Origin of the sequence: Aeromonas sp. s10 (assembly GCF_040907975.1) — a bacterium.
In the GTDB taxonomy this organism is placed as follows: Bacteria; Pseudomonadota; Gammaproteobacteria; order Enterobacterales; family Aeromonadaceae; genus Aeromonas; species Aeromonas caviae.
On the sequence record NZ_JBFOCV010000008.1, the window covers coordinates 1 to 55,982 of the forward strand.

General features: G+C 62.0%; 52 protein-coding genes and 1 tRNA gene. 32 read left to right on the forward strand and 21 right to left on the reverse strand.

Annotated elements, in window-relative coordinates; genetic code table 11:
- Positions 1–17: 17 nt before the first annotated feature.
- From AB5Y59_RS02355 to AB5Y59_RS02420, 14 genes are all read left to right on the forward strand, one after another.
- Positions 18–93, forward strand: a tRNA-Thr gene (locus AB5Y59_RS02355).
- A 212-nt stretch (positions 94–305) separates the two neighbouring features.
- Positions 306–1,571 (forward strand): cytosine deaminase, encoded by a 1,266-nt coding sequence (locus tag AB5Y59_RS02360; protein ID WP_368211452.1) that lies wholly within the window; start codon positions 306–308, stop codon positions 1,569–1,571.
- Positions 1,572–1,658: 87 nt separating this feature from the next.
- Positions 1,659–2,036, forward strand: a complete 378-nt coding sequence (crcB, locus tag AB5Y59_RS02365) for a fluoride efflux transporter CrcB (RefSeq protein ID WP_041214163.1) — start codon at positions 1,659–1,661, stop codon at positions 2,034–2,036.
- 65 nt (positions 2,037–2,101) lie between these two features.
- The gene (gene ubiE / locus AB5Y59_RS02370) at positions 2,102–2,854 is read left to right on the forward strand and encodes a bifunctional demethylmenaquinone methyltransferase/2-methoxy-6-polyprenyl-1,4-benzoquinol methylase UbiE (protein ID WP_039041078.1); all 753 of its coding nucleotides are present in this window, start codon (positions 2,102–2,104) and stop codon (positions 2,852–2,854) included.
- An 8-nt stretch (positions 2,855–2,862) separates the two neighbouring features.
- Positions 2,863–3,471 (forward strand): SCP2 domain-containing protein, encoded by a 609-nt coding sequence (locus tag AB5Y59_RS02375; protein ID WP_124244189.1) that lies wholly within the window; start codon positions 2,863–2,865, stop codon positions 3,469–3,471.
- On the forward strand, positions 3,471–5,111 hold the full coding sequence (gene ubiB, locus AB5Y59_RS02380) for a ubiquinone biosynthesis regulatory protein kinase UbiB (RefSeq protein ID WP_010672357.1): 1,641 nt from the start codon (positions 3,471–3,473) through the stop codon (positions 5,109–5,111). Before AB5Y59_RS02375 ends, ubiB begins: the two co-directional genes overlap by 1 nt.
- Positions 5,112–5,150: 39 nt before the next feature.
- Complete coding sequence (gene tatA, locus AB5Y59_RS02385; RefSeq protein ID WP_010672358.1) at positions 5,151–5,399, forward strand: Sec-independent protein translocase subunit TatA; 249 nt, start codon at positions 5,151–5,153, stop codon at positions 5,397–5,399.
- A gap of 3 nt (positions 5,400–5,402) precedes the next feature.
- Positions 5,403–5,858: a Sec-independent protein translocase protein TatB gene (gene tatB, locus AB5Y59_RS02390; protein ID WP_139737143.1), complete on the forward strand. Its 456-nt coding sequence runs from the start codon at positions 5,403–5,405 to the stop codon at positions 5,856–5,858.
- Entirely contained in the window at positions 5,855–6,607 is a 753-nt protein-coding gene (tatC, locus tag AB5Y59_RS02395) for a twin-arginine translocase subunit TatC (protein ID WP_010672360.1), read from the forward strand. The genes tatB and tatC overlap by 4 nt, the downstream gene beginning before the upstream one ends.
- Positions 6,608–6,718: 111 nt before the next feature.
- Positions 6,719–7,504 carry a TatD family hydrolase gene (locus AB5Y59_RS02400; protein WP_319895216.1) on the forward strand — a complete coding sequence of 262 codons (786 nt, stop codon included), beginning with the start codon at positions 6,719–6,721 and terminating at the stop codon, positions 7,502–7,504.
- A 3-nt stretch (positions 7,505–7,507) separates the two neighbouring features.
- Positions 7,508–8,527: a porphobilinogen synthase gene (hemB, locus tag AB5Y59_RS02405; protein WP_039041081.1), complete on the forward strand. Its 1,020-nt coding sequence runs from the start codon at positions 7,508–7,510 to the stop codon at positions 8,525–8,527.
- Positions 8,528–8,748: 221 nt separating this feature from the next.
- The gene (gene prlC / locus AB5Y59_RS02410) at positions 8,749–10,791 is read left to right on the forward strand and encodes an oligopeptidase A (protein ID WP_045522605.1); all 2,043 of its coding nucleotides are present in this window, start codon (positions 8,749–8,751) and stop codon (positions 10,789–10,791) included.
- 234 nt (positions 10,792–11,025) lie between these two features.
- Positions 11,026–13,593 carry a bifunctional diguanylate cyclase/phosphodiesterase gene (locus tag AB5Y59_RS02415; protein WP_043155406.1) on the forward strand — a complete coding sequence of 856 codons (2,568 nt, stop codon included), beginning with the start codon at positions 11,026–11,028 and terminating at the stop codon, positions 13,591–13,593.
- Positions 13,594–13,644: 51 nt separating this feature from the next.
- Positions 13,645–14,403: a class I SAM-dependent methyltransferase gene (locus tag AB5Y59_RS02420; RefSeq protein WP_368211453.1), complete on the forward strand. Its 759-nt coding sequence runs from the start codon at positions 13,645–13,647 to the stop codon at positions 14,401–14,403.
- A gap of 70 nt (positions 14,404–14,473) precedes the next feature.
- Here AB5Y59_RS02420 and AB5Y59_RS02425 read toward each other — a convergent pair whose 3' ends face one another.
- Genes AB5Y59_RS02425 through rhlB form a run of 3 tightly spaced genes read right to left on the reverse strand, consistent with a single transcriptional unit; the run spans position 14,474 to position 17,540 of the window.
- Positions 14,474–14,734, reverse strand: coding sequence for a Rho-binding antiterminator (locus tag AB5Y59_RS02425; protein WP_041214156.1), 261 nt, complete (start codon positions 14,732–14,734; stop codon positions 14,474–14,476).
- Positions 14,735–14,746: 12 nt separating this feature from the next.
- Positions 14,747–16,237 carry a guanosine-5'-triphosphate,3'-diphosphate diphosphatase gene (gene gppA, locus AB5Y59_RS02430; RefSeq protein WP_368211454.1) on the reverse strand — a complete coding sequence of 497 codons (1,491 nt, stop codon included), beginning with the start codon at positions 16,235–16,237 and terminating at the stop codon, positions 14,747–14,749.
- A gap of 13 nt (positions 16,238–16,250) precedes the next feature.
- A complete protein-coding gene (gene rhlB, locus AB5Y59_RS02435) occupies positions 16,251–17,540 on the reverse strand; it encodes an ATP-dependent RNA helicase RhlB (RefSeq protein ID WP_049636361.1) in 1,290 nt (429 codons plus the stop codon).
- Positions 17,541–17,653: 113 nt separating this feature from the next.
- On the opposite strand from rhlB, the gene trxA reads away from it, so the two are divergent.
- From trxA to fre, 5 genes are all read left to right on the forward strand, one after another.
- The gene (gene trxA / locus AB5Y59_RS02440; RefSeq protein ID WP_010672369.1) at positions 17,654–17,980 is read left to right on the forward strand and encodes a thioredoxin TrxA; all 327 of its coding nucleotides are present in this window, start codon (positions 17,654–17,656) and stop codon (positions 17,978–17,980) included.
- Between the two features lie 207 nt (positions 17,981–18,187).
- Positions 18,188–19,453 (forward strand): transcription termination factor Rho, encoded by a 1,266-nt coding sequence (rho, locus tag AB5Y59_RS02445; protein ID WP_010672370.1) that lies wholly within the window; start codon positions 18,188–18,190, stop codon positions 19,451–19,453.
- Positions 19,454–19,559: 106 nt separating this feature from the next.
- Positions 19,560–20,567 (forward strand): hypothetical protein, encoded by a 1,008-nt coding sequence (locus AB5Y59_RS02450; RefSeq protein ID WP_263309514.1) that lies wholly within the window; start codon positions 19,560–19,562, stop codon positions 20,565–20,567.
- Positions 20,568–20,600: 33 nt separating this feature from the next.
- The gene (ubiD, locus tag AB5Y59_RS02455; RefSeq protein WP_010672372.1) at positions 20,601–22,070 is read left to right on the forward strand and encodes a 4-hydroxy-3-polyprenylbenzoate decarboxylase; all 1,470 of its coding nucleotides are present in this window, start codon (positions 20,601–20,603) and stop codon (positions 22,068–22,070) included.
- A gap of 155 nt (positions 22,071–22,225) precedes the next feature.
- A complete protein-coding gene (gene fre / locus AB5Y59_RS02460) occupies positions 22,226–22,924 on the forward strand; it encodes an NAD(P)H-flavin reductase (RefSeq protein ID WP_139737141.1) in 699 nt (232 codons plus the stop codon).
- 139 nt (positions 22,925–23,063) lie between these two features.
- Here the strand turns inward: fre and AB5Y59_RS02465 are convergent, their stop codons facing one another.
- Complete coding sequence (locus AB5Y59_RS02465) at positions 23,064–23,321, reverse strand: accessory factor UbiK family protein (RefSeq protein WP_010672374.1); 258 nt, start codon at positions 23,319–23,321, stop codon at positions 23,064–23,066.
- A gap of 301 nt (positions 23,322–23,622) precedes the next feature.
- On the opposite strand from AB5Y59_RS02465, the gene AB5Y59_RS02470 reads away from it, so the two are divergent.
- Positions 23,623–26,040, forward strand: coding sequence for a VolA/Pla-1 family phospholipase (locus tag AB5Y59_RS02470; RefSeq protein ID WP_042864705.1), 2,418 nt, complete (start codon positions 23,623–23,625; stop codon positions 26,038–26,040).
- Positions 26,041–26,450: 410 nt separating this feature from the next.
- Here AB5Y59_RS02470 and glpG read toward each other — a convergent pair whose 3' ends face one another.
- The gene (gene glpG / locus AB5Y59_RS02475) at positions 26,451–27,284 is read right to left on the reverse strand and encodes a rhomboid family intramembrane serine protease GlpG (RefSeq protein ID WP_029313427.1); all 834 of its coding nucleotides are present in this window, start codon (positions 27,282–27,284) and stop codon (positions 26,451–26,453) included.
- A gap of 29 nt (positions 27,285–27,313) precedes the next feature.
- Complete coding sequence (gene glpE, locus AB5Y59_RS02480) at positions 27,314–27,637, reverse strand: thiosulfate sulfurtransferase GlpE (RefSeq protein ID WP_042079198.1); 324 nt, start codon at positions 27,635–27,637, stop codon at positions 27,314–27,316.
- Positions 27,638–27,800: 163 nt separating this feature from the next.
- Here glpE and AB5Y59_RS02485 point away from each other — a divergent pair, with 163 nt between their 5' ends.
- Complete coding sequence (locus tag AB5Y59_RS02485) at positions 27,801–28,394, forward strand: LysE family translocator (protein WP_232092720.1); 594 nt, start codon at positions 27,801–27,803, stop codon at positions 28,392–28,394.
- On the opposite strand, the gene AB5Y59_RS02490 is transcribed toward AB5Y59_RS02485, so the two are convergent.
- From AB5Y59_RS02490 to AB5Y59_RS02515, 6 genes are all read right to left on the reverse strand, one after another.
- Positions 28,373–29,218 (reverse strand): AraC family transcriptional regulator, encoded by an 846-nt coding sequence (locus tag AB5Y59_RS02490; protein WP_103261011.1) that lies wholly within the window; start codon positions 29,216–29,218, stop codon positions 28,373–28,375. The two genes, AB5Y59_RS02485 and AB5Y59_RS02490, sit on opposite strands and share 22 nt — an antisense overlap.
- An 82-nt stretch (positions 29,219–29,300) precedes the next feature.
- Positions 29,301–30,002 carry an ABC transporter ATP-binding protein gene (locus AB5Y59_RS02495; protein WP_010672380.1) on the reverse strand — a complete coding sequence of 234 codons (702 nt, stop codon included), beginning with the start codon at positions 30,000–30,002 and terminating at the stop codon, positions 29,301–29,303.
- 10 nt (positions 30,003–30,012) lie between these two features.
- Positions 30,013–30,786 carry a high-affinity branched-chain amino acid ABC transporter ATP-binding protein LivG gene (gene livG / locus AB5Y59_RS02500; RefSeq protein ID WP_010672381.1) on the reverse strand — a complete coding sequence of 258 codons (774 nt, stop codon included), beginning with the start codon at positions 30,784–30,786 and terminating at the stop codon, positions 30,013–30,015.
- Complete coding sequence (locus AB5Y59_RS02505; RefSeq protein ID WP_039041002.1) at positions 30,783–32,051, reverse strand: high-affinity branched-chain amino acid ABC transporter permease LivM; 1,269 nt, start codon at positions 32,049–32,051, stop codon at positions 30,783–30,785. Before AB5Y59_RS02505 ends, livG begins: the two co-directional genes overlap by 4 nt.
- A gap of 82 nt (positions 32,052–32,133) precedes the next feature.
- Positions 32,134–33,060 (reverse strand): high-affinity branched-chain amino acid ABC transporter permease LivH, encoded by a 927-nt coding sequence (livH, locus tag AB5Y59_RS02510; RefSeq protein ID WP_010672383.1) that lies wholly within the window; start codon positions 33,058–33,060, stop codon positions 32,134–32,136.
- A gap of 66 nt (positions 33,061–33,126) precedes the next feature.
- A complete protein-coding gene (locus AB5Y59_RS02515; RefSeq protein WP_039041003.1) occupies positions 33,127–34,248 on the reverse strand; it encodes a branched-chain amino acid ABC transporter substrate-binding protein in 1,122 nt (373 codons plus the stop codon).
- Between the two features lie 435 nt (positions 34,249–34,683).
- Between AB5Y59_RS02515 and AB5Y59_RS02520 the strand changes: the two genes are divergently transcribed.
- Positions 34,684–35,688: a substrate-binding domain-containing protein gene (locus AB5Y59_RS02520; RefSeq protein WP_010672385.1), complete on the forward strand. Its 1,005-nt coding sequence runs from the start codon at positions 34,684–34,686 to the stop codon at positions 35,686–35,688.
- 83 nt (positions 35,689–35,771) lie between these two features.
- On the opposite strand, the gene norR is transcribed toward AB5Y59_RS02520, so the two are convergent.
- Positions 35,772–37,298: a nitric oxide reductase transcriptional regulator NorR gene (norR, locus tag AB5Y59_RS02525; protein WP_368211455.1), complete on the reverse strand. Its 1,527-nt coding sequence runs from the start codon at positions 37,296–37,298 to the stop codon at positions 35,772–35,774.
- Between the two features lie 170 nt (positions 37,299–37,468).
- Between norR and norV the strand changes: the two genes are divergently transcribed.
- The 8 genes from norV (at position 37,469) to AB5Y59_RS02565 (ending at position 46,482) form a co-directional block, all read left to right on the forward strand.
- Positions 37,469–38,953 carry an anaerobic nitric oxide reductase flavorubredoxin gene (norV, locus tag AB5Y59_RS02530; RefSeq protein ID WP_336568219.1) on the forward strand — a complete coding sequence of 495 codons (1,485 nt, stop codon included), beginning with the start codon at positions 37,469–37,471 and terminating at the stop codon, positions 38,951–38,953.
- On the forward strand, positions 38,950–40,116 hold the full coding sequence (gene norW, locus AB5Y59_RS02535) for an NADH:flavorubredoxin reductase NorW (protein ID WP_336568221.1): 1,167 nt from the start codon (positions 38,950–38,952) through the stop codon (positions 40,114–40,116). Before norV ends, norW begins: the two co-directional genes overlap by 4 nt.
- Before the next feature lie 51 nt (positions 40,117–40,167).
- Positions 40,168–40,509 carry a DUF1971 domain-containing protein gene (locus AB5Y59_RS02540; RefSeq protein ID WP_319921458.1) on the forward strand — a complete coding sequence of 114 codons (342 nt, stop codon included), beginning with the start codon at positions 40,168–40,170 and terminating at the stop codon, positions 40,507–40,509.
- A 120-nt stretch (positions 40,510–40,629) separates the two neighbouring features.
- The gene (locus AB5Y59_RS02545; protein WP_261999567.1) at positions 40,630–41,847 is read left to right on the forward strand and encodes a 4Fe-4S binding protein; all 1,218 of its coding nucleotides are present in this window, start codon (positions 40,630–40,632) and stop codon (positions 41,845–41,847) included.
- 189 nt (positions 41,848–42,036) lie between these two features.
- The gene (gene tnaC / locus AB5Y59_RS02550) at positions 42,037–42,108 is read left to right on the forward strand and encodes a tryptophanase leader peptide (RefSeq protein WP_223302601.1); all 72 of its coding nucleotides are present in this window, start codon (positions 42,037–42,039) and stop codon (positions 42,106–42,108) included.
- Between the two features lie 203 nt (positions 42,109–42,311).
- Positions 42,312–43,778 carry a tryptophanase gene (tnaA, locus tag AB5Y59_RS02555; protein WP_010672391.1) on the forward strand — a complete coding sequence of 489 codons (1,467 nt, stop codon included), beginning with the start codon at positions 42,312–42,314 and terminating at the stop codon, positions 43,776–43,778.
- 70 nt (positions 43,779–43,848) lie between these two features.
- A complete protein-coding gene (locus tag AB5Y59_RS02560) occupies positions 43,849–45,063 on the forward strand; it encodes an aromatic amino acid transporter (RefSeq protein WP_368211456.1) in 1,215 nt (404 codons plus the stop codon).
- Positions 45,064–45,261: 198 nt separating this feature from the next.
- Complete coding sequence (locus AB5Y59_RS02565) at positions 45,262–46,482, forward strand: aromatic amino acid transporter (protein WP_041214146.1); 1,221 nt, start codon at positions 45,262–45,264, stop codon at positions 46,480–46,482.
- A gap of 93 nt (positions 46,483–46,575) precedes the next feature.
- Here AB5Y59_RS02565 and AB5Y59_RS02570 read toward each other — a convergent pair whose 3' ends face one another.
- From AB5Y59_RS02570 to glyQ, 7 genes are all read right to left on the reverse strand, one after another.
- On the reverse strand, positions 46,576–46,980 hold the full coding sequence (locus tag AB5Y59_RS02570) for a hypothetical protein (protein ID WP_010672394.1): 405 nt from the start codon (positions 46,978–46,980) through the stop codon (positions 46,576–46,578).
- Positions 46,981–47,318: 338 nt separating this feature from the next.
- Positions 47,319–48,092, reverse strand: coding sequence for a hypothetical protein (locus tag AB5Y59_RS02575; RefSeq protein ID WP_368211457.1), 774 nt, complete (start codon positions 48,090–48,092; stop codon positions 47,319–47,321).
- 165 nt (positions 48,093–48,257) lie between these two features.
- On the reverse strand, positions 48,258–49,022 hold the full coding sequence (locus AB5Y59_RS02580; protein ID WP_322131797.1) for an EAL domain-containing protein: 765 nt from the start codon (positions 49,020–49,022) through the stop codon (positions 48,258–48,260).
- A 377-nt stretch (positions 49,023–49,399) separates the two neighbouring features.
- The gene (locus tag AB5Y59_RS02585) at positions 49,400–49,852 is read right to left on the reverse strand and encodes a hypothetical protein (protein WP_319884968.1); all 453 of its coding nucleotides are present in this window, start codon (positions 49,850–49,852) and stop codon (positions 49,400–49,402) included.
- Positions 49,849–50,700: a hypothetical protein gene (locus AB5Y59_RS02590; RefSeq protein WP_223379626.1), complete on the reverse strand. Its 852-nt coding sequence runs from the start codon at positions 50,698–50,700 to the stop codon at positions 49,849–49,851. The genes AB5Y59_RS02585 and AB5Y59_RS02590 overlap by 4 nt, the downstream gene beginning before the upstream one ends.
- Positions 50,701–50,873: 173 nt before the next feature.
- Positions 50,874–52,943, reverse strand: coding sequence for a glycine--tRNA ligase subunit beta (gene glyS / locus AB5Y59_RS02595; RefSeq protein ID WP_368211458.1), 2,070 nt, complete (start codon positions 52,941–52,943; stop codon positions 50,874–50,876).
- Between the two features lie 9 nt (positions 52,944–52,952).
- Positions 52,953–53,876 carry a glycine--tRNA ligase subunit alpha gene (glyQ, locus tag AB5Y59_RS02600; protein ID WP_042017395.1) on the reverse strand — a complete coding sequence of 308 codons (924 nt, stop codon included), beginning with the start codon at positions 53,874–53,876 and terminating at the stop codon, positions 52,953–52,955.
- 187 nt (positions 53,877–54,063) lie between these two features.
- Here glyQ and AB5Y59_RS02605 point away from each other — a divergent pair, with 187 nt between their 5' ends.
- Entirely contained in the window at positions 54,064–54,642 is a 579-nt protein-coding gene (locus AB5Y59_RS02605) for a DNA-3-methyladenine glycosylase I (protein WP_368211459.1), read from the forward strand.
- Between the two features lie 54 nt (positions 54,643–54,696).
- Here the strand turns inward: AB5Y59_RS02605 and AB5Y59_RS02610 are convergent, their stop codons facing one another.
- Entirely contained in the window at positions 54,697–55,257 is a 561-nt protein-coding gene (locus AB5Y59_RS02610) for a cysteine hydrolase family protein (protein WP_103261000.1), read from the reverse strand.
- Between the two features lie 423 nt (positions 55,258–55,680).
- On the opposite strand from AB5Y59_RS02610, the gene AB5Y59_RS02615 reads away from it, so the two are divergent.
- Positions 55,681–55,923 (forward strand): hypothetical protein, encoded by a 243-nt coding sequence (locus AB5Y59_RS02615; protein WP_103260998.1) that lies wholly within the window; start codon positions 55,681–55,683, stop codon positions 55,921–55,923.
- Positions 55,924–55,982: the final 59 nt, after the last annotated feature.

Below are 55,982 nucleotides of genomic sequence, written 5' to 3' on the forward strand. Positions count from 1 at the left end.
TCTTTACCGGTTAGTGTGCTGATATGGCTCAGTCGGTAGAGCGCATCCTTGGTAAGGATGAGGTCCCCAGTTCGATTCTGGGTATCAGCACCATTAAATAAGAAAGCCTCCCAATCGGGAGGCTTTTTTGTATCTGCCTTTCAGCCATCCATCGCAAATTGCAGTTCTGCAATGTCGCACCTTCTTGTTGCTGAGATATCTTCCCTTTCTATCCCGTATGCTTTCCGGGCGGAGCTTCTCTATTAAAGGGATCCGGGCTAAGTTGTGGATTGGCAAAGACAACTACGCTTTCGAAGGGGAAGAACATGCTGATTAGGAATGTGCGTCTGGCGGGCAGGGAAGGGATGTGGCAAATCCTCTGTCAGGGAGGCGTGATCCGGGCCATCGAGCCCATGAGCACCCAGCTGCTCTCTACCCGCGAGCTTGATGGTGAGCAAGGCCTTGTCATCCCCCCCTTTATCGAACCGCACATTCACCTCGATACCACCCAGACGGCTGGCGAGCCGAGCTGGAACCTCTCCGGCACCCTGTTCGAGGGGATCGAGCGTTGGGCCGAGCGCAAGGCGCTGCTGGCCCATGAGGATGTGAAACAACGCGCCATCCAGACACTGAAATGGCAGATTGCCAACGGCATCCAGTTCGTGCGGACTCACGTGGATGTTTCCGACCCCAATCTGGTCGCCTTGAAGGCGATGCTGGAGGTGCGGGAGGAGATGAAGGAGTGGGTGGAGCTGCAGATAGTGGCCTTCCCACAGGAGGGGATCCTCTCCTACCCCAACGGCATGGCATTGCTGGAAGAGGCTCTCAAGCTGGGGGCCGACGTGATCGGTGCCATCCCCCATTTCGAGTTTACCCGGGAGTACGGAGTCGAAAGTCTGCACTACGTCTTCGATCTTGCGGAGAAATATCAGGTTCTGGTGGATGTGCATTGCGATGAAATCGATGACGAACAGTCCCGTTTTATCGAGACGCTGGCAACCCTGGCCTACGAGCGCGGTATTGGCCATAGGGTAACCGCCAGCCACACCACCGCCATGCACTCCTACAACGGAGCCTATGCCTCGCGGCTGTTCAGGCTGCTCAGGATGGCGGACATCAACTTCGTCGCCAATCCGCTGGTGAACATTCACCTGCAGGGGCGCTTCGACAGCTATCCCAAGCGTCGTGGCATCACCCGGGTGAAGGAGATGCTGGAGGCGAACATCAACGTCTGCTTCGGCCACGACGACGTGTTCGATCCCTGGTATCCCATGGGCACGGCCAACATGTTGCAGGTGCTGCATATGGGGCTGCATGTCTGCCAGATCATGGGCTACGAACAGATCAACGACAGTCTCAAGCTGATCGGCAGCCACAGCGCCCGCACCCTGAACGTGCAGGATCGCTACGGCATCGAGGTGGGCAAGCCCGCCAACCTGCTGATCCTTCCTGCAGAGAATGGTTTCGATGCGGTGCGCCGCCAGGTGCCGGTACGTTATTCCATCCGTCATGGCAGAGTCATCGCCGATACTCGCCCGGCCGAGACGACCCTCCATCTTGTGAATCCAGAACGGGTAGACTTTCGCCGCTAGGGTCTTGCCGGGTCGATTAATTGCCCGGCTGTCCCCTGCTGTCGAGATTCTGCATAATGCCAACCTGACACTCTTGGAGACTGCTTGATGCAAACCTGGTTATTTGTCGCTGTCGGGGGCGCCTTCGGTGCCTGCCTGCGCTTTGGCATCGCCGAGCTGATGGCATGGCTGCTGGGACGCCACTTTCCCTATGGCACCCTGGTGGTCAACGTGGTGGGTTCCTTCATCATGGGGATTGCCTATGCCCTGATCAGCCATGGTCACGTGGTGGAACACCCGATGAAGCCATTGCTGATGGTGGGTGTCCTCGGTGCCCTGACCACCTTCTCCTCCTTTGCCCTCGATACGGTCGTGCTGGCCCAGCAAGGGGCTTATCTGAAGGCGCTGCTCAATATCGGTCTCAATCTGTTCCTCTGTCTGGCCATGGTCGTGCTGGGGATGCAGTTGGTCGCAAGCCGGGTTTGAGGTGTCCGCACGCCATCGGCTCTGGTAAACTGGCGGCCATTCTTTGCTCTATGGGTATTTGAGGGATGTCGGAACAGACTACTACTACGCATTTTGGCTATAAAACCGTGGCAGCGACCGAGAAGGAAACCCTGGTCGCCGGTGTCTTTCATTCGGTAGCGGCCAAGTATGATCTGATGAACGATCTGATGTCGTTCGGCATCCATCGCCTCTGGAAGCGCTTTACCATCGACTGCTCCGGTGTCCGCAAAGGACAGAAGGTGCTGGATCTGGCTGGCGGCACAGGGGATCTGACCGCCAAGTTCTCCCGCATCGTGGGTGAGACCGGTCAGGTGGTCCTGGCGGACATCAACGACTCCATGCTGAAAGTGGGCCGCGACAAACTGCGCAACCTGGGGGTGGCCAACAACGTCTCCTACGTACAGGCCAATGCCGAGGCGCTCCCGTTCCCTGACAACCATTTCGACGTCATCACCATCGGCTTCGGCCTGCGCAACGTCACCGACAAGGACAAGGCGCTTGCCTCCATGTTCCGGGTGCTCAAGCCGGGTGGCCGCCTGCTGGTGCTGGAGTTCTCCAAGCCGGTGAGCGAAGTGATCGCCAAGCTGTATGATCTCTACTCCTTCAAATTGCTGCCGAAAATGGGCGAAATCGTCGCGAATGATAGCGAAAGTTACAAATACCTGGCGGAATCGATCCGCATGCACCCGGATCAGCAGACCCTGGCAGGCATGATGGAGAATGTCGGTTTCGAACAGGTCGAGTTTTACAACCTGACCCAGGGCGTGGTCGCCCTGCACCGCGGTTACAAGTTTTAAGGTCGCCTATGCCGATGGATGCCATGGTCACCGCAGTGATCGAAACCAGCCTCAACCAGTTGCTGGCCCTGGACAAACAGAGCCCGGAGCGGTTGCGCAAGCTGACGGGCAAGGTACTCAAACTGGAGCTGCGCGAGCTCAAGCCGCTCTGGTTTGTCTTCTCGGAGCGCCGTCTGGATGTGCTGGCCAGGTTTGAAGGGCAGGCGGATGCGGTGCTGAGCCTCTCCCTGACCGCCCTCGGTCTGCTCAAGGAGCCTTCCGCCCTGACCCGCTACATCCGCGAGGAGAAGCTGGACCTGAGCGGTGACCCCCAGCTGGTGCAGGCATTCAGCGCCCTGCTTGGCGAGCTCGATATCGACTGGGAAGAGGAACTGTCCCGCTACACCGGCGACGTGGTGGCCCACACCCTGTGCAGTGGTGCCCGTCAGGCTCGCCGTTTTGTGGGGCGAGAGTTGTGCCGTTCCCAGCGTCAAGTGGCTGAGTATCTGACCGAGGAGGCGAGGCTTGCCCCGGGTCCGCTGGAAGTGGCGAGCTTCAATGACGATGTCGAAGAGCTGGCCCAACAGATGAAGGCGATCGAGTTGCGGCTTGCCCGCCTCGAACAGCAGGTGAGCTGATGACCCCGAAGGAGTTCAAACGCCTCTATCGCATCGTCAGCATCCTGCTGGAACAGGGCATCGACGAGCTGGTGCCCGCCCGTTATCAGCCCTGGCCTGGCCGTCTGGCCCGTCGCAGTCTGTTCTGGCTCAAGAACAAGCAACAGGGCATGAGCCGTGGCGCCCGCATTCGCCTCGCCTTCGAGGCCCTGGGTCCCATCTTCATCAAGTTCGGCCAGATGCTCTCGACCCGCCGAGACCTGCTGCCCCCTGACATTGCCGAAGAGCTGGCCCTGCTGCAGGACAGGGTGCCTCCCTTCTGTGGTCAGGCCGCCCGTCGCCAGATAGAAGAGAGCCTGGGTTGCCCCGTCGAGACTCTGTTCGATGACTTCGACGAGACGCCGCTGGCATCCGCCTCCATCGCCCAGGTGCACACCGCCCGGTTGAAGGAGAACGGCCGCGAGATCGTCATCAAGGTGATCCGTCCCGATATCGAGCCGGTCATCGAGGCCGACCTGCGCCTGATGCAGGCCCTGGCTCGTCTGGTGGCCCGTTTCGTGCCCCAGAGTGGCCGACTGCGCCCCGTCGAGGTGGTGGAGGAGTATCGCAAGACCATACTCGACGAGCTCAACCTGATGCGCGAAGCGGCCAACGCCATCCAGCTGCGCCGCAACTTCACCGGCTCCGAGGCGCTCTATGTGCCCGAGGTGTTCACGGACCATTGCCGTGAGCAGGTGCTGGTGATGGAGCGTATCTACGGCATTCCGGTTTCCGACATTGCCGCCCTTGAGGCCAACGGCACCAACATGAAGCTGCTGGCCGAGCGCGGAGTGGAGGTGTTCTTCACCCAGGTGTTCCGCGACAGCTTCTTCCACGCCGACATGCACCCGGGCAACATCTTCGTCTCTTTCGAACACCCCGAGAATCCGCTCTGGATCGGCATCGACTGCGGCATCGTCGGCACCCTCAACCGGGAAGACAAGCGCTACCTGGCGGAGAACTTCCTCGCCTTCTTCAACCGCGACTACCGCCGTGTGGCCGAGCTGCACGTGGAGTCAGGCTGGGTACCGCCCGATACCAAGGTGGACGAGTTCGAGTTCGCCATCCGCACCGTGCTGGAGCCCATCTTCGAGAAACCGCTCTCCGAGATCTCCTTCGGCCACGTGCTGCTCAATCTGTTCAACACCGCCCGTCGCTTCAACATGCAGGTGCAGCCGCAACTGGTGCTGCTGCAAAAGACCCTGCTCTATGTGGAAGGGCTGGGTCGCCAGCTTTATCCCCAGCTGGATTTGTGGCAGACCGCCAAGCCCTATCTGGAAAACTGGATGCACGAGCAGGTCGGCCCCAAGGCGGTGTGGAATGCCATCAAGGAGAAGGCGCCGTTCTGGGCGGAGAAACTGCCGGAGCTGCCGGAGCTGGTCTACGAGACCCTGCGTCAGGCCCGCCATCAGCAGCACCACTTCGACCAGATGTTTGCCGATTTCCGTCGCCACAGTCGCCGTCAGGGGCAGGCCCGCTACCTCTTAGGGGTTGGAGCCAGCCTGCTGCTCGCGGGTGTATTCTTGCTGACCCAGAAACAACACATTGAGTGGGGACAAATCAGCCTCGCCGGCGCCGGGTTATGCTGGCTGCTGGGTTGGTTGCGAACCCGTTCCCATTAAATAACCTGCGCCATCGGGCGCCTATCCGGAGAGAAAGTCATGGGTGGTATCAGTATTTGGCAGTTGTTGATCATCGCAGTCATCGTCGTGCTGTTGTTCGGCACCAAGAAATTGCGCGGTATCGGCGGCGATCTGGGCGCGGCGGTCAAGGGGTTCAAGAAGGCGCTCTCCGATGAGCCGGCCGACACCAAACCCGAGCAGAAAGATGCCGAGTTCCCGACCAAGCAGTTGAACGAGACGGCCAGCAACGCCGAAGCCGCCAAGCAGAAAGACAAAGATCAGGCCTAAGCCATGTTCGACATCGGTTTTTGGGAACTGGTCGTCATCGGCGTCGTCGCTCTGGTGGTGCTGGGTCCCGAGCGGTTGCCGGTCGCGATCCGCACCGCCAGCCACTGGATAAGGCTGATCCGCAGCACCGCCAACTCGGTCAAGGCCGAGCTGGAACAGGAGCTCAAGTTGCAGGATTTGCACAACGATCTGAAGAAGGCCGAACGGTTGCAGATGAACAACCTGAGCCCCGAGCTGCAGGAATCCATCGAGCAGTTGAAAGCGGCCGCCCAGTCGGTGAATCGTCCCTATCAGGGGGAGAACGAGATCCGCCCGCCTCGGGAGCCCGCCCAGGCTGAGCCAGCCACTCCGGTGGCGGCCCCGGCGCCCACCCCAGAGGTGCCACCGGTCAACAGCCAGCGAGAGAGCGAGCCTGTGCCCGCCAGCGAGTCCACAGCCAAAGGGGAGGGTAAGCCATGAGTCAGGCAGAACAGCCCCTCATCAGCCATCTGGTGGAGCTGAGAACCCGTCTGCTGCGCGCCATCTCCGCCATCCTGCTGGTGTTCATCGCGCTCATCTACTTCTCCAACAACATCTACGACTTCGTGGCCCAGCCGCTGCTCAGCCAGTTGCCGGCAGGTACCAGCATGATAGCGACGGATGTGGCGACACCCTTCATCACGCCCATCAAGCTGACCCTGGTGGTCTCCTTCTTCGTGGCGATCCCCTATCTGCTCTATCAGGCCTGGGCTTTCATCGCACCCGGTCTGTACCAGCACGAACGGCGGCTGATCCTGCCCCTGGTGGCCTCCAGCGCCGTGCTGTTCTATGCGGGGATGGCGTTCGCCTACTACGTGGTGTTCCCCCTGGTGTTCGGCTTCTTCACCAGTACCGCCCCCGCCGGGGTGACGGTGGCGACCGACATCGCCAGCTACCTGGACTTCGTGCTGACCCTGTTCTTCGCGTTCGGGGTGGCGTTCGAGATCCCGGTGGCCACCATACTGCTCTGCTGGACCGGGGTGACCACCCCCAGGAGCCTGAAGGAGAAGCGCCCCTACGTCATCGTCGGGGTCTTCGTGGTCGGTATGTTGCTGACGCCGCCCGATGTCTTCTCCCAGACCCTGCTCGCGATCCCCATGTGGGGCCTGTGGGAGATAGGTCTGTTCTTCGCCCGCTTCTACGTGAAGAAAGAGGACGAGGAGCAGCAACAAACGGAAGAGGGGAGCTGAGGCTCCCTTCCTCTTTTCATGCATCCGTTCGAGGCGTATGGTAAGGCCCCATCGAGTAGATGGTTTTCAAATGCCTGATATGCACCTCGTTTGTCCGGAACCCCTGACTCCATGATCGACATCGGTTTGAACCTGACCAGCAGCCAGTTCGCAGGCGAACAGGCCGACCTGGTGGAACGCGCGCGCGCCGCCGGGGTGGAAGCCCTGATCCTGACCGGCACCGATCTGGCCGGCAGCCGCGAAAGCGCCGCATTGGCCGCCCGCTGGCCGGGCTACTGCTTCTCCACCGCCGGGGTACATCCCCATGATGCCAAAAGCGTCGATGAGGCGACCCTGCCTGCCCTGCGCGAACTGGCGGCCCGGCCCCAGGTGGTGGCCATCGGCGAGTGCGGTCTCGACTACAACCGGGACTTCTCCCCCCGCCCAGTGCAGGACGCGGTGTTTGACGCCCAGCTGGCGCTCGCCGCCGAGCTCGGGATGCCGGTGTTTCTGCATTGCCGCGATGCCCATGACAAATTCGTCGAGATCCTGCGCCCCTGGTTGCCCCGCCTGCCGGGGGCCGTGCTGCACTGCTTCACCGGCTCCGATGCCGAGCTGGACGAGTGCCTGGCGCTGGGGTTGCATATCGGGGTGACCGGCTGGCTCTGTGACGAGCGCCGTGGCCAGCTGCTGCGCGAGCAGGTGGCCCGCATTCCGGCGGGTCGCCTGATGATAGAGACGGACGCCCCCTACCTGGTGCCGCGGGATCTGAAACCCAGGCCCAAACGCAACGAACCCGCTTTTTTGCCGCACATCGCCCAGGTGGTGGCGGCCTGCCGTGGTGAAGCGCCCGAGGCCTTGCTGGCCCATACCCGGGCCACCTCCGCCGCATTCTTCCAACTTCCGCTTTTGGAGTGATTCATGGCCACAACTCTTCCGGGGGCCTTCCCGGGCCGTCGCCTGCGCCGGGTGCGCAAACATGACTTCAGCCGCCGCCTGGTGCGCGAAAACGTACTGACCGTCGACGATCTCATCTATCCCGTGTTCGTGCTGGAGGGGGAGGGTCAGCGAGAGGCCGTTGCCTCCATGCCGGGGGTGGACAGACTCTCCATCGATCTGCTGCTCGAAGAGGCCGCCGAACTGGTGGCCCTGGGTGTGCCGGCGGTGGCCCTGTTCCCGGTGACGCCGCTGGAGAGAAAGAGTCTGATGGCGGAAGAGGCCTACAACCCGGATGCCCTGGCCCAGCGGGCGACCCGTGCCCTCAAGGCTCGCTTCCCGGAGCTCGGGGTCATCACCGATGTGGCGCTCGACCCCTTCACCACCCATGGCCAGGACGGCATCATCGATGACGAAGGCTATGTGCAGAACGACATCACCACCGAGATCCTGGTGAAGCAGGCGCTCTCCCATGCCGCCGCCGGGGCCGACATGGTGGCACCGTCCGACATGATGGACGGCCGCATCGGTGCCATCCGCGCGGCGCTGGAGGAGAATGGCTTCGTCAACGTGCAGATCATGGCCTACTCCGCCAAGTACGCCTCCCACTACTACGGCCCGTTCCGCGATGCGGTGGGCTCCGCCGCCAACCTCGGCAAGAGCAACAAGGCCACCTACCAGATGGACCCGGCCAACGGCAACGAAGCCCTGCACGAGGTGGCCCTCGACATCGCCGAAGGGGCAGACAGCGTCATGGTCAAGCCGGGCATGCCCTACCTGGACATCATCCGCCGGGTGAAGGATCAGTTCGGCGTGCCGACCTTCGCCTATCAGGTGAGCGGCGAGTACGCCATGCACATGGCGGCGATCCAGAATGGCTGGCTCAAGGAGAAAGAGTGCGTGATGGAATCCCTGCTCTGCTTCAAGCGGGCCGGGGCCGATGGCATCCTCACCTACTTCGCCAAGCGGGTCGCCCAGTGGTTGAAAGAGGACGCCCGACGCTGAGGCGGGGAGTGTCCATGCCCTCACAATGCCGGCCCTCGGGCCGGCATTGTCGTCTCTGGCAGATGAAGTGCTGGTTTTATGAACAAAATGCCTGAAAAAGTGGGCAACAAGCCCGTCTCTTGGCGGCAAAGGCTTGATAAATGGGGTTTCTGCCTACATCTTAGATGGTCCAAGCAGGCTTCTGGACGGCAGGGGCTGCAGAGCATTTAGAGGTACCGCAGATGACTAACCCTTTGCTGACAATGGACTCGCTGCCTCCCTTCAGCCAGATCCAGCCCGATCAGGTGCAACCTGCCGTGACGCAGGCCATCGCCGATTGCAAACAGAAGATTGAGGATGTGCTGGCCCAGAAGGAGCCTCACACCTGGGACAGCCTGATCGCCCCGCTGGAAGAGGTCAACGACCGCCTCTCCCGGATCTGGTCCCCCATCAGCCACCTCAACGCCGTGCAGAACAGCGAGGCGCTGCGGGCGGCTCACGATGCCTGCCTGCCGCTGCTGTCCGAATTCCAGACCTATGTCGGTCAGCATGAAGGGCTCTATCAAGCCTATCTGGCCCTCTCCGAGAGCGATGACTTCCCCCGGCTGGATGATGCCCAGCGCAAGGAGATCCTGAACACCCTGCGCGATTTTCGCCTCTCCGGCATCGGTCTGCCTGCCGAGGCGCAGCAGCGTTACGGCGAGATCCAGGCCCGCCTCTCGGAGCTCGCCTCCCGTTTCAGCAACAACGTGCTGGACGCGACCCAGGGCTGGCACAAGCTGGTGACCGACGAGGCCGAGCTGGCTGGTCTGCCCGCGAGCGCCCAGGCTGCCGCGCGCCAGATGGCCGAACTCAAGGGCAAGGAGGGGTGGCTGTTCACCCTGGACATCCCCTCCTACCTGCCGGTGATGATGTATGCCGACAGCCGCGCCCTGCGTGCCGAGCTGTATGAGGCCTTCACCACCCGCGCCTCCGACCAGGGCCCCAACGCCGGCAAGTGGGACAACTCCGCCATCATGACCGAGTTGCTCACCCTGCGCCGAGAGCTGGCCCGACTGCTGGGCTTTGCCAACTATGCCGAGCTCTCCCTCGCGACCAAGATGGCGGACAAGCCGGAGCAGGTGGTGGACTTCCTCACCGACCTGGCTGCCAAGTCCCTGCCCCAAGGCAAGGCGGAGCTGGAGGAGATCCGCGCCTTTGCCGCCGAGCAGCATGGTCAGGACGAACTGGCGGCCTGGGATCTTGCCTATTACGCAGAAAAGCTCAAACAGCACAAGTTTTCGGTCTCTGATGAGCAGTTGCGTCCTTATTTCCCCGCCGGTCGGGTCGTGAAGGGGCTGTTCGAGGTGGTCAAGCGGGTGTTCGGCATGAAGGTGCGCGAGCGTCTCGGCATCGACACCTGGCACCCGGACGTGCGCTTCTACGACATCTTTGACGCCGATGACGAGCTGCGCGGTAGCTTCTACCTGGATCTCTACGCCCGCGAGCACAAGCAGGGCGGCGCCTGGATGGATGTCTGCCTGGGTCGCCGCTACCGTCAGGACGGCTCCCTGCAAAAGCCGGTGGCCTACCTGACCTGCAACTTCAACGGCCCGGTGGACGGCAAACCGGCCCTGTTCACCCACAACGAAGTGGTCACCCTGTTCCACGAGTTCGGCCACGGCATTCACCACATGCTGACCCGCATCGATGTGGCCGGCGTGGCCGGCATCAACGGCGTGGCCTGGGATGCGGTGGAGCTGCCGAGCCAGTTCCTCGAGAACTGGTGCTGGGAATCCGAGGCGCTGGCCTTCATCTCCGGCCATTACGAGACCGGGGAGCCGCTGCCCGCCGATCTGCTGGAGAAGATGCTGACCGCCCGCAACTTCCAGGCGGCGATGCAGATGCTGCGCCAGCTGGAGTTCGCCCTGTTCGACTTCCGTCTGCACCAGACCTTTGACCCGACCAGAGCGGATCAGATCCCTGCGCTGCTGGATGAGGTGCGCAGCCAGGTCGCCGTGATGACGCCTCCGGCGTTCAACCGCTTCCAGCACAGCTTCTCCCACATCTTCGCGGGCGGCTACGCGGCGGGCTACTACAGCTACAAGTGGGCCGAGGTACTCTCTGCCGACGCCTTCTCCCGCTTCGAGGAGGAGGGGATCTTCAACCCGGCCACGGGCCACTCCTTCCTGAAGAACATTCTGGAAAAGGGCGGCTCCAGGGAGCCGATGGAGCTGTTCCGTGCCTTCCGTGGCCGGGAGCCCCAGGTGGATGCGCTGCTGCGTCACAGCGGTATCGCCGCGTGAGGTCCCGCCGCCACAGTGAGCCTCGATTGGATGAGCTGCCGCGCCACTGCGGGAGCTTCAAGCAGGTACACATTTGCGGCATAGTGGGATCGAAACGTGATTTTTGATAGAAAAAGGGACCTTTTGGTCCCTTTTTCCAAGCCTTTTTAATATCTTGCGGAGTGCATGTTTGCACTGTCCCCGCCTCTTCAGTAGAGTCGGGTTCTACCTTCCAGGGAGAGAAAGAACCTTGCCATGAGGCGAGCACTCGAGTCTGTCTATCAAATCATCTCCAGCCTGTCTCATTCGAGTGGTCAGGGATATTTTGATGCCTTTGTGAGTGAAATCGCCAACGCGGTGGGGGCTGACTTCGTCCTGGTGTCCGGCAAGGATCAGGCGGGTCTGTTCTTTACCGTGCATGCCGCCTATCCCGCCTCCCTCGACATCAACTCCTACAGCTTCCCCCTCGCCGACACTCCGGGGGAGATCGCCATGCAACAGGGTGAAGCCTGGTTCAGTGATCGCACCCGCCAGCTGTTCCCCCACGCCGCCGTGCTGGAGCGCTGCGAGGTGAGAGCCTATGCCGGCGTCGCGCTCAAGAACGCCGAGGGAGAGACCATCGGCCTGTGCAGCGTCATGTTCAAGCGGGCCATGCCGAGAATGGAGAAGATAGTGGGCCTGCTGCGTCTGCTGGCCCCGCTCGCCGGTCGTGAACTGGCGCTGATGTATCAGCAGCGCCAGAGCCAGGAGCAGCCGGCGCAACCGGAACATCACCACTTCCTGGACACCATGATGTCCCATGCGCCCGTGGGCATCGGCAAGGTGGATCTGGGCGGCAAGATCCTCTGGGCGAACCCGGCCATCGAGAAGATGCTCGGCTACAGCCAGGAGGAGCTGCAACAGCTCACCGTCGCCGAAATCAACCATCCGGACGACTGGCAGACCAGCATTGCGCTCTACGACGCCCTCAAGCGGGGAGAGCGTCCCGCGTTTACCCAGGAGAAGCGTTATCTCCATCGGGATGGGACCGTCCTGTGGGGGCGGGTGACGGTGACCCTGATCCGCAACGAGCAGATGCACCCCGACTATCTCATGGTGGTGCTGGAGAACATCGATCCCATCAGGCGCCATGCGGAGCAGCTCAAGCTCTCCCACCGGGTCTATGACAACCTCTCCGAAGCCATTCTGGTGTGCGATGCCGACAGTCGCATCATCTCGGTCAATCCGGCCTTCGAGAAGATCACCGGTTACAGCGAGGAGGAGGCGTGTGGCCAGCGGCCCAGCATGCTCAAGTCCGGACTGCACGATCAGACCTTCTATGCGGACATGTACCACGCCCTGGAGCGGGTGGGGATCTGGCGTGGCGAGGTGTGGAACAAGCGCAAGAACGGCAAGCTTTATCCCCAGCAGCTGATGATCAGCGCCGTGCGGGAAGGGGGCAAGATCAGTCAGTACATCGCCATCTTCAGCGATCTTTCCCAGACCAAGCTGGCGGAGCAGAAGATCGCCGCCCAGGCCAACTACGACAACCTCACCGGCCTGCCCAACCGCTGGCTGTTCGGTCGCTGTCTGGCCCGCTTCTGCGAGCGGGGGGAGCGCTTCGCCCTCATGGTGCTCGACCTCAACAACTTCAAGGCGGTCAACAACAGCATGGATCACCATGTGGGCGACGCCCTGCTGCGGGAAGTATCGGATCGGCTGGTGAGCCGGGTGCGCACCGAGGACCTGGTGGCCCGCATCGGCGGCGACGAGTTTGCCTTCCTGGTGCCCGGCATCGTCAACCGCCGTCAGGCCGAGGTGTTTGCCAAGCAGGTGATCGGCGGTTTTGCCCGTCCCTTCATGCTGGCCAACCAGCACCTCTATGTGACCGCCACCCTGGGGATCACCCTCTGTCCCAATGACGGCGGCGACAGCGACGAGCTCTTGCGCAATGCCGAGCAGGCCCTGTTCGTCGCCAAGCGCCAGGGACGCCCCCTCGGCACCTACAACGCCTCCATGCGGGAAGAGGTGAGCCAGCGCCACCAGATGCAGCACGATCTGGCGGAGGCCATCAAGCTGGGCCAGCTGACCATGGCCTACCAGCCCATCTGGGACAACCGCAGCGGCCGGGTCGCCAAGCTGGAGGCCCTGGTGCGCTGGTATCACCCCCACTGGGGTCAGGTCTCACCGGCGGATTTCATCCCGCTGGCGGAAGAGGCGGGGCTCATCCAGGGGCTGGGTGCCCTGGTGCTGTGGCAGTCTTGCCGGGATCTGGCCAGATTGCAGCAGTCCGGCTTCCCGGATCTGCAGATGTCCATCAACCGCTCCACCCTGGAGTTCCAGACCATAGACCCGGAGGCCAACGAGTGGCTCAGGGTGATCCGCCACTTCGAGCTGGATCCGGCGGACATCATCATCGAGATCACCGAATCTCTGCTGATGGAGACCAGCGATCAGCACAGGGTGCGGATCGATGCTCTGCGCGAGGCGGGCTGCAAGCTGGCCATCGACGACTTCGGCACCGGCTACTCGGCACTGAACTACCTGCGTACCTTCCCGGTGGATCTGGTGAAGATCGATCGCTCCTTCGTGCGCCATATTCCCTTCAACGAGCAGGACCGCCTGCTGCTCGACGGCATCATCAACATCGTGCACAACCTCGGCATGCAGGTGGTGATCGAAGGGGTGGAGACCCGGGAGCAGCTCAACTTCCTCTGCCAGAAGGGGTGCGCCTTCACCCAGGGGTATCTGCTCAGCCGCCCGCTGCCCTTCGACGATCTGACCGAGTACCTGAGTCTCAACCGTCAGGGAATGAACTTGGCGAATCTGACCACGGTGAGCTGACCCCCCGCTTCTGCTATCATGCCGGCTTCTGCGCCGTGATGAGTCCATGTTATGCCCCATATTCAGGTTTTCAGTGAAGTGCCCGCCCGCGATGGCGAGCTCGACACCCTGCGCCAGCGCCTTGCCGACGTGGCGTTTCCCGTTCCCTTCGCCCTGGTGCTGACCGAATCGCGGTTGGAGCTGCGCAAGCTGGACGAACCCAAGCTGGGGGCCGTCTATGTGGACTTCGTGGAAGGGGCGGTGGCCCATAGGCGCAAGTTCGGTGGCGGGCGCGGCCAGTCCATCGCCAAGGCGGTGGGATTGAAGTCGGGAGCCATGCCGACCGTGGTGGATGCCACCGCCGGGCTCGGGCGCGATGCCTTCGTGCTCGCCTCCCTCGGCTGCAAGGTGACCCTGATCGAGCGCAGCCCCGTGGTGGCGGCCCTGCTCCAGGACGGTCTGACCCGGGCGGCGCAGGATCCCGAGATAGGCCCCTGGGTGCGCGAGCGGATGCAACTGCTGCAAGGCCCGGCGGTGGAGACCCTGCTGGCGCTGACCGAGCGGCCGGAGGTCATCTACCTGGATCCCATGTTCCCCCACAAGCAGAAGTCGGCGCTGGTGAAAAAAGAGATGCGGGTGTTCCAGTCCCTGGTGGGGGCGGATCTCGACGCGGATGCCCTGCTGCCGGCGGCGCTCAGGATGGCTGACAAGCGGGTGGTGGTGAAGCGGCCCGACTATGCGGGCTGGCTCAACGAGCACAAGCCCAGCATGGCCATCGAGACCAAGAGCAACCGCTTCGACGTCTATGTGATGGCGGCGCTGGCGAGTTGAGTGGCGACTGGCAGGGAGTCTGAGCGTCAAACGAAGAGGGCCAACCTGATCAGGTTGGCCCTCTTGCTATTCATTGGCTGCGGGGTGGGGCGAAGTGGATCCGCTTTTCTTCCCCTTGCCAGACGAGTTCCAGGGTTGCCAGGTCCGCCAGGCTGAGGCGCTCAGCGCGCTCCAGCAGCAGATATTCCACTCCGTCGCTGGCTTCTATGGTGCGGATCCTGTCCGCCCAGGTTCGTCCATCCCGGTCGGTGATCGTGACGGGCAGTTGCCAGCTTGCGGCGATCTCCAGCCAGTCGTACAGGTCACAGCTGACGGGTTGGTAATCGGCCATGGGGTGTGCGCCTCAGGCTTCCTGCAGCCGGGTGGACCAGCCCATCTTCTGCTGGCGTTCCACCTCGAGGCGCAGCTCGCTGGCGCGCAGGTAGTGCTCGTCCAGCCACCCCTTGGGCAGGGTCAGGGTCAGGGCATCTTCATCGGCTTGCAGCATGAACCTGGGCACAGTGCCCTGGGTCCGGCGCATGCAGAGGATGAGGGAGATGCGCAGGATGCGGGCCAGCCGGATCGCCTGGCGACCGGTGACGGCACCCTGTTTCTCCAGCGGCTCCAGCTTGAATTCATCCCGCTGGTTGAACAGCAGGGCCGACAGCAGCTTCTTCTGCGCGGGGGTGAAGCCCGGCATGTCGATGTTGTCGATGATGTAGGCGGCGTGCTGCGGCGCCTTCTTGTACTCGATGCACAGACCGATTTCGTGCAGCAGGGCTGCGTAGCGCAGGATCGGGCGACCGTAGCGCTTGGAGAGGCGCCAGGCCGGCTGCAACTGGGTGAACGCCTCGATGGCGGTGTCGCGGACCCGCTCGGCGTGCTCCTTGTCGAGCTGGTAGCGGCTGATCAGGCTGTCAGCGGTGCGATCCCGGGCATCACAGTCGTGATTGTTGCCGAGCAGGCCGTAGATGAGCCCTTCACGCAGGGCACCGCCCGCCAGGGTCATGCTCTCGATGTCGAGGGTCTCGAAGATGGCGATCAGGATGGCGAGACCGGAGGGGAACACGGTCAGCCGTTCGGCCGCCAGCCCTTCGAGCTGCAACTGATCGAGTCTGCCGCAGGCGATGGCCTGACCCATCAGCTCTTGCAACTTGGGCAGGGTGACCCGCTCGCTCTTGCCCTGGGCCAGCATGATCTCCTGCAGCGCCTGGACGGTGCCGGAGGCGCCGACGCAGGTGCGCCAGCCGAGAACGCGGTAGTCCGCAGCCACTTTCTCCAGTACCGCCTTGGCGGCGGCAATGGCCTGGTTGAAGCGCGTCTCGGAGAGCTCGCCATCACCGAAGTGGTTGTTGAGCCAGGTGACGCAGCCCATGTGCAGGCTGTTGAGCAGCTTGGCTTCGCTCTGCTCGCCGATCACCAACTCGGTGCTGGCACCGCCGATGTCGATCACCAGCCGGTTGCCTTCCCCTGCCGACGTCCAGGAGACGCCTTCATAGATGGTCTTGGCTTCTTCCTCGCCCGAGATGATCTCGATGCTGTGGTTGAGCACCCGTTCCGCTTCGCTGATGAATTCGTCGACGTTGGTGGCCAGGCGCAGGGTGGCGGTGCCCACTACCCGGATGTTGTCGGACGGGATGTCCTGCAACTGCTCGGAGAAGAGGCGCAGACAATCCCAGCCCCGCTCCATGGCGGCACGGTTGAGGCGAAAATCGGCATCGAGGCCCGCGGCGAGGCGTACCTTGCGCTTGACCTTGGTGACGGTGCGCAGGGCACCGGCGACCTCGCGCACCACCAGCATGTGAAAGCTGTTGGAGCCGAGGTCGATGGCGGCATAGAGAGGCGAGTTGTGCAACTTGGCCGATCCCTCAGTTCTTGCGGGGGGGACGACGACGGTTGTTGCTGTTGCCACCGCCCTGGCGATCCCGCATGTTGCGGTTCACCGGCTGGCGGTTGCGGAACACCCGTTTTGGCGCAGTGACGTCATCCAGCAGCGCCTCGCGGTCATACTTGCTGACCGGGATGGGGTGGTGGATGTACTCCTCGATGGCCGGCAGGTTGAAGGCATAGTCTTCACAGGCCAGGCTGATGGAGTGACCGCTTCTGCCGGCGCGGCCGGTACGACCGATGCGGTGGACATAGTCTTCGGCATCGTCGGGCAGGTCGTAGTTGAAGACGTGGGTCACGTCGGGGATGTGCAGACCACGGGCAGCCACGTCGGTGGCGACCAGGATATCCAGGGTACCCTTGGTGAACTCTTCCAGGATCTTCATCCGCTTCTTCTGCGGCACGTCGCCGGTCAGCAGGCCGACGCGGTGGCCGTCGTTCTCCAGCCAGGCGTGAACGTCTTCACAGACGTGCTTGGTGTTGGCGAAGACGATGGCTTTCTCGGGCCACTCCTCTTCCATCAGGGAGAGCAGCAGCAACATCTTGTCTTCGTTGGAGGGGTAGAAGAGCTCCTCCTTGATCCGCACGCCGGTCATCTGTTCCGGTTCGACCTGCACATGTTCCGGGTGGTTCATGTGTTCATAGGCCAGCTCCTGCACCCGCAGGGAGAGGGTTGCGGAGAACAGCATGCTCAGACGCTCGGTGGCGGGGGGCATGCGGCGGAACAGGAAACGGATGTCCTTGATGAAGCCCAGATCGAACATGCGATCCGCTTCGTCCAGTACCACGACCTGGATGTTGCCGAGATCGATGACCTTGGACTTGAAGTAGTCGATGATGCGACCCGTGGTGCCGATCAGGATGTCGACGCCCTGTTCCAGCACGGCCAGCTGCTTGTCGTAGCCTTCGCCACCATAGGCGAGACCGAGCTTGAGCCCGGTGGAGGCTGACATGCTCTCTGCATCGTTATAGATCTGGACGGCCAGCTCCCGGGTCGGGGCCATGATGATGGCGCGGGGCTGGTTGATGAGGCGCGGCCTGGTCAGCGGATGGGTCAGCAAATAGTTGAATGTCGCCGCCAGGAAAGCCAGGGTTTTGCCGGTCCCCGTCTGGGCCTGACCGGCGAGGTCATGACCTTCAACCAGCAGGGGCAGGGACAGTGCCTGGATGGGCGTACAATAGTGAAATCCCTTTGATTCCAGACCAGCCAGAACTTCGGGTTCGAGGCCCATTTGGGCGAATTTTTCGGTCGTTAGATGTGTTTTGCTCATGGCGGTAGGTTATCAGGTTAGGCTTGCAATAATAAACAGGATCATTTCAAATAGGGCAACTATTGCCTTTGTTGAACCATCAATAAAGCCTTAATTACTGACTGGAGTTGGAGATGAGTGACAAGATTGTTCAGCTGAGCGATGCCAGCTTCGAGGCCGATGTAATCAACGCCGACAGCCCTGTTCTGGTCGATTTCTGGGCAGAATGGTGTGGACCGTGCAAGATGATTGCCCCGATCCTGAACGAAGTTGCTCAGGAATATGAAGGTCGCGTGACCGTGGCGAAATTGAACATCGATCATAACGCCGACACTCCGCCCAAGTACGGCATTCGTGGTATCCCGACCCTGCTGCTGTTCAAGAATGGTGAAGTGGCAGCGACCAAGGTCGGCGCCCTGTCCAAGACCCAACTGAAAGAGTTCCTGGACGGCAACCTGTAATAATCAAGAAGGAGCGCATTGCAATAATGCGCTCCTTGTGTTTTATCACCTAGACGCTCACCCTGATTGGTGCTAGTTTATCGCTCGTTTGCTAACCTTTTTGCCTGACTCTTTGCTTAACTACCAGCCTGGCAAGTCAAATCCGATCAGCATCAATCCAGCAGACTGTCTCCTCATTTCAATCCTTGCTTACAGACTTTCACCACTATGAATCTGACTGAACTTAAGAACACTCCTGTGTCCGAGCTGGTCCAGCTTGGCGAATCCATGGGGTTGGAAAATCTGGCTCGGGCGCACAAGAAAGACATTATCTTTGCAATCCTCAAGGCGCACGCCAAGGGCGGCGAGGATATCTTTGGCGACGGTGTGCTGGAAATCCTGACCGACGGTTTCGGTTTCCTGCGCAGTGCAGACGGCTCTTATCTCGCTGGTCCGGATGACATCTATGTCTCCCCGAGCCAGATCCGCCGCTTCAACCTGCGTACCGGCGATACCATTTCCGGCAAGATCCGGCCGCCGAAAGAGGGCGAGCGCTATTTCGCCCTGCTCAAGGTCAACGACGTCAACTACGACCGTCCGGAAAACTCCCGCAACAAGATCCTGTTTGAAAACCTCACTCCCCTGCACGCCAACGAGCGTCTGCGCATGGAGCGTGGCAACGGTTCCACCGAAGACATCACCGCCCGTGTACTGGATCTGGCATCCCCGATCGGCAAGGGCCAGCGCGGTCTCATCGTTGCACCGCCCAAGGCCGGTAAGACCATGCTGCTGCAGAACATCGCCCAGAGCATCGCCTACAACCACCCGGATTGTGAGCTGATCGTGCTGCTGATTGACGAGCGTCCGGAAGAAGTGACCGAGATGCAGCGCATGGTGAAGGGCGAAGTCATCGCCTCCACCTTCGACGAGCCGGCCTCCCGTCACGTCCAGGTCGCCGAAATGGTGATCGAGAAGGCCAAGCGTTTGGTCGAGCACAAGAAGGATGTGGTGATCCTGCTGGACTCCATCACCCGTCTGGCCCGCGCCTACAACACCGTCATCCCGTCTTCCGGCAAGGTGCTGACCGGTGGTGTGGACGCCAACGCCCTGCACCGTCCGAAACGTTTCTTCGGTGCGGCGCGCAACGTCGAAGAGGGCGGCAGCCTGACCATCATCGCCACCGCGCTGATCGATACCGGCTCCAAGATGGATGAAGTCATCTACGAAGAGTTCAAGGGTACCGGCAACATGGAGCTGCACCTCTCGCGCAAGATTGCCGAGAAGCGCGTCTACCCGGCCATCGACATCACCCGCTCCGGCACCCGCAAGGAAGAGCTGCTGACCGCCCCGGACGAGCTGCAGAAAATGTGGATCCTGCGCAAGATCATTCACCCCATGGGCGAGATCGACAGCATCGAGTTCCTCATCGACAAGCTGGCTGCGACCAAGACCAACGACGAGTTCTTCGACTCCATGAAGCGTCAACAGAAGTAACAGTCTCTTCAATGACAAAACCGCGGCCCAGGTCGCGGTTTTTGTTTATCTATTTCACGGCTGGCTTAGTAGTATGAAGCCTCGATGTCACAAGGAAAGGGACGTCATGAAGCTGGTGTTGTTCATATGGATGGGTTGGTTGTGGCTGGCGGCCCCGGTGCATGCCGATTCCCCGCCGCAATTGCAGGCTCCCCTGGTGGCGGACGAGGGACTGGAGGGGCATCGGGCGTACCTGGACGGCCGCATGGCGCTCGGGCAGTTTGATGCCATGGACTCGTTGCTCGAGACCCTGTCGGTGGGGCAGCGGGAGTTCCTGTTGTTCCAGTTGCTGGGTGAGCTCAAGTCATCGGGCGCACCGAGCCCGGCGCTGCTGGCCTGGGTGCGGGCACAAGCGGCCAAGGCGCCACAATGGCTGGTGGAAGGGAAGGTGGACGGTTTCCTGGTGCAGCTACCCGCCTATGACTTCCCCGCCGAGGCCCGGCTGGTGCTGAGCCACTGGCAGCAGCTGGCCTGGCAGGACAACTATCGCCAGTTGCTGGAGCAGGATCGCTTCGACTTCAAGCAGGTCTACTACAGCCGCAATCCCGAGCTGGCACAGCAGCAGCAGGCCCTGCTGGCGGTGCTCGATCGGCAGCCGGTATCCGTGCTGCGTCGGGAGGCGCAGCGGCTTGCTGCCCTCAATCTCTTCCTGCCGGACAACCAGTTGCTGCTGCACTTCATCGAACAGACCGGGGAGACGGCACTCTACCTCAAGCTGTGGCGTCAGCCAGTGGATCACGATAGCCTGACTGCGCTGCACACCATTTCCCGCTTTTATTCAGGGCAGGAGGCGAGCGATCTGCTGATCGCCGCCAGCCAGAACAGCCGCCTGATGGTCCCCGCCCTGCACCAGCTCAGCCGCCTCTCCCCTTTGCCGGACGGGGCCCAGCAGTTCCTCCTGGCCGAACTCGGCAAGCACCAGTATGGCGGGCTGGTGGCCGGCCTGTTGTTGCAGATGAACGAGCCCAGGCTCCTGGGTCAATTGGCAAACCGGCTGACGCTTCAGGAGCGGCGACACGCCTCGTCCGTCATGAGGTCCGATACGGGTACACCGGATACGCCGCCAGGGTTATAATGCGGGACCACCTGATCCCGCTGGGGTACTTGCATGAAATACAAGGACTTGCGTGATTTTATCGCGCAGTTGGAACAAAACGGACAGCTCAGGCGCATCAGTCGCGAGATAGACCCCTATCTGGAGATGACCGAGATCAGCGACCGTACCCTGCGTGCGGGGGGCCCGGCTCTGCTGTTTGAGAATCCCAAGGGCTACACCATGCCGGTGTTGACCAACCTGTTCGGCACGCCGGACCGGGTTGCCATGGGCATGGGCCAGCCCAACGTCAGCGCCCTGCGCCAGGTGGGGACCTGGCTCTCCTATCTGAAAGAGCCGGAGCCGCCTCGCGGGCTCAAGGAGCTGATGGAGAAGCTGCCCATCTTCAAGCAGGTACTCAACATGCCGACCAAGCGGCTCTCTTCGGCCCCCTGTCAGCAGGTGGTGCTGGAAGGGGACGCGGTGGATCTGGATCAGATCCCCATCCAGCACTGCTGGCCCGGGGATGTGGCGCCCCTGGTCACCTGGGGTCTGACCATCACCCGCGGTCCCTACAAGAAGCGGCAGAACCTCGGCATCTATCGCCAGCAGAAGATCGGCAAGAACAAGCTGATCATGCGCTGGCTGGATCACCGGGGCGGCGCCATCGATTTTCGCGAGTGGCAGGAGGCCCACCCGGGCGAACGCTTCCCGGTGGCGGTGGCGCTGGGCGCCGATCCGGCGACCATCCTGGGCGCGGTGACGCCGGTGCCGGACAGCCTCTCCGAATACGCCTTTGCCGGTCTGCTGCGGGGTAGCCGTACCGAGGTGGTGAAGGCGCTGAGCTGCGATCTGGAAGTGCCCGCCAGCGCCGAGATCGTGCTGGAAGGCTATCTGGAGCCGGGGGAGATGGCCCCCGAAGGACCTTACGGCGATCACACCGGCTACTACAACGAAGTGGACGAGTTCCCGGTCTTCACCATCACCCACATGACCATGCGCCGGGATGCCATCTACCACAGCACCTACACCGGCCGTCCGCCCGATGAGCCGGCGGTGCTCGGGGTGGCGCTCAACGAGGTGTTCGTGCCGCTGTTGCAGAAGCAGTTCCCCGAGATAGTGGATTTCTACCTGCCGCCGGAGGGGTGCTCCTACCGGATGGCGGTGGTGACCATCAAGAAGCGCTACCCCGGCCACGCCAAGCGGGTGATGCTGGGGGTCTGGTCCTTCCTGCGCCAGTTCATGTACACCAAGTTCGTGATCGTCTGCGATGACGACATCAACGCCCGCGACTGGAAGGACGTGATCTGGGCCATCACCACCCGGATGGACCCGGCTCGGGACACCACCCTGATCGAGCACACCCCGATCGACTATCTGGACTTCGCCTCGCCGGTCTCCGGGCTCGGCTCCAAGATGGGGCTGGATGCCACCAACAAGTGGCCGGGGGAGAGCAACCGGGAGTGGGGTCAGCCCATCGTCCAGGACGAGGCGGTAAAGCAGAAGATCGATGCCATCTGGGACGAGCTGAAGATCCTCGACTGAGGGATCCCCGATGCGGCGCGGCCATTGTGACGCAAAAGTGCGGTATTGCCGTGCCGAATTGGGTATGCTCGACGGACCTGACCACCAACTGGTCGCCATAAAAACAGTGAAACCATGAGCGAAGCGGGCCGGGCAGGCCCCTCACAAGGACAAGAATGCAACGTATCAAGTGCCGCGTAGAGGAACTGCGCGAATATGTCGACACCATCTGGCACGTGGCGCTGGCGCCGCAGCAGGAGGTGAGCTTCAAGCCGGGCCAGTATCTGCTGGTGGTGATGAGCGATTCGGACAAGCGCCCCTTCTCCATCGCCAACTCGCCGACCCGCTCCGGCGTGCTGGAGCTGCAGATCGGTGCCACTCCCGAGAATGCCTATGCCGGTCAGGTGCTGGCCCGCATGCGCGAGCAGGGAGAGATCGAGGTCGAGCTGGCCGCCGGCAAGGCGTTCCTGCGCGACGAATCCCCCCGACCGCTGATCCTGATGGCGGGAGGCACCGGCTTCTCCTATGCCCGCGCCATCCTGGAATACCTGATCGGCAGCGGCAGCAAGCGTCCGGTGTTCCTCTACTGGGGGGTACGCCAGGCGCACTGGCTCTACGAGCTGGAGCAGATGCAGCAGTGGGAGCGCGACTACGCGCCGCTGACCTTCATTCCCGTGGTGCAGGAGCCCGAGAGCGACTGGACCGGCAGGACCGGGCTGGTGCACAAGGCCATCATGGATGACTTCGTCAGCCTGCATGACTACGACATCTATGTGGCGGGCCGCTTCGAGATGGCCGGTGCCGCGCGGGAAGAGTTCAAGTTGCTGGGCGCCGAGCCCGAGCGCATCTTCGGCGATGCCTACGAGTTTATCTGACCACGGCCAACCGCAGAGCGTCGATCTGCCCCCTTATCGTCTTGCGAGAGAAGGGGGGATGAGAAACTCGTTGTCCCCATAAAAACGACAAACCCCAGCCTGGCTGGGGTTTGTGCTATCTACGGCGGGTCACGCCGGATCATTCGCCCTTGGCGGCGAGCTGCTGCTCGAGCTGGGCCAGCTTGGCCTCGAGGGCGGTCAGCTTCTCCCGGGTGCGCAGCAGCACCTTGGTCTGCACGTCGAACTCCTCGCGGCTCACCAGATCCAGCTTGTTGAGCTGAGCCTGCAAGACCTGACGGGTCTTTTTCTCCACCTCTTCACCCATGCTGCGAATGCCGGGGGGCAGGGCGTTGTGTATCTGTTTGGCGATCTCTTCCAGTTTTTTCGGGTCGATCATGGGGGTCTCCTTAAGCAATGGCGCCATTCTACCGACAAATCGTCCCCTTTGCCGAGATCGGGGCGGCTTTTTGCGCCATGGATCCCATCGGGCTCTGGTCGGGTCTGGTTGATGTACCCTGGCTGCTACCCTGTGACACCGGGAATCAATTCCAATTCCTTGATGGTGTACACAAAAAAATCAGATCAGATGACTGACCAGAGGCTTATTAATTGTTGCGTTGCTGTTAATATGATTCGGTCGGGTTTGAACCCTACCCCGTCAGGCTCATCATGGATAACAACATAAAAGAGATAAGGATATGAAGAAAAAGCTAATTTACGCGGCCGTCGTCAGTGCGCTGCTGAGCGGTTGTGGTGGCAGTGACGACAACACAGGCGATACCTCAAGCTATCTCGATTATCTGCTGAGCGGCTCCAATGCAGTCCGACCCAGCGCCCTGGCAGCCCGTGCGACCGACGGTACCCTGAAATTCTCCACGGAAACGGCGGATCTCTCCAACCCGGTGTCCGCCCTCTCCACCCTGGATGGCTGGTCGACTACCCAGGCGATCCAGATAGTGCCGGTGACGGCCTCCGGCATCCAGGTCAAGGCGCCGGCCGCTGCTGAATTCGCAGCCTCCGTGGCCCCCCTCTACCTGATGGAGCTGGAGTTTGACAGTGCGGCCCTGCGTCCGAGCGGCGTGAAGAAGGTGCTGACCTATGGGGTAGACTTCGTGGTGGCCGAGACGACCGGCAAGCTGAATCTGGTGCCGCTCAAGCCGCTCAACCCCTCTTCCTACTACATGATAGTGGCGACCGATACCCTCAAAGACAGCACGGGTGCCCCCCTGCGACCGGGTAGCGACTACAGCAACTACAAGACCAGCACCGGCAGCAATGCCCAGGAGCAGACCATCAGCGGTCTGATCGCGCTGCAGGAAGGGCTGTTCAAGGCTGCCACCGGCATCACCAGCGACCACGTGATCTTCTCCGACTGGTTCGGTACCCAGTCCGGCGCCGACGTGCTGGTGGCGGTGAAAGGGGCGGCCGCATCCGTGCTCAAGAGCCCGACCCTGGACGCCGCCGCCCTGTGGAAGCAGGACGCCCTGGGCAATACCAGCCTGCCTGGCACCTATACTCTGTCGGTGAGCGGCGGCAGCCCCTTCCTGACCCAGCTGGACGCCGAGAACTTCCTGCCCCAGGAGCAGAAGGATGCGATTGCCGCCGCTTTTGGTGACGGCACTCCACTCCACAATCTGGCCTTGGGGACCACCGTCTACAGCGGCACCGTCAAGCTGCCCTACTTCCTCTCCTCCCCGGCCACCGCCGGCTCCTGGGACAAGGCGAAGACCCAGTCCTGGCACGGTGCCATCCCCAGCCTCTACGCCATCGCGAACGCCCTGAAAGCCCAGGATGCCGAAGTGATCGGCGGCCTGGTGGGGGCGGGCGTGGATCCGGCCCTGCTGGGCGAACTCATCGCCGATCCGAGCCGTCAGGCCGAGCTGCTGGCGGAGGCGAGCAAGCTGATCGGGGTTACCCTCACCTCCGGCGGCAAGGCGCTGGATCCCGAGATGAACATCGGGCGCTTCAACCCGCTGCCGGCACTGGAAGAGGTGCAGTCCGTCCCGATGCGGATCTTCGCCGCCGCACCGCTGGCGAACATCACCGACGTGATCATCTATCAGCACGGCGTCACCTCCGTGAAGGAGAACGCCTATGCGCTGGCCCTTGGCCAGATTGGTGCCGGTGCCCAGGCGAGCAAGAACGTGGCCGTGGTGGTGATCGATCATCCGTTGCACGGTGAACGCGGCTTCGCCCTGACCGGCAGCATGGACTCGGTGACCACCTCCGACAACCCGACCCCCTACCTGAACCTGAGCTACCTGACCGTGGCCCGCGACAACCTGAAACAGAGCGTGGCGGATCTGCTGGGCCTGCGTCTGGCAGTGGGGCTGGCCAATGCCAAGGGCGCCATCGGCACCGCAGGCAGCCTCAAGGTACACTTCCTGGGTCACTCTCTGGGTGCCATCGCGGGGGCCAACCTGCTGGCGGTGGCCAACCAGTCTGTTGGCAACCCGACGGCAGACGCCCTGTTCAAGTTCGACACTGGCGGCCTGGCCATGCCGGGTGGCGGCATAGCGCCGCTGTTGCTGAACTCGCCGACCTTCGGCCCGACCATCCAGATGAGCGTGCTGACCGCTGGCAGTGCGGCCCTGAAGGCAGCCTTCACCGCCTATGCCCCGAACTGCAAGACGGCGGTGCCGACCTGCTTCGTCAACGAGTTCCTGCCGAGCCAGGATGCGGCCACCCAGGCCACGGCGGCCAGCACCCTGCAGAGCTACAGCTTCGCGGCGCAGTCGGTGCTGGATTCGGCAGACCCCATCAACCTGGGGAGCGGTATCGCGGCGGACTTCCCGCTGTTTGCCACCGAAATCGTCGGCGACGGCGCCCTGAGTCTGTCGGATCGGGTGATCCCGAACAGCATCGCCACCGCCCCGCTGGGTGGCACCGAGCCGCTGTTCAAGGTCCTGGCCCTGCAACCGCTGACCGCCACCGGCGCCGCCAACCACAGAGCGGCCCGTTTCGTGGCCGGGGGTCACAGCTCGCTGCTGGCACCGGACGAGAACTTCGATCCGACCGGCGCCGTCACCACCGAGATGCAGACCCAGTTCGGCAGCTTCTTCGCAAGCGGCGGTACCGCGGTCAAGGTGACCGACGGCAGCCTGCTCAAGCAGTAAGCCGGCCGACCAATAAAAACGCCGCCCCTTGGGGCGGCGTTTTTTTATGGCAAATCGGCTCAGGCTGGCCTGTGGTGCCTGTCCAGCCAGCCCTGGGCAAGGCCGATCAGCAGGCCCGCTAGGTGAGCCATGTTGGTGGTCGCTTTGGTTACCGAGCAGTTGCCGGCAACCAGGCCTCACCCCGGCCTGTGGTGCCTGTCCTGCCAGCCTTGGGCAAGGCCGACCAGCAGACCCGCCAGGTGAGCCATGTTGGTGGTCGCTTTGGTTGCCGAGCCGTTGCCGGCAACCAGGCCTCACCCCGGCCTGTGGTGCCTGTCCAGCCAGCCTTGGGCAAGACCGACCAGCAGGCCCGCCAGGTGAGCCATGTTGGTGGTCGCTTTGGTTACCGAGCAGTTGCCGGCAACCAGGCCTCACCCCGGCCTGTGGTGTCTGTCCAGCCAGCCCTGGGCAAGGCCGACCAGCAGGCCGACCAAATGGGCCATGTTGGCTGTGGGGGTGCCGAGCATGTCCAGGAAGCCGAGCACCAGCCAGACCAGCATGAAGCCCATCAGGGCTGGCGGCATGGCGAGGCCGCAATCCGGTTGAAGCCTGGTTCGCAGCCAGCTGTAGCCGAGCAGGGCATAGACCACCCCGGAGAGGCCGCCAAAGCGCGGGCCGCTGACAAAGAACTCGGCGATATTGGGCAGGGCAGCCCCGACGATGAGCAGTATGAACAGCTTGCCGCTGCCGAGGCGCTGCTCTATCTGGCCACCGAGATACCACCACCACAACAGGTTGAACACCAGGTGCAGCACCGAGAAGTGGATGAAGGCCGGGGTGACGTAGCGCCAGGCCTGCCAGTCGGTGAACTGGGCCAGGGTGGGGTGGAAGGCGAGCTCGTCGAAGATGGGCAGGCCGATGGCATCTAGAGCGTAGATGGCCAGGCAGGCGATGATGACCACCAGGGTCAGGGGGCCCGCCTGGTGGAGGAAATCGGTGACCGGATCCGTCATCCCCTTGCTGTAGTCGATCCGGGCATCGGCATGGCCGGATTGCCAGGAGGCCTCCATGTAGCGGGGGTGATTGGGTTCGCTCAGGAAGCGCTTGACCTCCTGCTGGGCCTGGGCGAGGCGCCGTTCGTCTGCCAGCCAGACCGAGACGCCAAGCTCTGACTGGGTCAGCTCGCACGGAATGCCCAGGGTAGCGAGATAATCCACCAGCGCCTGGGCCATGCGGGCGTCACCCAGCACCAGCAGTTGGATCATGCCGGTGGAGGAGGAGCGACCCGCCTCTGTCATGCGTCCCCCGCCTGGATGGGGAACTCCCTGCGCCAGGCCTCGAAACCGCCATCCAGGCTATAGACCTCGTCATAGCCTTGTTGCAGCAGGTACTGGGCCGCCCCCTGGCTGCTGTTGCCGTGATAGCACATCACGATGACAGGGGTATCGAAGTCCACCTCGTTCATAAAGCGAACCAGGGTGCCGTTGGTGAGGTGGAAGGCGCCGACTGCGTGGGCCGTCTCGAAGGATTGGGGATCGCGAATGTCCACGAGACGGGCTTCGCCTGCGCTCAGCTTCTGGTGGGCATCCTGGGCGCTGATATGGGCAAACTGGTCCATTGAGATGTCCTGAAAATGGAAGGTTGAAGGGCAGTTTACCGCAAGCGGCGGTTTGCGCTAAGTGTGCAATGGAGGCGGCATCCAGGGGATCGCAATTTTCTTCAATATCGTGCCGCCCGGGCCGGGTAGGCTCGGGCTTCCCTCAATTGAATGAGCATCATCCATGGAATTCAGTCTGCTGTTATCCATGGCCGGGTTTGCCCTGGCCATGTCCATCTCCCCGGGGCCGGTGAATCTGGTCGCCCTTGGCACCGGCGCCCGGTACGGTTTCACGGCCAGCCTGCGCCACGTGGTGGGGGCCACCCTCGGCTTCATCCTGCTGCTCCTGCTGATGGGGCTGGGTCTTGGTGGCGCCCTGTCCCGCTGGCCTGTGGCGCTGGGGGCCATTCACTGGGGCGGCGTGCTCTTTCTCGGCTGGATGGCCTGGCAGTTGCTGGTGGACAGCGGCGAGGTGAAGGAAGTAGAGGGTGTGCCCCCCGCCTTCTGGTACGGGGCCTTGATGCAGTGGCTCAATCCCAAGGCCTGGCTCGCCGCCAGCATGGGGATGGGAGCCTATGGGATCGCGGGCGGCATGAGCCAGATCGCTTTCTTTACCGGCATCTATCTGGTGATCTGCCTCGGCTCCATCGCCTGCTGGGCCTATGCGGGCAGCCGATTGCAGGGGTGGCTGGTCTCTCCCCGCCGGTTGCGCTGGTTCAATCGGGCCATGGCGCTCTTGCTGCTGCTCAGCGCCGCCTATCTGGTGCGCTCGTCCTGAGGGACGAGCTGCGCTCTGTACTGGCCCGGGGTGGCTGCCACCCGGCGTTTGAACTGGCGCTGGAAGTGGGCCTGATCGGCAAAACCGCTGGCAAGGGCCACTTCCGCCAGGGGCTGCCCCTGGCGCAGCAGGGTGCGGGCGTGGCGAATGCGCTGATCGAGCAGGTAGGCGTGGGGCGTCATGCCGTAATGGCGGCTGAAGGCGCGCACGAAGTGGGAAGGGGTAAGCCCGGCCACCGCACTCAGCTGTGCCAGGGTGAGGGCGCAGGCACTCTCGTCCTGCATCAGCTCGGCGGCTCGCTGCAGGTGCTGGGGAGGGCGGTCATCCCACTTGGCCGGGGTGAGCCTGGCCAGAAGCTGGCGGCTGAAGAGGTGGCAGGCCACTTCGCGAGCCAGGGGATCCGGCTCCGCCACCAGTTGCCGATGAAGCCGGCAGAGCCCCTGGTAGAGCAGGGGATCCCGGCTTGCGGTCATGTCGAAGGGGCGAAACGCGTTGCCGAGCCCGGCCTCCTCCTGCTGGCGCTGCAACCAGAGGTTGTCGATGTAGAACATCAGATAGGACCAGGGCTGGTCCGCGACGGGATTGCAGGCGTGCACCTCTTCCGGGTTCATCAGCACCAGGCTGCCACGGCCGACCTCTTGCAGGCTGCGCTGGTTGAGGTAGTGGCTGTGGCCGCCGGTGATGGCGCCGATGGAGAAGTGGGGGTGGCTGTGCTTGTCATAGCAGACGCGCCGGCCATCCTGCACCGCCCGCGCCTCGATGAAGGGCAGGGCGGGATCGTGCCAGAAGTGGTGCTGATCCTGCGTCGCCCGCGCACGGCTCACGATGTGCTCCTCGGCGGGGGGCTGTTCCCCTGCCGGGCTCGGGGAGCGCGGCAGGGGAAGGGTGACGATGGTTGCTGCATCCTCAGCCGCCGAGATAGGCCTGGCGGACGGCGGGGTTGGCCAGCAGGGCCTCTCCCGTGTCTTGCAGCACCACCCGGCCGTTCTCCAGCACATAGCCGCGATCCGCCAGCTTGAGCGCCTGGTTCGCGTTCTGCTCCACCAGGAAGATGGTCATCCCCTTCTGGCGCAGTTGCTCTATGGTGTCGAAGATCTGCTGGATGACGATGGGCGCCAATCCGAGGGAGGGTTCATCCAGCAGTAGCAGGCGCGGCTTGCTCATCAGGGCGCGGCCGATGGCCAGCATCTGCTGCTCGCCGCCGGACATGGTGCCTGCCCGCTGCTCCAGCCGCTCGTGCAGGCGGGGGAACAGGGTAAAAATCTGATCCAGCAGGCCGCGCTGCTCCGCCTTGTCGACGAAGAAGGCCCCCATCAGCAGGTTCTCCTCCACCGTGAGGCGGGCGAAGATGCGGCGCCCCTCTGGCACCACGGCGATGTCCTTGCGCATGATGCGGGCGGTGGTGAGGGAGTCTATCTGCTCCCCCTCGAACCAGATGGAACCGCTGCTGGGCTTGGGCTCGCCACACAGGGTCATCAGCAGAGTGGTCTTGCCGGCGCCGTTGGCGCCGATCAGGGTGACGATTTCCCCCTCTTTCACCTCGACGCTGACGTCGTGCAGCGCCTGAATTTTGCCGTAGTGGGTCGATACGTTGCGAAGTTCTAACATCTTTTTGTCCTTACGACTCGCCCAGATAGGCCTTGATCACCGCCGGATTGCTGCGGATTTCGTCCGGTTTGCCGTGGGCCAGCGGGGTGCCCTGGTTGACCACGAAGATGCGGTTGGAGATCTCCATCACCAGCTTCATGTCGTGCTCGATCAGCAGCACCGAGACCCCGAACTCGTCCCTCAGGTTGGAGATGAGCTCGTTGAGCTCGTCGGTCTCCTTGGGGTTGAGGCCTGCGGCCGGTTCATCCAGCATCAGCAGTTCGGGCCGGGTCGCCATGCAGCGGGCGATCTCGAGGCGGCGCTGTTGGCCGTAAGCCAGGTTGCCCGCGGCGCGGTTGGCGAGATCCTTGAGGCCCACCTTTTCCAGCCAGAAGGCGGACTGCTCCAACCCCTCTTTCTCGGCACGGCGGAAGGAGGGGGTCTTGAACAGGCCGGCGATGAAGCCGGTATTGAGATGCCTGTGCTGGGCCACCAGCAGGTTTTCCACCGCCGTCATCTCCTTGAACAGGCGCACGTGCTGGAAAGTCCGCACAATGCCCTTGCGGGCGATGAGGTGGCCGGGCAACCCCTGGATCTCTTCACCCTTGTAGCGAATGACACCGCCACTCGGGCGATAGAAGCCGGTCAGGCAGTTGAAGATGGTGGTCTTGCCCGCCCCGTTGGGGCCGATGATGGAGATCACCTCCCCCTTTTCCACATCCAGCTTGACGCCGTTGACCGCGAGCAGGCCGCCAAAGCGCATCGACAGATCTGAGACATCCAACAATGGTTGATTGTTGCTCATTTACGCAGCTCCATATGGGGTCGACTCATGGGCAGCAGTCCCTGCGGCCGCCAGATCATCATGAATACCATCAAGAGACCGAACATCAGCATGCGATATTCGTTGAACTCGCGGGCGAGCTCCGGCAGCACCGTCATCACGATGGCCGCCAGCACCACCCCGATCTGGGATCCCATGCCTCCCAGCACCACAATCGCAAGGACGATGGCCGACTCGATAAAGACGAAGGATTCCGGGCTGATGAAGCCCTGGCGCGAGGCGAAGAAGCTGCCGGCAAAGCCCGCGAAGCAGGCGCCTATGGTGAAGGCGGTCAGCTTGATGATGGTGGGGTTGAGCCCCAGGGACTTGCAGGCGATCTCGTCTTCCCGCAGCGCCTCCCAGGCACGGCCGAGCGGCATGCGCAGCAGGCGGTTGATGACGAACAGGGTCGCCACTACCAGCACCAGGGCCATCAGGTAGAGGAAGATCACCTTGTGGTTGGCGTTGTAGGCGATGCCGAAGAAGTCGTGGAAGGTGCCAAAGCCCCCATCCTTGACGGTGCGGTTGAACTCGAGCCCCCCCAGAGTCGGTTTCGGAATGCCGGAGATCCCGTTCGGACCGCCGGTCAGGGTGGTCATGTTGTTGAGCAGGATGCGGATGATCTCGCCAAAGCCCAGGGTGACGATGGCCAGGTAGTCCCCCCGCAGCCGCAGCACCGGGAACCCGAGCAGGAAGCCGAAGGTGGCCGCCAGCAGACCGGCGATGGGCAGACACTCCCAGAAGCTCAGACCGAAGTAGGTGTTGAGCAGGGCGTAGCTGTAGGCGCCGACCGCATAGAAGCCGACATAGCCGAGGTCGAGCAGACCGGCGAGGCCCACCACCACGTTCAGTCCCAGCCCCAGCATGATGTAAATCAGGGTGAGGGTGGCCAGATCGATGGCGCCGCGAGAGGCCATGAAGGGCCAGCTCACCGCAAACAGCAGCACCAGCACGGCGGTGAGGTTATAGAGCTTGGGGGCCTCTTCGGGGCTTGGCAGCACCAGCTTGGTGAAGCCGACGGAGAAGCCGCTGATGGAGGCCTGGAACAGCCGGCTTATCTGGCCGCGCAGCATCTGGAACCAGAAAACGATGGTGGCGCCCCCCAGCAGCCAGGCCAGCGATACATCGAGGCGGCTCACCACCAGCAGGCGGGAGCCATCGGTCTCCAGCTTGAAGCCGAGCAGCCAGAAGGAGAGCACCAGCAGCACCAGGCTGGCGATGCAGGCATGGATAAATTGACGTTTCATCAGACTTTCTCCACTTCCGGACGGCCGAGAATGCCAGTGATGGTCATGAACAGCAGCACGAGGGCATGCATAGATTGGTTTTTCATACCTTCTCGACCTCCGGACGACCCAGGATGCCGGTGGGCATGAAGAGCAACACGAAGATGAGCAGGGCGAACGCCATCACATCCTTGTACTCGGTGCTGAGATAGCCCGCGGTGAGCGCTTCCACCACGCCGAGCAGCAGGCCGCCCAGTACGGCACCGGGAATGCTGCCGATGCCGCCCAATACCGCGGCAGTGAAGGCCTTCAAGCCTGCCATGAAGCCGAGATAGGGGTTGATGACACCGTAGTACATGCCGAGCAGCACCCCCGCGACGGCGGCCAGGGCGGCCCCCAGCACGAAGGTGATGGAGATGACCACGTGGGTGTCTATCCCTAACAGGTTGGCCATCTTGATGTCTTCGGAACAGGCACGGCAGGCACGCCCCATGCGGGAGCGGCCGATGAACTGGGTCAGCGCCAGCATGGTGACGAAGGTCACCACGAAGATGATGAGCTGCATGTAGGAGAGGCTGGCCTGGAAGCCATCCTCGCCGCCGAGGGTCCAGCCCCCGGAGATCAGAGTGGGCATGGCGATGTCACGCGAGCCCTGGGCCATCCGCATCATGTTCTGCAGGAAGATCGACATGCCGATGGCGGAGATGAGGGGGATCAGGCGGTTGCCGCCCCGCAGTGGACGATAGGCCACACGTTCTATGGACCAGCCATAGCTGCCGGTGATGATGATGCTGACCAGGAAGGCGCCCCCCAGCAGCAGCACGGTGCTGTCGATGCCCATCATCATGAGCCCGGCCATCACCATGAAGGCGACATAGGAGCCGATCATGTAGACCTCGCCGTGGGCGAAGTTGATCATGCCGATGATGCCGTAGACCATGGTGTAGCCGATGGCGATCAACGCATAGGTGCTGCCTATGGTCAATCCGTTCAGCAACTGCTGAACCAGATAAAGAAGGTGTTCGGACATACCGCGTTCCCTGTGTACTTGCCCGCAAAGAAAGGAGGGGTGACTCACGTCACCCCGACCGGCAGATTATTTGAGTTGAGTGGAGGTACCGTCGGCGTGCCACTGGAACACACCGAATTCGAAGCCTTTCAGGTCACCGTTCGGCGCCCAGGTCAGGGGGCCCATCACGGTGTCGATCGGTGCGGCCTTGATGGCGGCAGCGACGGCAGCCGGATCATCCTCGCCCGCCTTGGCGATACCGGCCGCCAGGGCCTGCATGGCGGCGTAGGTGGTCCAGACGAACGGACCGGAGGAGTCCTGACCCTTGGCCTTGAACGCTTCTACGATGGGGGCGTTGGCCGGCACCAGGTCATATTTGTTCGGCAGGGTCACCAGCAGGCCTTCGGAAGCTGGGCCGCCGATGGCGGAGATGTCCTTGTTGCCCACGCCTTCCGGACCCATGAACTTGGCCTTCAGACCCTTCTCGCCAGCCTGGCGCAGGATCAGACCCAGCTCGGGGTGGTAGCCGCCGTAGTAGACGAAGTCGACGTTCTCTTTCTGCAGCTTGGCGATCAGGGCGGAGAAGTCCTTGTCGCCTGCGGTGATGCCCTCATAGGCAACGACCTTGACGCCGGCCTTGTCCAGCGCGGCTTTCACGCTGGAGGCGATGCCTTCACCGTACTGTTTCTTGTCGTGGATGACGGCCACGCGCTGGGGTTTGACCTGCTCGATGATGTACTTGGCAGCGGTCGGGCCCTGGTCGCTGTCCAGACCGATGGTACGCAGGGTCAGCTGGTAACCGCGCTCGGTGATCTTGGGGTTGGTGGAGGCGGGGGTGACCATCAGGACCCCTTCATCTTCATAGATGTCGGAGGCGGGCAGGGTGTTGTCGGAGCAGAGGTGGCCGACCACGAACTTGACGCCGTCGTTGATCACCTTGTTGGCGATGGCCACGGCCTGCTTGGGATCGCAGGCATCGTCATAGATGACGGCTTCGATCTGCTTGCCCTTGATGCCGCCCGCCTTGTTGATCTGCTCGACCGCCATCTTGCCGCCGGTGAACTGCATGTCACCGTACTGGGCGACCGGGCCGGTCAGGGGGCCGGCGATGCCGATCTTGATGGTATCGGCCGCATTGGCCATGGAAACTGATCCAAACAGAGCCAAAGAAACCGCTGCTCTGACTGCCATTTTGCTGAAGTTATGCATTGATTCGTCCCTTAATCAGTGAATTGTTTCATTTTATGCACGTCATTCCGAGCCTGTGTCCCGCCAGCCCGGCGATAGATAAGGTTCTATCATTCCTCGCCGGGCAATAACAAGATGTTAAAGATACTAACCGGAGCAGGCGCGAGAGGGGTTTTGTGAAACTAACACGCAGTTTATTGCTGTTTATTGGAGTTTAATGTTGCTGTGATGGTGCAACATACAGATAACAAATTGTCATGGTGACAATTTCCAGAGTAAAAAACTGACGATATTTCATTCTGCGTCCGCTCTCATTTTGACCAAAATCCGTTTGCGCAAAAAGAAATGACCGCATAGATTAGCCAGCATTGATAATTCACTGGCAGCGCCCGTTAAAACCAAGCCTTTATTCGGGAAATCTGCTACTGTTCCGCCTTTGTTATTCAGGAGACAGAGATGGCAACTATCAAGGATGTCGCCTCGCGCGCAGGCGTATCCATCTCCACCGTCTCACATGTACTCAATCACACCCGTCGGGTCAGCGAAGACGCAACCCAGAAAGTGCTTGAGGCGGTGGCAGAGCTGAACTACGCGCCCAACTCGGTGGCGCGCAGTCTCAAGATCAATTCGACCAAGACCATCGGCATGCTGGTGACCACCAGTGCCAACCCCTTCTTCGCGGAAGTGGTACAGGGGGTGGAAGCCTACTGCTTCGAGCAGGGTTACAGCCTGATCCTGTGCAACACCGAGAACCAGCCGCCCCGCCAGCAGCACTATCTGCGCATGCTGATGGAGAAGCGGGTCGACGGTCTGCTGGTGCTGGGGACCGATATCGACACCCAGTTCAGGGACATGCTGCGTATCCACAAAAACGTGCCGCAAGTGGTGCTGGACTGGGGCAACGAGTGCGATTTCGCCAACGTGATCAACGACAACGCCCGCATCGGCGCGCGTCTGGCGGTGCGCCATCTGCTGGAGCAGGGCCACACCAACATCGTCTGCATCACCGGCCATCTCGCCAAGCCGACTACCCAGCAACGGCTGGACGGGGTGCGCGATGCCCTGGCTGAACAGGGGATGACCCTGAAAGAAGAGCAGATCTTCGAAGGGGACTACGAGAGCCAGAGCGGCTTCGATGCCATGCAGCGCATCCTGGCCCTCACCCCTCGCCCGACCGCGGTCTTTGCCTTCGACGATCCCATGGCCATCGGTGCCATCTGCGCCGCCTGGGAGGCCGGGGTCAAGGTGCCGGACGATATCTCCATGATCGGCTATGACGACGTGGAGATGGCGCGCTTCTCCAGCCCGCCGCTCACCACCATCCGCCACCCCAAGGCCGAGCTCGGCCTGCTGGCGGTGCAGCAACTGGTGAGCCGGATCCGCAACAAGGAGCTGGAAGTGGAGTCCATGACGGTGCAGCCCGAGCTCATCGTCCGCCGCTCGGTCAAGTCCCTGCGCTGACGGCGCCACGGGTGCCATGAACAAGAAACCCCCTCGCCAGCGAGGGGGTTTCTGTTTTTGGGCCCCTCTGGTATCTGGGGGCGTCAGGCCTTGAGACCGAGCCGCCTGGCGAGGCGGTGCAGGTTGCCGCCGTCCAGATCCAGCGCCCGGGCGCTGGCGGCCCAGTTGCCGTCATGGGCCGTCAGGGTCTGCTCGATGAGTTGGCGCTGGAACAGATCGGTGGCGGCGCGCAGGCCGAGGCCGGCAATGGCCGGAGAGGCGGGCTGGCTGACGGTGTCGGCGGGCAGGGATGAGCCCGTCGTCCCCAGGTTGAAGTGGTGGGGTTCCAGGGTCGGCGAGGGGCTGCCCTGCTCGGCCCTGGCCAGCACGGCAGCGCGGTGGATGGCGTGCTCCAGCTCGCGCACGTTGCCGGGCCAGTCGTGGCGCTCGAGCAGTTGCAGCGCTTGTGACTGGATACGCAGCTGCTCCAGCCCCAGGCCGAGCCGGCAGCGCTCGCAAAAGTAACCGGCCAGCAGGGGAATGTCGCCTGGGCGTTCCCGCAGTGCCGGGGCGTGGATCGGGAACACGCTCAGCCGGTGGTAGAGGTCGGCCCGAAACTGCCCCTCGACCACCGCCTGTTTCAGATCCCGGTTGGTGGCCGCCAGGATGCGCACATTCACCTTGAGCGGGGTGTCGTCACCGATCCGCTGCAGATCGCCGTATTGCAGCACCCGCAGCAGCTTGGCCTGCAGCGCCAGGGAGAGCTCCCCTATCTCGTCGAGAAACAGAGTGCCCTTGTCCGCCAGCTCGAACTTGCCCGCCCGATTGTGGATGGCGCCGGTGAAGGCCCCCTTCACGTGGCCGAACAGCTCGCTCTCGGCCACGGATTCGGGCAGGGCGGCGCAGTTGAGGTAGACCAGGGGGGCATGGGCGCGGGGCGAGCCGCCATGCACCGCCTTGGCGATCAGCTCCTTGCCGACCCCGGTCTCCCCCAAAATCAGCACGTTCAGCTCCGAGCTGGCCACCACGTCTATCTCGTGGCGCAACCGGGCCATGGAGGGGGAGTGGCCTATCATCTCCGGCTGCTCGGGGCCGGGCCGGGTGCCGGGGACCAGGGGCTCGCTGCTCTGGCGGGCGAGCCGCTCCAGCAGCAGGGCGTTGTCGAGGGCGGCGGCGGCCAGGGCCCCCACCAGCCGCAGCTCCTCGTCGCTGATGCCGTCGAACTGGGTCGGGTTCATGCCGTCTATGGTCAGGGCGCCGATCAGCGCCTGATCCGAGAAAAGCGGCAGGCCGACGCAGGCGTGTACCTTGAAGTCGTCGTGATCCGGCAGCAGGCCGTCATAGGGGTCGGGCAGGGCGCTGTCGGCAGGGAAGCGCACCACATCCCCGGCGCGGGCGATGGCCTCGAGGCGCGGGTGATCCTTGAGGGCGAAGCGGCGACCCAGCACGTCCTGCATCAGGCCGTCGATGGCCAGCGGAATGAACTGGCCCCCCTCGTAGCGCAGCAGGGCCGAGGCATCGGAGTTCAGCAGGCTGCGCACGCTCTGGATCAGGCGGTGGAAGCGGTCCTGATGAGAGATGCCGAGTTGCAGGTCGAGGGCGATGCGCGCCAGGCTGTCGGTCGAGATCACGATAATTGTCCAAATGACAGTATGTTTGTGATTTTGACTATAACGGTGTGATGTCATAATGACAATTCTTGATATTAGAAACCATTAAAAACAACGAGTTACATGTTGGCACGTCCGCTGCAATAGCTGGTTCAGTTGAACATCCACTATTGCATTCGAGGAACTGCCTGATGAGCATTCACGTCAAGAACAACATCCACTGGGTCGGCCAACGGGACTGGGAGGTACGCGACTTCCACGGCACCGAGTACAAGACCCACAAGGGCACCAGCTACAACAGCTACCTCATCCGCGAAGGGAAAAACGTGCTGATCGACACCGTCGATCACAAGTTCAGCCGGGAGTTCGTACAGAACCTGGCGGCCGAGATCGATCTCGCCGCCATCGACTACGTGGTGATCAACCACGCCGAGGAGGATCACGCCGGCGCCCTGACCGAGCTGATGGCCCGCATTCCCGGCACCCCCATCTACTGCACCCACAACGCCATCGACTCCATCACCGGCCATCATCACCACCCGGAGTGGAACTTCCACCCGGTCAAGACCGGTGACAGCCTGGACATCGGCAACGGCAAGCAGCTGGTGTTCATCGAGACCCCCATGCTGCACTGGCCCGACAGCATGATGACCTACATGACCGAGGACGCGGTGCTCTTCTCCAACGACGCCTTCGGCCAGCACTACTGCGACGAGCACCTGTTCAACGACGAGGTGGATCAGAGCGAGCTGATGGAGCAGTGCCAGCGCTACTACGCCAACATCCTCACCCCCTTCAGCCCCCTGGTGACCGCCAAGATCAAAGAGGTGCTCGGCTTCAACCTGCCGGTGAGCATGGTGGCCACCTCCCACGGTATCGTCTGGCGCGAGGACCCCACCCAGATCATCCTGAAATACCTGGAGTGGGCCGACCACTATCAGGAAGATCGCATCACCTTGTTCTACGACTCCATGTCCAACAACACCCGCATGATGGCCGACGCCATCGCCCAGGGCATCCACGAGGTGGACCCCGGCGTGGCGGTGAAGATCTACAACGTGGCCCGCCACGACAAGAACGAGATCCTGACCCAGGTGTTCCGCTCCAAGGGGATACTGGTGGGATCCTCCACCATGAACAACGTCATGATGCCCAAGGTGGCGGGCATGCTCGAGGAGATCACCGGCCTGCGTTTTCGCAACAAGCGTGCCTCGGCCTTCGGCAGCTACGGCTGGACCGGCGGTGCGGTGGACCGGATCCAGACCCGATTGATGGACGCAGGCTTTGACATCAGCATCTCCCTCAAGGCCAAGTGGCGCCCGGATGGTTCGGCGCTGGCCGAATGCCGCGAGCATGGCCGCCAGCTCGCCCGTCAGTGGGCGTTGCACCCGCTGGACGCTCCCCGCCCGATCACCACAACCCAGACAACCGTGACGCCCGTCCTCGCGATGCCTGCTGTTGAGCCGCAAGCCGCAGCGGCCGCCGCCGAATGGAACGATGACCAGGCCATGCTCTGCACCGTCTGCCAGTGGGTCTATGACCCGGCGCTGGGCGAGCCGGATCAGCTGGTGGCGCCGGGCACCCCCTGGGCCCAGGTACCGGAGAGTTTCCTTTGCCCGGGTTGCGGCATCGGCAAGGAGGTATTTGAACCCTGCGCCGTGGAGGCCTGTGTATGAACGCAGCAACGCAGAGTGACGCCGGCATCAGCCGGGAGATAGTGGTGATCGGCAGCGGCTTCGCCGCCCAGCAGCTGGTCAAGAGCCTGCGCAAGCTGGATGCCGAGCAGCCCATCCGCCTCATCACCGCCGACAGCGGTGACGAGTACAACAAGCCCGACTTGAGCCACGTGGTGAGTCGGGGCTGCCCTGCCGCAGCTATGACCCGCCAGAGCGGCAGCGATTTTGCCGAGCAGCAGCGCATCGCGCTGCTACCACACTGCCCGGTGCATGGCATCGACCCAGCAAGGCGGTTGGTGCTGACCGAACGAGGGGAATTCCCTTACGGCCAGCTGGTGCTGGCCACCGGGGCGAGCGCGGCGCGCCCCGATCTGCCGGGCAGCGAATCCCTGGTCACCCTCAACAGCCAGCAGGAGTTCGCCGCCATCGAGGCGCAACTGCGCCAGGCCCGCCGCATCCTGGTGCTGGGGGCGGGGCTCATCGGCTGCGAGCTGGCGATGGACATGGCGAGCGCAGGAAAAGAGGTGACGCTGGTGGATCTGACCGACAGCCCCTTAAGCGCTCTGCTGCCCGCCGCCCTGACCGAGCCACTGCAACAGGCGCTACGCAGCCAGGGGGTCAGCCTGCAGTTCGGGACGGGTCTCGCCAGGATAGATGCCCAGCCGGGGGATGGCTGGCGCGTCACCCTGACCGACGGGCGCGTCAGCGAGCAAGATCTGGTGATCGCCGCGATCGGCCTGCGGCCGAATCTGGCCCTGGCCCGGGGGGCCGGGCTGGAGGTGGATCGCGGCATCCTGGTCGACGACAACTTGCAGACCAGCGACCCCCATATCTTCGCCCTGGGGGATTGCGTGCAGTGGCAGGGTCAGCTGCTCCCCTTCCTGCAACCCATCGTGCTGGGGGCCAATGCGCTGGCGCGTACCCTGCTCGGCACGCCGACCCCGCTGACCCTGCCCCCCATGCTGGTGAAGGTGAAGACGCCGCGCTACCCGCTGCAACTGGCTGGCCGCACCCGGGGCGAGGATCTCGCCTGGCAGTGCCGCTGGAACAGCCACGGCATGGTGGCCGAGGCGCGCGACCAAGCCGGCGAGTTGTGCGGCTTCGTGGTGGGGGGTGACCAGATGAGTACCGCCTTCCCGCTGCTGCGTCAGCTGCCCCGTTAACCCCTTTCATTGCACCGGCCGGGTCGACCCGGCCACTCAAGGAGAACCGATATGGCCATGCAACTGATCCCGTCTCACTGGGTGGTGCGTCGCTCCACCCCCTTCTTCACCCGCGAGAATGTGCCCCAGGCCCTGCTCACCCACCACAACACCGCGGCCGGCGTGTTTGGCCAACTCTGCGTGATGGAGGGCACCGTCACCTATCACGGCTTTGCCGATGAGCAGGCCGAGGAGCCCGAGATCACTCTGGTGATCCGGGCCGGGGAGTTTGCCACCAGCCCGCCCCGGTACTGGCACAGGGTCGAGCTGTCGGAGGATGCCCGCTTCAACATCCACTTCTGGGCCGAGCAGGCCGAATCCGACCAGCCGCTGTTCCACAGCCGCAAGGCATAAGGCTCAATCGCGGGCAGGGGCACTGGCCCGAATCTCCCCCTGTGCCTATGCAGATCAAAATAATCAACTCAGATGTTGGTTATCCTTGCCGCCAGATCGGGTGTACGCAGTGGAGGATGCATGAGCGTGATTGAGGCGATGACCATGGTGGCCGGACTGGTCTATCTGGTCCTGTTGGTGTTGAAAACGGGGCCGGGCTGGTCATCTCGACTCTCCCTCGGAGTGCTGGTCATTGCCTGGCTGGCGGCGGCAGATGTCAGCCTCTGGCTTGGCCTGGGGCTGGTGGTCGGCAGTCTCAGCCTGCTTCATCGCATCCAGCCCTTCCCCGCACTGGACGAGCTGGGTAGTCAGCCGCTGCGGGAGTGGGCGCGTCATCTGCTGCTGCTCTGCTGGTTGCTGGTGTCGGTGCAATATGGGGTCTATATCTGGCTGCTGGCACGGGGGACGGTTCCCTGGCTGGTGCGCCCCGACGTGGTGGACGGTTTCCTGCCCATCGCAGGTGGTCTCGGGCTGCGGGCCTGGCTCGGGCAGGGGCTGACGGACCCCCATCACCCGGCGGCCACCGTCACCGTGCTGGTGCTCTCCCTGTCGGCCCTGCTGCTGGGTCGGGCGTTTTGTGCCTGGTTCTGCCCGCTCGGGCTGGTGGGGGAGTGGCTGCACGGCCTGCGCTCGCGCCTGTTGCCGGGGGAGTGGACCCCGCCGCGCTGGCTCGATGCCGTGTTGCGCGGCCAGAAGTTTCTGGTGCTCGGCTTTCTGCTCTTCATCATATTGCTGGCGGTACCCGCCGCCGCCCTGCCCGGCTACCTCGCCAGCCCCTACCATCAGGCGGCGGACATGAAGATGGGGGCCTTCTTCTTCAACCTGACCCTGATCTCGGGCCTGTGCCTTGGCTGGGTGCTGCTGCTCACCGCCACCTTCCGGCAAGGATTCTGCCGCTACCTCTGCCCCTATGGCGCCTGGTTCGCCCTGCTCGGCCTGCTGACCCCATTGCGCATTCGCCGTGACCCGGCCCGCTGCCTGCGAAGCCTGGGCCACGATTGTGACAAGTGCAGCCGGGTTTGCCCCTCGCGCATCCAGGTGCACCAGCTCATCGCGGTGCAGAGCCTCGAGTGCACCAGTTGCCAGAGCTGCGTGGCCGCCTGCCCCAAGCGGGCTGATGCCCTGCATCTTGGCACGCAAGGGCAGCGACTCGCCCCCCGCCAACTGCTGGGACTGCTCTGTCTGTTGCTGCTGGTGTTGCCGCTGCTCTCCTACGGCTTGCTGGATCTCTGGGTCAGCCAGACACCGATCCCTGACCGCTACGAGTTGTTGCAGCGGCTGCCCTGGCTGAGCCACTGAGGGGGGAAAGGGCAAAAGGTGGATGATGGGGGGATCTTTCGGATTGGCGATAATAAGCTGTATAAAAATCCCCCGCCAAATTGTTAGCGCCATCCCACTTTGCTCATATTGCAATTGATCATATAGCGCTCCCCACCATAATGGGTGCTGTTATTTGGCGTTGTTAATATCAATTGGATGAGCAACAACATGAATATCAAGGTCAGCTATCCCAAGTGGTTTACCCTGGACCATAAGATCGCGTTCTTCTTCCCGCTGTAATTCCCCGCGGCGGCGCGGCATGCCTGCCATGCCACGAGCCCGCCTCCATTCCTGAACTGAAATAGCTGCACCTGTCTTCGCCTGTTTATTCTGGCGAGGCGATGTCGTGCACCCATTTCACAATATTTCCCACCTGCCGGACATTCTATTTTCGGCGGGGGAAGAGACTCATTTTGAATATTTAAATCTGGGGTGTTTATATTATGGAAAACTTCAAGCATCTGCCCGAACCCTTCCGTATTCGTGTCATCGAGCCGGTCAAGCGCACCACCCGTGCCTATCGGGAAGAGGCCATTGTCCGGGCGGGCATGAACCCCTTCCTGCTGGACAGCGAAGACGTCTTCATCGACCTGCTGACCGACAGCGGCACCGGCGCCATCACTCAGGACATGCAGGCCGCCATGCTGCGCGGTGACGAGGCCTACAGCGGCAGCCGCAGCTACTATGCCCTGCAACAGGCGGTGCAGGAGATCTTCGGCTACTCCCTGACCATCCCCACTCATCAGGGGCGCGGCGCCGAGCAGATTTACATCCCCGTGCTCATCAAGAAGCGGGAGCAGGAGAAGGGGCTGGATCGCAAGAAGATGGTGGCCCTCTCCAACTACTTCTTCGACACCACCCAGGGCCACACCCAGATCAACTGCTGCGTGGCGAAGAACGTCTACACCAGGGAGGCGTTCGATACCTCGGTCACCGCCGACTTCAAAGGCAACTTCGATCTGGTGAAGCTGGAAGAGGCCATCCTGGAGGCGGGCCCCGCCAACGTGCCCTACATCGTCAGCACCATCACCTGCAACTCCGCCGGGGGGCAGCCGGTCTCCATTGCCAACCTGAAGGCGGTGTACGAGATCGCCAGAAAGTACGACATCCCCGTCATCATGGACTCCGCCCGCTTCGCCGAGAACGCCTACTTCATCCAGCAGCGGGAGCCCGGCTACGCGAACTGGACCATCGAGGAGATCACCAGAGAGTCCTACAAGTACGCCGACGGCCTCGCCATGTCGGCGAAGAAGGATGCCATGGTGCAGATGGGGGGGCTGCTGTGCTTCAAGGATGACAGCATGCTGGACGTCTACACCGAGTGCCGTACCCTGTGCGTGGTGCAGGAGGGCTTCCCGACCTATGGCGGCCTGGAAGGAGGCGCCATGGAGCGCCTGGCGGTGGGCCTGCGGGACGGCATGCGCCAGGACTGGCTGGCCTATCGCATCGGCCAGGTGCAGTACCTGGTGGACGGGCTGGAGGCCATCGGCGTGGTGTGCCAGCAGGCGGGGGGCCATGCGGCCTTCGTGGATGCGGGCAAGCTGCTGCCCCACATCCCGGCGGATCAGTTCCCGGCCCACGCCCTGGCCTGCGAGCTCTACAAGGTCGCCGGCATCCGGGCGGTGGAGATAGGTTCCCTGCTGCTGGGGCGCGACCCCGCCACCGGCAAGCAGCACCCCTGCCCGGCGGAGCTGCTGCGCCTGACCATCCCCCGTGCCACCTATACCCAGACCCACATGGACTTTGTCATCGAGGCCTTCGGCGAGGTGAAGAAGAACGCCCACCGGGTGAAGGGGCTGGACTTCATTTACGAGCCGGCCGTGCTGCGTCACTTCACCGCCAGACTGAAAGAGGTCGAGCATAACGACCCGTCAGCCGGCAAGACGCAGAAAAAATTGATAGAAGCATAACGAGTCAGGGGCACAGATTTTTCTGTGCCCTTTTTTTTCACTGCTCTGTGAAAGATTTGGAGTGACACACATGACATCAACACCGTCCGTCATCGGAGGGGCCTGCATCATTGCCAGCGTCTGTGTCGGTGCCGGCATGCTGGGGCTGCCGAGCGCGGGAGCCGGGGCCTGGACCAGCTGGTCAACCCTCGCCATCATTCTTACCATGGTCGTCATGACGGTTTCAGGCTGGATGCTGCTGGAAGCCCTGAAACCCTACGCATTGACCGCCTCCTTCAACTCGGTGACCAAGGATCTGCTCGGTCACAGGATCAATCTCTTCAACAACCTCACCGTCTATTTCGTGGGCGGCATTTTGCTCTATGCCTATATCACCTCGTCGGGTCTCATCCTGGGCGGCCTGCTGGGCATCAATAGCCAGCTGGCCTCGGTGTTGTTCGTGCTGGTGTTCTCCTGGTTCGTCTGGCATTCGACCCGGACGGTGGACAGGATTTCGGTCGTCCTGATCGTCTTCATGGTGCTGAGTTTCGTGTTCGGGGTCTCCGGGCTTGCCAGCAAGGTCGACACCGCCAAGCTGTTCAACTCCTTTGCCGAGGAGCTGGGCCGCGCCCCTTACGCCCTGGCCATGTTGCCGGTGGCGCTCACCTCGTTTGGCTACCACCATTCGGTCGCCTCGATGCGCGCCTATTACGGTGAGGAGCAGAAAGCCAGGCAGGCGATCCTGGGGGGGACCCTGATCGCCCTGGCGCTCTATCTGCTGTGGCTGCTCAGCATCTTCGGCAACCTGCCTCGTCCCGCCTTCGGCCCCGTCATCGCCAAGGGGGGCGACGTGGATGTGCTGCTGGGGGCGCTGGCCTCGGTGATCGAGTCCAGGCAGGTCTCCCAGGCCATCAACCTCTTCTCCATGGCGGCCATCCTCTCCTCCTTCATCGGGGTGGGGCTCGGGGTGTTCGACTATCTGGCGGATCTGTTCCGGTTCGACAACAGCCGCCGGGGGCGGGCCAAATCCTGGGCGGTGACCTTCCTGCCCCCCCTGGCGCTCTCCCTGATGTTCCCGTTCGGCTTCGTGGTGGCCATCGGCTATGCCGGGGCCGCGGCGACCGTCTGGGCCTGCATCATCCCGGCCCTGCTGGCGAAGAAGTCCCGGGAGTTGGCCCCGGACGAGGCGGGGTTCAAGGCCCCCGGCGGCCAGCCCATGGTGGTGGCCGTCATCGTCTTCGGGGTGCTTACCGCCATCTTCCACCTGATGGCCATGGCGGGTCTGCTGCCCGTCTACACCGGCTGACCCTGGTGTGCTGAACCTGGCCCCATCCCGAACATATTCCACGGATGGGGCGCAGGATCCGGCCCGTTTCCCCCCATTTTCCCTCTGGATTTGATACCCGAAGGCATGCAGGGTAAAGTCCCCCGGCGCCAGCAGTGGCGAACGCAGGAGAAGCACGGCGGTGTGCCGTGACCAGTCGACAATCCGTTTGGGGGAGTAATGGAACAGAAACCATCGTTGGTGGGCGGGGCATGCATCATTGCCGGCGTCTGTGTGGGGGCCGGCATGCTGGGGCTGCCGAGTGCGGGGGCGGGCGCCTGGACCCTCTGGTCCATGCTCGCGGTAGCACTGACCATGGTGGTGATGACGGTCTCCGGCTGGATGCTGCTGGAGTCCTATCGGGGCTATCCCCTGCGCGTCTCCTTCGATACCGTGACCCGGGATCTGCTGGGGGAGAAGGTCAACGCCCTCAACAATCTCAGCGTTTATTTCGTCGGCGGCATCCTGCTCTATGCCTACATCACCTCGGCCGGTCTCATCATCGACGGCATGACGGGGATGGGTAGCCAGTGGGCATCCGTGCTCTTTACCCTGGCCTTCTCCCTGCTGGTGTGGCACTCCACCCGGGCGGTGGACCGCATCTCGGTGCTGCTGGTGATCCTGATGGGGCTGAGCTTCGCCTTCGGCATCTCGGGCCTGTCGATGAACGTGCGCCTCGATCTTCTGCTCGACCGGGTGGGCAGCGAAGTGAGCTACGCCCCCTATGCCCTGGTGATGCTGCCGGTGGCGCTCACCTCGTTCGGCTACCACCATTCGGTCTCCTCCATGCGCGCCTACTACGGTGAAGAGCGCCGCGCCAGCCGCGCCATTCTGGGGGGCACCCTGATCGCGCTCGCGTTTTACCTCATCTGGCTGGTGAGCGTCTTTGGCAACCTGCCCCGCAGCGAGTTCGGCCCGGTGATCGCGGAGGGGGGCAACGTGGATGCCCTGCTCAAGGCTCTCGGTTCGGTGATCGAGTCCAAGGCGGTGGCCAGCGCCCTCAACGCCTTCTCCATGGCGGCCATCCTCTCCTCCTTCATCGGGGTGGGGCTCGGGGTGTTCGACTACCTGGCGGATCTGTTCAAGTTCGACAACAGCCGGGGTGGCCGCGCCAAGTCCTGGGCGGTGACCTTCCTGCCGCCCCTGGTGCTCTCCTTGCTGTTCCCATTCGGCTTCCTGGTGGCCATCGGCTATGCGGGCGCCGTGGCGACCCTGTGGACCTGCATCATCCCGCCCCTGCTGGCCTGGAAGGTGCGGGCGGCCCGGCGCGAAGAAGGTGGCGAGGGCTTCCGCGCCCCCGGCGGCCTCTTCATGATCGTCCTGGTGATCCTGTTCGGCGTGCTGACCGCCGCCTTCCACCTGCTCAACATGGTGGACCTGCTGCCCGCCTACAAGGGCTGAGCCGTTACCCGGGTCGCAGTGCCAGCACACAATGACAAAGAAGGAGCCTCATGGGCTCCTTCTTGCTTGTCACACAGGCAATATTGGCGTCGGTTACTGAATGCCGACCGACAGGGAGTGGGGGACCTTGGCGCCTTTACGGGCGGTGGCGCGCATCTGGTAGACCTGGATCAGGTACTTGCCCGACTTGGGCAGGGTGCCTTGCCATTTTGTGTCCACGTTGCCGCCGCCCAGTGCCTCGGCCTGACCCGGGATGGCGCCCGGCGCGAAGACGTTGAAGTTGGCATTGGTGCTGCCGGTGATGGCGACCGTCATGGTCTGGCCTTCTTTGGCGCCCAGGGTGTAGTTGATGGTGTCATAACCGGAGAAGGTGCCGTCAACCTTGGCGCTGTGCGCGCCTTTGGCGAAGTGCACCGGCACCGTGGTCACCTTGTCTGCCGCCTGAACCGAGGCCGCCATCATCATGGCCAGCAAGGCGGCCGTTACTGCTTTTTTCATTATGTATTGCTCCTGTGATCGGGCCCTGGCACGGGCCTCGAGGGGAAGATATGCCTGAACGATGACGCGACTCCATCGAAATGATGGGGCGGTCGGAGTGGGGGATGTTGCAAGATTTGGGGTATGCACAGACGGACATGGTGCCTTTTGGCCGCAAGCCAGATGAACACAAGGTCGATGGGGTTTTATATGGCGAGTTCCCTGATACTGGGGGCGTTTTTGTCAACGTTGTGTTGACGAACAGGGTGCCCGCTGCGGCCATGAGTCTGCGACAGAATTGATCGCCCCGGGTCTCCTGCATGGTCAGGGCGCGGGAGGGCTTGCGGAAAAAGAGGACGTTAAGGTTGGCTGGTGCCCTCAGCCGCCATGGCCTGCTGCTCATAGCGCGCCACCGTGCCGTCCTGCTTCATTTGCCGGATCACGCCGGCAAGGGGGGCCAACAGATCCTGATGCCGTTCGTGCAGGTAGACGTAAGAATCGGCCAGCTCCATCACCCCGGCGGAGTAGATGCCGGCATAGCCCGGGTCCTGGCGCGTCAGGGCGGCCAGGGCCTGGCTGGCAATCAGGGTCTGCTCCACATAGAGGTCACTGCGCCCCTTGAGCAGCTTGCCCATCCCCTGCTCGGCGGTGGCGATGGCAAAGAGCCGGTCCGGTGCCACCACCTTGCCCAGCATCATCTCCGGCAGCTTGGCGCCACGGCGAAACTCGACCCGATAACCGGTGCCCTGCAGGCTGTGCCACCCCTGCAGCTGGATCCCGGACTGGTGGGCATAGACCTGATAGGAGACGGCGAAATGGGGCTCGGGCACGCGCTGGAGGGTGCGGGTCTGCTGCTGGTAGCTGGCGGCGCGGTGGATCTCGCCATCGACCTGTCCCTGCTCTGCCAGCAGGGGGGCACGTCCCCCGGGGTAGCCCTGGTACTGGAATGCATAGCCCAGGCGGGCGAACGCATCCCGATAGATGAGATCGAGCCAGCGACCATAGGGGGAGTCCCTGGTTTCAAGGGAGCTCACCAGTGTGATGTTGCCCCTGCCTTGCGCCCCCCATACCTGGAAGGCCAGCAGCAAGAGCAGTGAAAGAGCGAAGAAGCGGTATCCTGAAACCTGCGCCATGGTGTCCCTGTCAGAGCGGTGGTTGCAAAGGGTGACAGTCCTATCCTAGCCCAGGGGGTTGCCCGGTCCAGCGCTTTCTGCCGTCCGCCCGTGGATACCCTCCGGGCCGCCTCCCGTCCCGCCTTGCCCGAATGAACGCCAACAAAAGGAGATGACCAGCGCCGCTCACAGGCTGGCGAAATCCACTTCGGGCAGGGTTTCGAAGCCGGGGCGGGCAAACAGATAGCCCTGCATCAGGCTGACGCCCATCTCCCGCAGGCAGGCCATCTCGTCGCGGGTCTCGACCCCTTCCGCCAGCGGGGTGATCTGCAACTCCGTAAACAGCGCCAGACAGTGGCGAACGATGGCCTGACGGATCGGGTCCTGGTCGATGCCGCGCAGCAGGTGCATGTCGAGTTTGATGATGTCGGGGCGAAAATCGGCCAGCAGGCTCAGGCCCGAGTAACCGGCGCCAAAGTCGTCGATCGCCGTCTTGAAGCCAAGGGCCTGATAGTGATCCACGATGCCGCGAATATGACGGTTGTCCTGCACCTGTTCCACCTCGGTGAACTCGAACATGATCTGCTCGATGGGAAAGAGATGCTCGCGGGCCGCCTGCAACGTGGTGCGGATGCAGCGCTCCGGGCGATAGACCGCATTGGGCAGAAAGTTGATGCTCAGCATGCCCCGCATATCGAGCCGGGCGGCCAGCGCGATGGCCTTGATCCGGCACAACTGGTCGAAGCGGTAGCGATTGCCATCGTTGACCCGGGCAATCACGCTCTGCGCCGGCTCGTTGTTGAGCCCCCGCACCAGGGCCTCATAGCCGAAGAGGGTGCGCTGGCTGCAATCGACGATGGGCTGGAAGGCCATGGTGAAATCGAAGTCGAGATCCACCTGCTCATGACACTGCTGGCAGAGGGTGGAGGACGGGGCGGCAGGTATGTCCATGACGTTCCTTTCAAGGCGTGGGGTCGCGAGAGATTGCCTCAAAGGATAACAGCTCCTCTCTCGCCGGCAGAGGTTATTCCTTGGGGCTGGCGGGTATCGGGTAGAGGATTGTGTGGCAAAGTCGGGGCCATGATGGATTCGACAATGACCGATCAATACCAAGCAGCATACTCCGTAGGCCTCCGTCGCCCCGTAGGTTCGATTAGCGCAGCGTCATCGGACGAACGAGAGGTGTTGGTTGCGCTTATAGCCGTCAAACAGGGGCGGCCAGCCTGAGGGGAAACTTGGTTGTTATGGTGGGAGGAACGATTTACGCGAACGTCCGATTACGCCTGACGGCTAATCGAACCTACGGGCTGGCTGTATAAGGTAAAATATCATTCCTCATCACTATAATTAATAATAACAAGAATGCCTGTTGCGGTGTCATATAAAATAGATAAAGAATATATGAAACAAGCAGTAATAGACGAGTTCAATAACAACTCTGAGTTTTCAATATTAAGTACGATGGGAGAGTTTTTTAAAATAAGCAATGCAATTGCAAGGACGATTATAACAATTTGCTCTTTGATAGAAATGAGCATTTGAGTTCTTGTTTTTGAAAAACAGCTAATGCCAAAACCATTGTTTTTTTCCACTATGTCCATGACTTTAGTTAGCACTATTCCCATGGTGGCAGCATTGATCGCCAATAGTGCAATTAAAATCGTGACGAGGTTAGCCTCAAGAAATTTATGTAAAAAGGAAGAGTTAAGCCATACGTTAATAACCTCAGTAATAAATCCTATTCCGAGTGAGAAAAAAGTAGTCTTCACGACAGTGGTCATTTTAGTAGCTCTTTCATCGCATTAACGAGCATGTTAGCCTCCCCTGTCATTTCTATGTCACTCAAAACTATTTCTTTTACAGTTCTGGATGTTTGAATGCTTTTCTTTATCCCGCCAACCTTTAAAGTTATATTTCCACCGCCATCTCCAGTATAGTTTACCATACTTTCTAAAGTCGGATTATCTTTATCTAACCGAAGTGTAGAATCTGGTTCAGACTCAATTCTTAGATTGTTTCTAGTTGAGTTTGTCGTTTTTGCAAAGGACTTTAAATCTTCAGATAAGCATCCGGATATATTAGCCATGTTAGGCGTAATAAATTCAAAGTCAACTGACTTTATTTTACCTTGATGAAGCTTTAAAAGATCCCAGAAATATTGTTTTTCAAATAGGGGCTCGTAGATAACCCTCAGGTTAGAATGTGTTAATTGGGGGGCGAGCTTTTCTAGAATCAATTCAACAACTTTACGGCAGTTGTGAAATGCTGTTGTTCTTTTTTGGACTGCTATTAATTGTTTTTCTGGGTGATTCCATAATGCGACGAGAATTGATGGCCAGTTATCAATTCTCTCGTTTTTAAATTCTTTTGTCTCTCTATTTATTATTTTGTTGTGCGCTATTTTGAATAGGAAAAACTCCCCATCATCGAACTGTTTTTTTACGACGGTATAATGCCTTTTATTAGAAAAGTCATTTTGTGATAATAATGATTCTTTAAATATAGTGTTTTTGTTAGTAAGTAAATCTTCAATAGAACTGAAGTCAGTAAACATGTCACGTTGGAAAAATCTGTCGACAGGTAATATTTGGTATCTGAAAAGCTCAAAACTGTTGCTCTTGTTCGCCATTCTTATCTCTACATAGTAAGTCTCATAAGAGAATCAATATAAAGGAAATGGCAAGACACTTACAGTATTGTCAGATTTAGTTTCTGTGGATGTGAAGTCGATCCACCTAAAATCATTTATAAAAAAACGACGCCTTGCGGCGCCGTTTTTACTCTCACTCAACCCAACCAACATCACTGCAGCAGGGAGATATCCGCCACTTGCAGGAAGAGGTTGCGCAGGTTGTTCAGCAGTGCCAGACGGTTGGCCTTGAGGGCCTCGTCGTCGGCCATCACCATCACTTCGTTGAAGAAGGTATCGACCGGCTCGCGCAGGGCGGCCAGACGGGTGAGGGCAGCCTGATAGTCACCGGCAGCGAACAGCGGGGCCAGTTCGGCTTGCAGTTCGGCAACCTGGGTGGCCAGCGCCTTCTCGGCGGCATCGACCAGCAGTTCCGGTTTGACGGCAGTCGGCAATTCGCCTTCGACCTTGGCCAGAATGTTGCTCACGCGCTTGTTGGCGGCAGCCAGTGCCAGGGCGGCATCCAGCGTGCGGAAGTGGCTGACGGCCTTGACGCGACGATCGAAGTCGAGCGGACGGGTCGGGCGGCGGGCCAGTACGGCCAGTACCACGTCGGCACCGATGCCTTCGTCCTGATAGGCGGCGCGGAAGCGGCCCAGCATGAAGTCGACCACGTCGGTAACGACGGTTTTGTTGGTCAGCTTGTCGCCGTAGACGCGTACCGCTTCTTCAACCAGTTCAACCAGATCCAGATCCAGCTGCTTCTCGGTCATGATGCGCAGGGCACCGATGGCGGCGCGACGCAGGGCGAACGGGTCCTTGTCACCCTTGGGCAGCATGCCGATGCCGAAGATACCGGCCAGGGTGTCGAACTTGTCGGCCAGCGCGACGGCGCAGGCAACCAGACCTGACGGCAGGGCATCGCCGGCAAAGCGGGGCATGTACTGCTCGTTGAGGGCCACGGCAACCGCTTCGTCTTCGCCATCGTGACGGGCGTAGTGCATCCCCATGACACCCTGGGTGTCGGTGAACTCGCCGACCATGTTGGTCATCAGATCACACTTGGAGAGCAGACCGGCACGCTTGGCCTGAGCCACGTCGGCGCCGATACGCTCGGCGATAAAGCCGGCGACGGTCTCGATGCGCTCGACCTTGGCCTTGACGGTGCCCAGCTGTTGCTGGAACAGCACGGTTTCAAGGCGCGGCAGGCGGGAGGCCAGGGTCTGCTTGAGGTCGGTCTTGAAGAAGAACTCGGCGTCAGAGAGACGGGGGCGAACCACCTTCTCGTTGCCGCTGATGATCTGGCTCGGGTCTTTGGACTCGATGTTGGTGACGAAGATGAACTTCGGCAGCAGCTTGCCGTGCTTGTCGTAGACCGGGAAGTACTTCTGGTCACCCTTCATGGTGTGAACCAGCGCTTCAGCCGGCACGGCCAGGAACTTCTCTTCGAAGTTGGCGGTCAGCACCACCGGCCACTCGACCAGTGCGGTCACTTCTTCCAGCAGGGCGTCGTCCAGATCGGCCACGCCACCGAAGGCGGCAGCGGCCGCTTCGACGTCAGCCTTGATCTTGGCCTTGCGCGCCATGAAGTCGGCAATCACCATGCCGCGCTCCTGCAGGATCTGCGGGTACTGGCTGGCGTTGTCGATGGTGAACTCGCTCTCGCCCATAAAGCGGTGGCCGCGAAGGATGCGGGCAGAGTCGATACCCAGAATGTGGGCGGGCACCAGCTCGCCATCCAGCAGCAGGGTCACGGTAAAGACTGGACGCACGAACTGGATGGTCTTGTCGCCCCAGCGCATCATCTTCGGGATCGGCAGTTTGGCCAGTGCGGAGGCAACCAGTTCGCCCAGCAGATCGACGGCCGGACGGCCTTCGACCTTGGCGGTGTGAACCAGCCACTCGCCCTTGTCGGTGACCAGACGCTCGGCCTGCTCAACGGTGATGCCGTTGCCACGGGCCCAGCCTTCGGCAGCCTTGGTCGGCTTGCCTTCGGCATCGAACGCCTGGGAGACGGCCGGGCCGCGCTTCTCGACGCTCTTGCTCGGCTGTTCGCCAGCCAGCTCGCTTACCTTCAGCGCCAGACGGCGCGGTGAAGCAAACCACTCGACGTCGCCGAAGGCCAGATCGGCCTTGGTCAGTTCGGCTTTGAAGTTGTCGGCAAAGGCTTCGGCCAGGGAGCGCAGGGCTTTGGGCGGCAGCTCAGCAGTACCGATCTCTACCAGAAATGTATGTTGTGCCATGTCCGTTCCTTAACCTTGCTTGTTCTCTGTGCGCTGACACATGGGGAAACCCAGCGCTTCGCGGGAGGCGTAGTATGCCTCTGCCACGGCCTTGGTCAGGGTGCGAATGCGCAGGATGTAGCGCTGACGCTCGGTGACCGAGATGGCCTTGCGGGCATCCAGCAGGTTGAAGGAGTGAGCGGCTTTGAGGATGCGCTCGTAGGCAGGCAGCGGCAGCGGTTTTTCCAGTGCCAGCAGATTCTGGGCTTCCTTCTCGTACTGCTCGAAGCAGTGGAACAGGAACTCCACATCGGCGTGTTCGAAGTTGTAGGTGGATTGCTCCACTTCGTTCTGGTGGAACACGTCGCCATAGGTGGTCTTGCCCAGCGGGCCGTCAGACCAGACCAGGTCGTAGACGCTGTCCACGCCCTGAATGTACATGGCCAGACGCTCGAGACCGTAGGTGATCTCGCCGGTGACCGGCTTGCACTCGAGGCCGCCAACCTGCTGGAAGTAGGTGAACTGGGTCACTTCCATGCCGTTCAGCCACACTTCCCAACCCAGACCCCAGGCACCCAGCGTCGGGTTTTCCCAGTTGTCTTCCACGAAGCGGATGTCGTGGATCTCGGGATCCAGACCTAACTCTTTCAGGGAGCCCAGATAGAGTTCCTGAATGTTGTCGGGGGAGGGCTTGATGATCACCTGGAACTGGTAGTAGTGCTGCAGGCGGTTCGGGTTCTCACCGTAGCGGCCGTCAGTCGGACGGCGGGACGGTTGTACGTAGGCGCAGGCGATGGGCTCCGGGCCCAGGGCGCGCAGGCAGGTCATGGGGTGGGAGGTACCGGCACCCACTTCCATATCCAGCGGCTGAATGATGGTACAGCCCTGGCGGGACCAATAGTCCTGCAACTGCAGGATCAGGCCCTGAAAGGTTTTGACATCGAATTTTTGCATAGTGTTTTTCGCGCGAAATGAAATCAGAGCAAGATTTGCTGAATGTGAACCGAGGGAGTATACCGTCTGGCATGGTCGGATAATAGGCGAAATTACAGGGGATTAGTGGGGCTATGTTGCCGCTTGCCCTATGATGTCGCCGACGCAAGCGGCCTGCCGATGGCCGATGAAAAACAGGGGAGAGGAAATGGAACTGCGCTGCGCCTGGGTGACCAGAGACCCGGAATACATCGAATACCATGACATGCAGTGGGGCAGGCCGGTGTATGACGCCCGCGAGTTGTTTGCCAAGCTCTGCCTCGATGGCCAACAGGCGGGGCTGTCGTGGATCACCATCCTCAAGCGCACCGAGAGCTACCATCGCGCCTATGCGGATTTTGATCCGGTGCGCATCGTGCAGTTCGACGACCAGGACGTGGCGCGGCTGATGCAGGATACCGGCATCATCCGCAACCGGCTCAAGGTGCAATCGATCATCAAAAACGCCCGCGCCTATCTGGCGCTGGAGGCGGAAGGCATCGACTTCGTCGATTATCTGTGGAGCTTTGTCGGCGGCGCCCCCATCGTCAACCAGCGTCAGGGCAACGGCGACATTCCGGCGACCTCACCGGAGTCGGATGCCATGTCCAAGGCCCTCAAGAAGCGCGGCTTCACCTTCGTCGGCAGCACCATCTGCTACGCCTTCATGCAGGCGGTGGGCATGGTGAACGATCATCTGGTGACCTGCCCCTGCCACGCCGAGTGCCAGCAAGCAGCGGCGACGTGAAGGGGAAATGCACGAAGAAGGGAGGCTCAAGCCTCCCTTCTTTTTTGCTCTGAATCAGCAGGGCTCAAGGGGGCGGCCGAGCGCCTCGCACACCTCGTCGCTGCTCATCAGCCGCACGAAGGGGCCGGCCAGGGTGGCGTTGTGATGGGCGATGATCTGGGGGGCGGTCAGTTGCGGCGTGTCCATGCAGGTATGGGCATCGCTCACCAGCACTACGGTGTAGCCGAGATCTGCCGCCGCCCGGCAGGTGGTGTCGATGCAGTACTGGGTCTTCATGCCGGTGATGATCAGGGTCTGCACGCCGTCCTCTTTCAGCCAGCCATCGAGACCGGTGCCATGGAAGGCGCTGGGGCGCTGCTTGTCGAACACCCGATCGGCCTCGCCGACGACCAGCTCAGGCGCAAGCTGCCAGAACGGACTGCCAGCGGCGATGGGGCTGCTGGCCGGGCCCGTGTGGCGCACCGCCAGCACGGGGAGAGCGGCACTGCGGGCCGCCTGGCTCAGGCGATTGATGTTGGCCAGGGTCTCGGCCCCGGCATGGGGGGCTTCCGGGCCGTGAAGGAGGCCCACCTGGATGTCGATGATGAGCAGCGCGGGGCGGGAAAGGGACGACATGGTCATGGCTCCGTGAGAAATGTCCCCCACTCTGGGGCCATGGGCTCTTATGAGACAACCCGCATCTGGGGGGCAACCACTCCAGACCCCGGGAGCATGTTCTGTTGCGCCGGGCCGGGAGCCTTTTCGCCCCTTGGTACAGCCGGGATACAGTCACACGGGTTCACCATCGGGAGCGCCATCACGAGGGAGTCCCGTGTCACTGAGCGCCGTTCGCCCTCTCTCCCCCGGCCTGATCGGCTGCACCCTGGGGATGATGTCGCTCGTCAGGGTAAACACGAGGGGAAGCTGGCCCTGTGCAAGAAGGTCCGAGGCTGCACAGACGACGCCCCCGAGGGCCGAGTTGGCGCTACCGGGATCTTGCCCCTCCCCTATCATTGAAAGACGCCGGACCGGTTCAGGTTGTCTGGCGAAGGAGCCATCATGAAGAAGTCCGTATTGGCGTTGCTTGCCGCCACCGCCTTGCTGGCCACCCTGCCTGCACAGGCCACCAAGCAGGCCCAGGAGCGCCGTGACGCCCGCGATGTGCGTCAGGATACCCGTCAGGAGTCCCGTGACGCGAAACAGGCGTGTCGTGAGGGGGTGGTGGGCAATGCCGACTGCCGCCAGGAGCATCGTGACAACAAGCAGGAGGGGCGAGACAAGGCCCGGGATATCAAATATTGATGCGGGCCCGTCCGAAGATGGTCTGCACAGGGTAAGTCGCAAGGGGCAGGGGGCGTTTT

Excerpts from the sequence above, each read along its gene's own strand:
- AB5Y59_RS02485 (WP_232092720.1), top strand. The coding sequence starts at position 27,801 with ATGGAATTCAGTCTGCTGTTATCCATGGCCGGGTTTGCCCTGGCCATG.
- AB5Y59_RS02450 (WP_263309514.1), top strand. The coding sequence starts at position 19,560 with ATGAAGCTGGTGTTGTTCATATGGATGGGTTGGTTGTGGCTGGCGGCC.
- AB5Y59_RS02360 (WP_368211452.1), top strand. The coding sequence starts at position 306 with ATGCTGATTAGGAATGTGCGTCTGGCGGGCAGGGAAGGGATGTGGCAA.
- rhlB (WP_049636361.1), bottom strand. The coding sequence starts at position 17,540 with ATGAGCAAAACACATCTAACGACCGAAAAATTCGCCCAAATGGGCCTC.
- AB5Y59_RS02505 (WP_039041002.1), bottom strand. The coding sequence starts at position 32,051 with ATGAAACGTCAATTTATCCATGCCTGCATCGCCAGCCTGGTGCTGCTG.
- AB5Y59_RS02515 (WP_039041003.1), bottom strand. The coding sequence starts at position 34,248 with ATGCATAACTTCAGCAAAATGGCAGTCAGAGCAGCGGTTTCTTTGGCT.
- AB5Y59_RS02425 (WP_041214156.1), bottom strand. The coding sequence starts at position 14,734 with ATGGCCGATTACCAACCCGTCAGCTGTGACCTGTACGACTGGCTGGAG.
- ubiD (WP_010672372.1), top strand. The coding sequence starts at position 20,601 with ATGAAATACAAGGACTTGCGTGATTTTATCGCGCAGTTGGAACAAAAC.
- norV (WP_336568219.1), top strand. The coding sequence starts at position 37,469 with ATGAGCATTCACGTCAAGAACAACATCCACTGGGTCGGCCAACGGGAC.
- tatB (WP_139737143.1), top strand. The coding sequence starts at position 5,403 with ATGTTCGACATCGGTTTTTGGGAACTGGTCGTCATCGGCGTCGTCGCT.
- ubiB (WP_010672357.1), top strand. The coding sequence starts at position 3,471 with ATGACCCCGAAGGAGTTCAAACGCCTCTATCGCATCGTCAGCATCCTG.
- AB5Y59_RS02545 (WP_261999567.1), top strand. The coding sequence starts at position 40,630 with ATGAGCGTGATTGAGGCGATGACCATGGTGGCCGGACTGGTCTATCTG.
- AB5Y59_RS02540 (WP_319921458.1), top strand. The coding sequence starts at position 40,168 with ATGGCCATGCAACTGATCCCGTCTCACTGGGTGGTGCGTCGCTCCACC.
- glpG (WP_029313427.1), bottom strand. The coding sequence starts at position 27,284 with ATGATCCAACTGCTGGTGCTGGGTGACGCCCGCATGGCCCAGGCGCTG.
- AB5Y59_RS02585 (WP_319884968.1), bottom strand. The coding sequence starts at position 49,852 with ATGACCACTGTCGTGAAGACTACTTTTTTCTCACTCGGAATAGGATTT.
- AB5Y59_RS02495 (WP_010672380.1), bottom strand. The coding sequence starts at position 30,002 with ATGTTAGAACTTCGCAACGTATCGACCCACTACGGCAAAATTCAGGCG.
- AB5Y59_RS02375 (WP_124244189.1), top strand. The coding sequence starts at position 2,863 with ATGCCGATGGATGCCATGGTCACCGCAGTGATCGAAACCAGCCTCAAC.
- glpE (WP_042079198.1), bottom strand. The coding sequence starts at position 27,637 with ATGGACCAGTTTGCCCATATCAGCGCCCAGGATGCCCACCAGAAGCTG.
- trxA (WP_010672369.1), top strand. The coding sequence starts at position 17,654 with ATGAGTGACAAGATTGTTCAGCTGAGCGATGCCAGCTTCGAGGCCGAT.
- AB5Y59_RS02400 (WP_319895216.1), top strand. The coding sequence starts at position 6,719 with ATGATCGACATCGGTTTGAACCTGACCAGCAGCCAGTTCGCAGGCGAA.
- norW (WP_336568221.1), top strand. The coding sequence starts at position 38,950 with ATGAACGCAGCAACGCAGAGTGACGCCGGCATCAGCCGGGAGATAGTG.
- tnaA (WP_010672391.1), top strand. The coding sequence starts at position 42,312 with ATGGAAAACTTCAAGCATCTGCCCGAACCCTTCCGTATTCGTGTCATC.
- AB5Y59_RS02615 (WP_103260998.1), top strand. The coding sequence starts at position 55,681 with ATGAAGAAGTCCGTATTGGCGTTGCTTGCCGCCACCGCCTTGCTGGCC.
- livH (WP_010672383.1), bottom strand. The coding sequence starts at position 33,060 with ATGTCCGAACACCTTCTTTATCTGGTTCAGCAGTTGCTGAACGGATTG.
- AB5Y59_RS02580 (WP_322131797.1), bottom strand. The coding sequence starts at position 49,022 with ATGGACATACCTGCCGCCCCGTCCTCCACCCTCTGCCAGCAGTGTCAT.
- AB5Y59_RS02465 (WP_010672374.1), bottom strand. The coding sequence starts at position 23,321 with ATGATCGACCCGAAAAAACTGGAAGAGATCGCCAAACAGATACACAAC.
- AB5Y59_RS02610 (WP_103261000.1), bottom strand. The coding sequence starts at position 55,257 with ATGTCGTCCCTTTCCCGCCCCGCGCTGCTCATCATCGACATCCAGGTG.
- AB5Y59_RS02565 (WP_041214146.1), top strand. The coding sequence starts at position 45,262 with ATGGAACAGAAACCATCGTTGGTGGGCGGGGCATGCATCATTGCCGGC.
- crcB (WP_041214163.1), top strand. The coding sequence starts at position 1,659 with ATGCAAACCTGGTTATTTGTCGCTGTCGGGGGCGCCTTCGGTGCCTGC.
- AB5Y59_RS02560 (WP_368211456.1), top strand. The coding sequence starts at position 43,849 with ATGACATCAACACCGTCCGTCATCGGAGGGGCCTGCATCATTGCCAGC.
- AB5Y59_RS02470 (WP_042864705.1), top strand. The coding sequence starts at position 23,623 with ATGAAGAAAAAGCTAATTTACGCGGCCGTCGTCAGTGCGCTGCTGAGC.
- prlC (WP_045522605.1), top strand. The coding sequence starts at position 8,749 with ATGACTAACCCTTTGCTGACAATGGACTCGCTGCCTCCCTTCAGCCAG.
- livG (WP_010672381.1), bottom strand. The coding sequence starts at position 30,786 with ATGAGCAACAATCAACCATTGTTGGATGTCTCAGATCTGTCGATGCGC.
- rho (WP_010672370.1), top strand. The coding sequence starts at position 18,188 with ATGAATCTGACTGAACTTAAGAACACTCCTGTGTCCGAGCTGGTCCAG.
- AB5Y59_RS02415 (WP_043155406.1), top strand. The coding sequence starts at position 11,026 with ATGAGGCGAGCACTCGAGTCTGTCTATCAAATCATCTCCAGCCTGTCT.
- AB5Y59_RS02570 (WP_010672394.1), bottom strand. The coding sequence starts at position 46,980 with ATGAAAAAAGCAGTAACGGCCGCCTTGCTGGCCATGATGATGGCGGCC.
- AB5Y59_RS02420 (WP_368211453.1), top strand. The coding sequence starts at position 13,645 with ATGCCCCATATTCAGGTTTTCAGTGAAGTGCCCGCCCGCGATGGCGAG.
- AB5Y59_RS02590 (WP_223379626.1), bottom strand. The coding sequence starts at position 50,700 with ATGGCGAACAAGAGCAACAGTTTTGAGCTTTTCAGATACCAAATATTA.
- hemB (WP_039041081.1), top strand. The coding sequence starts at position 7,508 with ATGGCCACAACTCTTCCGGGGGCCTTCCCGGGCCGTCGCCTGCGCCGG.
- glyS (WP_368211458.1), bottom strand. The coding sequence starts at position 52,943 with ATGGCACAACATACATTTCTGGTAGAGATCGGTACTGCTGAGCTGCCG.
- tatA (WP_010672358.1), top strand. The coding sequence starts at position 5,151 with ATGGGTGGTATCAGTATTTGGCAGTTGTTGATCATCGCAGTCATCGTC.
- ubiE (WP_039041078.1), top strand. The coding sequence starts at position 2,102 with ATGTCGGAACAGACTACTACTACGCATTTTGGCTATAAAACCGTGGCA.
- AB5Y59_RS02575 (WP_368211457.1), bottom strand. The coding sequence starts at position 48,092 with ATGGCGCAGGTTTCAGGATACCGCTTCTTCGCTCTTTCACTGCTCTTG.
- fre (WP_139737141.1), top strand. The coding sequence starts at position 22,226 with ATGCAACGTATCAAGTGCCGCGTAGAGGAACTGCGCGAATATGTCGAC.
- AB5Y59_RS02520 (WP_010672385.1), top strand. The coding sequence starts at position 34,684 with ATGGCAACTATCAAGGATGTCGCCTCGCGCGCAGGCGTATCCATCTCC.
- glyQ (WP_042017395.1), bottom strand. The coding sequence starts at position 53,876 with ATGCAAAAATTCGATGTCAAAACCTTTCAGGGCCTGATCCTGCAGTTG.
- AB5Y59_RS02605 (WP_368211459.1), top strand. The coding sequence starts at position 54,064 with ATGGAACTGCGCTGCGCCTGGGTGACCAGAGACCCGGAATACATCGAA.
- tatC (WP_010672360.1), top strand. The coding sequence starts at position 5,855 with ATGAGTCAGGCAGAACAGCCCCTCATCAGCCATCTGGTGGAGCTGAGA.